The following is a 56,264-nucleotide window of genomic DNA, read 5'->3' as shown; positions in this document are numbered from 1 at the left end:
CCGCTTCACCGAGCCCCCGCTGTCCGCGATGCCGGCCCTCGTCGCGGACCTAGCGGAACGGTGTGCCGAGGACGTCGCCGTACGCGGACTGCCTTTCCTGCTGCTGGGCGACTGCGGTGGTGCCTACGGCGCCTACGAGCTGGCACGCGCCCTGGAGCGCTCCGGGGTACCGCCCCTGTCGCTGGTCGTGCTCGGCCAGTCGGGGCCCGCGGGGGCACGGCCCGAACGTCCGCTGCACGCGCTGCCCGCCGAGGAGATGTGGCAGGCGCTCGCCGAGCGGGCCATGGCCCCCTTCGACCTCGACGATCCACTGGCGCGCGACTTCTTCGAGCCCATGGTCAGAGCCGACCTGACGCTGATCGAGACCTACACATGGGACCCCGACGACCTGCCCGCCGTCCCCGTGACGGTGCTCCCGCCGGGCAGCGGCGAGGACCGGGCCCGGCAGGCCGTCGCCGCATGGTCGGCCGCCACCACCGGCCAGGTCTCCCTGCTGCCGGCCGGCGGCACCGCGACCGAGGCCGACCGGCGGACGGTCTGCGCCGAACTTGCCCGGCTCGCCCACGAACCGGCGGCCCGACACCGAACGAGAAGGGGGTAGCGGCCTTGCTTGTCCGCAGCATCGAGGATGTCGAGGGCACCGAGCTCGACGTCGACTGGGGGAACGGACGCAGCTACCGTCTCGTCGTCGCCTCGGACGGGGTCGGCTACACGGTCTGCCACACCGTGGTGCGTGCCGGTACGACGTCGTTCCTGCAGTACCGCAACCACCTGGAGTCCTGCTACTGCATCGCCGGGACCGGACTCATCGAGGACAACACGGGCGCCGCCCACGTCCTCAGACCCGGTGTCATCTACGTCCTCAACAACCACGAGCCGCACTACCTCCGTGCCGACGAGACGGGCGACCTGGTCCTGCTCAGCGTCTTCAACCCGCCCCTGGTCGGCCCGGAGAAGCACGACCTGAACGAATCGCACGCCTCCAGCTATTGACGACCCGCAACAGCGGTTCACACCCGCGGGAAAGGCAGAAGGACGGATGCCTGCAAGCAGCGAACGCGACACAGCACAGCACCGCGACGGGGAGTTGCGCGTCGACGACACCGGTGGCGGCCGAGGCGACGGTCTGGTCGGGCTGAAGGTCTTCGTCGGCGGTCCCATCCAGTACGCCGTCGGCACCGGCGGCGTACTCGCACCCGCCCTGCACGAGGTGCTCCTCACGGTGATCGCCGCGATCGAGGAGGACGGCGGCGAGGTCCTGTCGGCCCACGTGGTGGAGCGGTTCGGGGAGATCTCCGACCGGTTCGGGCCGGAGGAGGTGACCGTGCGCGACCACCTCTGGATGACCCAGTGCGACGCGTATCTGCCGATCCTGCCGTCGGTCGCTCCCGGCGAGCTGATGCGGACCGACGGCACCCACATCGAACTGGGCTGGGCCTCCGCACTGGGCAAGCCCATCCTGGTGCTGACCGACATCGACGGGGAGCCCGGAGGCAGCCACCTCCTGCGCGGACTGCCCGCCATCGCCTCGGCCGCCTTCCTCGACATCGACGACGTGATGCGGAAACCGGAGACGGTCGTGGAGTATCTGCGCGCCGTCCGCTGGGCCGCCTGTGACCCCACCGGCACGGGACAGGGCCCGCTGCCCGAGCGGAGTCCCCGTTAACACCGCCGGCGCCGAGATGCTGGGCATACGGCTGTCCAGTCCCGTGGTGGTCGGATCGGGACTCCTGACCGACCAGGAACGCACCATCCGGCGGCTCGTCGAGCGCGGCGCGGGCGGTGTGGTCACCAAGACGATCCACCCCAACCCGCCGACCGGCGGCGGCGAACGCATCGTGCGCATCCGGGGCGGCATGCTCAACAGCACCACCTACTCCAGACGCCCGGTCCCGGCCTGGTGCGACACCCTGCGCCGCTTCGCCCAGGAGCGCCTCCCGGTCGTCGCCTCGGTGCACGCCGACTCACCGGACGAACTGGCCGCGCTGTCCGAGGAGATCGAGGCCACCGGCTGCCCCGGCCTGGAACTGGGCATCTCCTGCATCAACGAGGACGGCTTCGACGACACCCCGCAGCGCGTGGGGGAGTACACCGCGGCCGTACGGCAACGGGTCCGCCTTCCCCTCAGCGTCAAGCTCGCCGTCGACGGCGGCACCCGTGCCCGCCTCGAAGCCGCCGTGGCGGCGGGAGCCGACGCGATCACCCTGAGCGACACCATCCCCGGACTCGCCGTCGACCCCGAGAGCGGCGAGCCCGTGCTCGGCGGTGTGTACGGCTACTCGGGCGACGGCCTGAAGCCGCTCGTCCTCGCCGAGATCTACTCCCTGCGCAGACACGGTGTCGACATACCGATCCTCGCCTCCGGCGGAGTGCGGGAGGCGGCCGACGTGGTCGAGTACCTGAGCGTCGGCGCCACCGCCGTCCAGGTGTACTCGGCGCTGCACCGCGACATGTACGCGACTCTGCGGCGCATCTGCGTCGGCTACACGGACTGGCTGTCCGACCGGGACGAAAGCACCCGCGACCTCGTCGGCCGGGCCCTGAGGAAGGAGTAGCGCATGCGGACGAGGGCAACGGCCGCCCAGCGCCTCACGGATCTCACCAGCGCCCAGGTTCCCGCACGGGTGCGCGGCGCCACCCTGCTCTGGCCGATCGGCGGGATCGAGCAGCACGGCCCGCATCTGCCGCTCTCGGTCGACCTGGACATCCCCGAGGCCCTGGCCCGGGAGACGGCCGCCGGTCTCGGCGCCTGGCTCGTGCCGGGACAGCCGCTGTCCGCGCGGTCCCTTCCGCAGAGCGGCGGCGGGCTCGGTCACCCGGGCACCGTGTACATCCGGGGCACGGTCCTGGTCGACTACCTCCGCGACGCCGTCGGCTCGCTGGCCGCGCTGGAACCCGCGCGCATCGTGGTGGTCAACGGGCACTACGAGAACGAGGCCCTGCTGTTCGAGGCCCTCGACGCATGCCGTGCCGCCGGGACGCTCGGCACGACCGAGATCATCGCGTTCAGCTGGTGGAGCCTGGTGGCCGACGACTGGATCGCGTCCCGGCTCCCGCACTTCCCGGGCTGGCACGCCGAGCACGCGGGGGTGACCGAGACCAGCCTCATGATGTACCTGCGCCCGAACCTGGTCACCGGGGAGAAGGTCGAGCACGACACCCCGCCCCGCGCCGGCGTCTACCTCCATCCGATCGACGAGGCCCTCGCCTCCAACGGCGGCGCCCTGTCCTCCTCGACCGGTGCCACCCCGGACCTCGGCGAGGACCTGTTCTGGCACCTCGTCGACGCCATGGGCGACCTGATCGGGAACGGCCACGGCCTGAAGCGACCGGACACCGTATAGGGGGAGCACAGTGACGGAGAACGGCACCGTACCCACGGTCTGCGTGTGCAACGCGGTGGACACCCTGCGGCTGCTCGCCGGGCGGGCCCGCCGGCCGGGCGAGAGCGACGCCATCGTGTCCGAGGCCTTCCCGCAGCAGGACCAGTCGCTGTTCTGGCTGCCGACGGCGAAGCTCATCCTCACCGAGGTGCCGATGGCACACCTCGACTGGCAGTGCGAACTCCTCGGCCTGCAGGGCGTGTTGAACCTGAGCCCCGCCGCCCCCACCGGCTCGATCTTCGACGACATCGTCGCGGACGGCGTGCTGCTGCGGGGCCTGCTCGACTACGTCGGCCCGGGCCGACGCTTCCGGCTGATCCCGCACACGACGACCCGGGGCCTGTGGGAGTTCGTACGGACGATGTCCGACCGCTTCGGGATGCGGGTCGAACTCCCGGAGAGCTGCGCCTCGCAGGAGCTCAGGGACCGGCTGGACACCAAGAGCGGCTTCCGCGAGCTGGTGGCCGACTGCGGTCTCGGCACGGCTCGGGCCCGTACCGCCGAGGGCGCGGAGTGCCGCAGCCACGAGGACGCGGCCGAGGCCGCCGCCCGGATCACCGCGACCGGCCGTACCTGCATCCTCAAACCCGACCGGGGCGAGGCGAGCGTCGGACTCATCACCGTACGGCCCTCGGAACCGCCGGACGGAGTCCTGCGGCTGCTGCGCGAGAGTCCCTACTTCGCCGAGCACGAGCCGGTGGTCGTCGAGGAGTACATCGAGGGCGACGGAGTCACCTTCCCCTCGGTGGAGTTCACCGTGCCGGCCGACCCGCAGCGCCCTCCCGCCCTGACGCACGTGTGCGAGATGCTCTTCGGCGAACCGACCCAGGTGCGGGGCAACGTGACCGCGGGCTCCCTCAAGGACGAGCCCTGGTACGAGCCCTTCGTCGCGAGCGCCACCGTGATCGCCGCCGCCCTCCAAGTCCGCGGCTACCGAGGCCACTTCGGGATCGACGCGGTGGCCAGACCCGACGGCACCGTCTTCATGCTGGACCTCAACTCCCGCCGTACGGGCTCCACCCACCTGCGCGACTTCGGCCTGCACTTCCTCGGACCCGAGCGGGCCGAGGACACCGCCGTCGGACACTACGACTTCTACCGGCTGCCGCGCCCCACAGGGCTCGCGGCACTCCTGCGGGCCCTGGAGCCGGTTGTCCGCTCACCGCGCGAGCACGCCGAGGGCGTCGTCCCGTGCGAACTGACCGGGCTGGCCCACGGCCGGCTGAGCTGTGTGATCTTCGCGCCGACCCTCGACCGCTTCCACCAACTCGTCCAGCAGACAGAGCAGTTGCTCGAACCACTGCGTGCCGCACCGGGTGCGGCACCGGTCGGACCGCAGCGGCGGGCATCCGCCACGGCCAAGGAGGGCAGCAGGACATGACGACAGGCGACGCCGACGCGACGGACTTCTACCCCACCAGAAACTCCACCGGCGAAGCACTTCTCCCGCGCGCCGAACCGGTCGTCCACGACGGCGGCCCCGGGCCCCTGTCGGCGGACCGGCTGAAGGCCTACGAGGAGGACGGCTTCCTGATCCTGGACGGCCTCGTCGACCGGAGCACGGTCGACGAGGCCCTGGCCGAACTGGACCGCATCGCCGCCCGCGTGCGCCCCGGTGAGGACCCGCGGATCATCAGGGAACCGGGTTCCGAGGACATCAAGTCGGTCTTCGAGGTCCATGCGATCAGCCCGTGGTTCCGCGACCTGGTCGCGAGTCCCCGGCTGGCCGACCACGCCCGGCAGATCCTCGGCTCGGACGTGTACGTGCACCAGACGCGCGTCAACAGGAAACCCGGCTTCGACGGCACAGACTTCTACTGGCACTCCGACTTCGAGACCTGGCACGCCGAGGACGGGATGCCCCGGATGCGGGCGCTGACCCTGGTGGTCGCGCTGACCGACAACACCGCGATCAACGGCCCGCTCATGATCATCCCCGGTTCCCACCGGACGTTCGTCACCTGTGCCGGGCAGACGCCGTCGGCGAACTACCGCACCTCGCTGGTCCGTCAGGAGGTGGGCCTGCCCAGTAAGGAGGCGCTGCGCACGCTCAGCGACAGGACGGGTGTCGTGCCCTGCCTGGCCCCGGCCGGCACCGGTGTCGTCTTCGACTGCAACTGCATGCACGGCTCGTCGGGGAACATCACGCCGTACGCGCGGCAGAACCTGTTCGTGGTGTTCAACAGCGTCGAGAACACGTTGCGGGAGCCCTTCTCCGCCCCGAGCCGCCGGCCGTCCTTCCTGGCCGCACGCGAGTTCACGCCGGTGCGGGGGACGGACGGCTGACGGCGGGGGAGCGGGTCAGGGCATCCGGGGCCGGTCCGCCTCCCACTCCGCGTCGCGGGCGTCGAGCAGATCGACCAGCCACCGCGCGAACTCGGTCGACTCGAAGGGCTCGACGCTCTCCTGCACGTGCACGACGGGCGGACGGCCGCTGACCGCCCGCCAGTCGGCCGCCAGGTCGCGGCGGTCGGACGGGAAGGTGACCACGTCCACGGGGAAGGAGGAGGCGGACGGCACGTGCCCGGCCGCCTCCAGCACATACCAGGCCCAGCTCTCGACGAGCCCCATGAAACGGTCGAACTCGTATCCCGCCGCGACCGACGCCGTACTCATCAACTCCTGGTAGAGATCGGCCAGTACGGGCCGCATCCGGGCGAAGGCGAGCGCCTGCCCCGCCCGGGACCTGAGGTGCCCGGTCTCCTCCTCCAGGAGCGACTCCAGCCGCTTGGCCGCGCTGCCGGGCTCCGCGTTGCCGAACAGCTCGTCGAGGACGAAGAAGTCGGACCCCTGGACCCGTTCGAGCACCACCTTGGCCGGTGCCTTCACCCCGACGAACGACAGCACGGTCTCCCCCTCCCGCTCCAGCCGGGCCGCCACCTCGTAGGCGACGACGGCGCTGGCGCAGTGTCCGGCCAGGTGGTACGGGCCGTGCGGCTGCACGCTCCGGATCTCCTCGGCGTAATGGGCCGCCAGCTCGTCCAGGGAGCCGATCTTCGGCGGGGACGCGCCGTAGCCGTGCGGAGTCAGTGTCAGGAACGGCCGCTCCGGTTCGAGCCGCGACAGCAGCCGCAGACCCTGGACACCCGTCCCCGGATAGACGCAGAAGAAGGGCCGCTTGTGCCCGCCGTGTCCACGGCCGAGCAGACAACTGTGCGCGGCGGAACCGTCCTTGAGGAGGTTCGCGAGGTTGTCGATGGTCGGCTTCTCGAAGAACCGGTGGATCGGCACCTCCACCCCGAACGCGGCCCGGCACTGGGCGAGCATCGCGATGGCGGTGCGCGAACTTCCGCCGAGATCGAAGAAGTCCTCGTCCACCTCGACATCCGGCACCGACAGAGACTCGCCCCAGATGTCCGCAAGCCGACTCTCCGTGGAGTCCGGCAGGAGCCGCAGCGAGTGCACCGACGCGGAGATCCACGAGGGCGCGACCAGCTCCGCCGTGGCGACCTCCCCGTCCGGCGTCCTGGGCAGCCGGGAGACCGGGACGATCCTGGTCGGCAGGATCTCCCGGGGCAGCCGCCCCAGCAGGAACGCCCGCAACTCCCGGTGGTCGAAAGCCTGTTGAGCCGAGGTCTCCACCCAGGCCACGGGCCTGCGGTCGCCGCTGATGTCGTCGACGAACCCGACGGCCGCCTCCGCCACACCGGGGAAGGCCGACAGGGCCGCCGCGACGCGGGCCGCCTGTGCGGCCTCGCCCCCGGGGTCCGACGGTACGGTCGTCATCACGTCAACGGGCCTTTCGTGCGGCGGAGTCGGCGGCGGTCGTGACGGTGCTACGGCCCAACTGCCCGCACCGGGCGCCGGAGTCGGTGACGGCCGCTTCGAGCAGGGAGAGGAAGTCCCCGACCAGCACCTCGACTTCGGGCCGGGTGAACAGCGGGCTGCTGTAGCGCCACAGCATGCGGGTACCGTCCGATTCCGGGAGCACGATCACGTCCAGGTCGAACTTCGCGCCCCCGTTGCTCGGCAGGGACATCTCCGCCGTGACGCCCGCGCCGAAGTCCAGTACGGGATCGGGCCAGTCGTTCATCGAGATGCTGGTCTGGAAGACCGGATTGCGTGCCGGGTCGCGCGAGGTGCGGACCTCCCGGGCCACCACCGGGAACGGGATCTCCTGGTTCTCCATCGCCCGCGCCAGCCGCAGGGTGGTGTCCCGGACCAGCTCGTCGAAGGCACGGTCCCCCCAGTCCGGGAACGACCACGCGCACGTGTTCACGAACATGCCCACGGTCTCCCGGACCCCGGGCGTCCGCCGGTTGCGCAGCCCACCGCCCATGATCAGGGAGGGCGCGGCACAGACCGTGCCGATCAGCACCGTGTACGCGGTCATCAGCACGGCGAACGGCGTGGCACCGGCCCGCCGCGCGAAGTCCCGCACCTTGCGGTCGAGTTCGGCGGGCAGCGCCAGGTGACGGGTGTCCCCCCGGTAGCCGAACCGCTCCGGCCTGCGCTCCTCGTGCGGCCACGCGAGCGGTTCCCCGACCGGACCGATCTCACCGGTCCAGTGCCGCACCTGTTCCCGCGCCCGCTCCGACGCCAGCCACGCGTGCTGATCCAGGCAGTACGTGGTGTACGGCGTCTCGTCGGCGCCCAGGCCCACGGCGTCGCCCGTGCCGAGCTGGACGTACGCGCGGGCCATGTCCCGCAGCATCAGCCACATCGACCAGCCGTCGTGCGCGAAGTGATGCTCCACCTGCACCAGGACGTGCTCGTCCGCGGCGACCCGCAGCAGCGTCCAGCGGACCGGCGGCTCCTTCTCCAGGTCGAAGAGATGACCGCCCGCCGCACGGACGGCCTCGTCGATGGGACCCACGCCGTCCACCTCGTCGAGGTCGACGACCACCTCGTCGGACACCACCTGCTCGGGGACACCGTCCTCCGTGAGCGGGAACCTGGTCCGCAGCATCGGATGCCGCACGGTCACCGCGGCCAGCGCCCGCCGCAGCCGCGCGGGGTCCAGCGGGCCGCGCAGATCGATCCGGGCGGTCGAGGTGTAGCCGACCGACCCCGGCGTCATCTGCTCGATGTACCAGATCGCCTCCTGCTGCACGGACAGCGGAGCCCGATCGGGCGCCGGACCCTCCCGCCTCGCGGCCGGCTCGTCATCCGGTGCCGCAGCGGCCAACTCCCCGACCAGCGCCGCCAGTCGGCGGGGGCTGCCGGCGTCGTAGAGCGCCGCGACGGACGGCTGTACGCCGTGCTCCTCCCGGAGGGCGGCCACGATCCGGGCCGCGGCCAGGGAGGTGCCGCCCGCGTCGAAGAACTCGTCGTCCGCCGCGACCGGCCGCCCGAAGGCCCGCTCCCACACCGCGACCATCGAGCCGACCGCGCCGGTGTCCGGCTCGGCCGTACCGCCGTCGTGTCGCGTCAGCGTGTCGGCGAGCGCGCGCCGGTCCACCTTCCCGTTCGGGCCCAGGGGCAGGGTGTCCACCACGCGGACGAGGCTGGGCACCATGTAGCCGGGCAGCAGGGCGTGCAGCCGCTCGCGCACCGCACCCGCCGTCGGCCCGCCGGTGAACGCCCTTACGAAGAGGCCGAGTTCGGGCCGGTGCGGATCCCCGCACGGCACCGCGTATGCCTCGGCGACCCCTGGCAGACTGCGCGCGGCCTGCTCGACCTCGCCCAGTTCAATACGGAACCCGCTGATCTTGACCTGCTGGTCGATCCTGCCGAGGATCTCCATCCAGCCGTGCTCGGTCCACCGCGCCCGGTCACCGGTGCGGAACATCCGCGCGCCGGGCTCCGGTCCCCACGGGTCCGGCAGGAAACGCGCGCGGGTGAGCTCCGGGTCGTTCAGATACCCGGCCGACACGCACACACCGGCCGCGTACAACTCCCCGGCCTCGCCGAGGTCGCAGGGCGAGCCGTCCTCCCGCAGCACATAGCAGCGGACGTTCTGGATGGGCCGTCCGTACGGCACGCTCCGCCAGTCGGGATCGATGTGGTCGACCACATGGTCGTTCGTCCACACACAGGTCTCGGTCGGCCCGCCGAGGGCGACCAGCGTCGCGGACGGGAACTCGCGCGCGAGATCCGCGTGGGTGCTCAACGGCACCCAGTCCCCGCTGAGGAAGACGCGCCGCAGCCGGTCGCGGGAAGTCCGCGGCCGGAGCGCGAGGAAGGGCAACAGGGTCGTGAACGCGGCGGGGGCGGAGTTCCACAGGGTGATGCCCCGCTCCAGCAACGCGTCGACGACGGCGTCGGGTTCCTCCAGTTCCGCGACGGGAAGCAGCACCAGGCTGCCACCGGCGGCCAGCACGCCGAAGAGGTCGTACACCGACAGATCGAAGGTGAACGGGACGACCTGGAGCAGTACGTCGTCGGGCGTCACGGCATGCCGCTTGGTGAACCACTCCACGAGGTTCACCACGCTGCGGTGCCGCACGCCGACCAGCTTGGGTTCACCGGTCGACCCCGAGGTGGTGATGGTGTACGCGAGATCCTCGGGCCCTCCCCGGGGCGGCGCTCCGAGGGGCGTGCCCGTGTCGTCGACCCGCAACGGGTTCTCTGTGAGCGGCAGTTGGTGCTCGGCGAGTGGCAGTGGTCGTTCAGCGCCCCCCTCCACCGGAACCGGCTGCTCGGCAGGAAGGGTGTCCGGTGCGGTGAGGACGACGTGGTAGCCCGGGCAACCGCCGTCCGGCGACGCCTCGGCGCGGTCGTCGACCACGACCCGCATCCCCGGGTACGACCTCGCGAGCACCGGCCACCAGTCGCGCGGCACGCGGAACGCCCCGTGAGCAGCACCGGAGTCGGGGGCAACGATGTCACTGAGCACGACGGCGGTACCGGGCGCGGTACGCGTGAGCACCTCGTGCAGCAGGGTGCGCAGCTGTCCCGGGCCGGACAGGCTCCGTACGCGGTCGGGGAGCAGGACGACGCCGACGTCCGCAACGGCGTGAGAGGCGTCCGTGAGGTCCCGCGCGCGGGGGGCGCCCAAGTCCCTTGGCTCCAGCGCCACTTGGAGGGAAGCCGCCCGGTCGCGCAGGTCACGGGTCAAGGCGTCGTCGGCGTGGCCCAGTACGGCGACAGCGCCGCCCGGGCGGAGGGAGCCGGTGACCAGCTCGACCACCCGCCGACGGTCGGGGCGCACGCTGCCGCCGGAGTCGCCGTCCGCGCGGAGCGTCCGTCCGGGGCGCTTCCGGGGCGGACGGTCGGCCTCCCCGGTGAGCAACACCCTCTGCAGGTCAGGCAGTTGGGCGGCGATCTCGAACGCGCGGTCCGCCATGCCCGGCGACACGACCAGCGCCGTCGCGCCCAGCGAGCGCAGCGCGGTCACGGCCCGGCCGGGCGGCCAACGGTGGTCCAGCGGAACGTAGTAGGCCCCGCAGCGCAGGATCGCCACGATCACCGCGACGGTCCGCGGACTGTGCTCGCCCAGCACCCCGACCGCCGACCCGCGCCGCACCCCGTGCGCGGCGAGGAACCCGGCCAGCCGCCCGGTCTCCTCGGCCAACTCGCCGTGGCTCACCACGGAGCCGTCCGGTCCGTGCAGTGCGGGTCTGTGGGGCCAGCGTGCCGCCGCGGTCTCCAGCAGCTCGGGAATGGTCGCCTCGGCCGAGAATTCCGCCTGAGTCGAATTCGCGCTCACCACCAGGTCGGGAAATGCGCGATCCGGAAAGACGCGGTCGGGAAATGTGCCAGGATATTTCATATCCCCGTTCAATGGGTTTCCCCCGCTCGGTAGGAGTCAATTACCGGCGCAACGGTGAATTAGCCTATCCGTAGTATTTTGCGGCTGTCAAGGTGTATGTCCGGAAAATGACATCACTTACGGAATCTTTCGGTCCGCATCAGGAATGCGCAGGTGATCGCCCGGCGACCCGGCACCCCGCTCCCGGTGCCGAGGGTCGGCGGTACGATGCGGACCGCGGCCGGGGCGGTCGCGTGACCGCTGGTAGCCGGGCCGGAGCGAGGACCTTGTCGCCGAACGATCAGCTGGAGCCGCGGCGGGACCCGCGCGATGAACACTCGGTGTCGGCGCCCGACGGGCCGGTCAACGCGGTGGACGGACGGCGTTCACGACTGGTTCCCGCACAGGGGGGCCGCGCGGTGGCGGTCCGCGCCGGCGAGACGGTGGAGATCACCGACATCGAAGGGCGACAGGTCGGCGACCTGTGGGCGATCGACGCCGCAGACCACCGGAAATGGCTCTCCACAAGCCATACCCGCGACCTCCTGGAGCAATTGTTCCCACGGGTCGGCGAATGCTTTGTCGATCAGCAGTACGAGCCGGTCCTCGAATTCGTCAAGGACTCCTCACCAGGCATGCACGACATGCTGTTCCCCGCCTGCAATCCGGCCCTCTACGAACGGGAGGGCCTCACCGGCCATCCCAATTGCGCCGACAATTTCACGACGTCGCTCGCCGCTCTGGGCATCACGCTGCCCGTGGTGCCCGACCCGGTCAACTTCTTCCAGAGTTCGGAGCCGGGGGAGCGGGGGCGGCTCGACGTCCTCAGCGCGACGACCCTGCCGGGCGACTCCGTCGTGCTGCGGGCCGTCCGCGACGTCGTGCTGGTGCTCACCGCGTGCTCGGTGGACTTCTGGCCCACCAACGGCGATCGGTGCGGTCCGCTGGGGCTCGACGTGTATCCGGGTACGGGCGAGGGTGCGGCGTACGGGGAGTGAGTAGGCCGGTCCCGGGGTGGACACGGCGGCGTGCGGGACGGTATCGCTGGTGCAATGGGGAAAACGCCGGAGGGCGAAGCGCAGTCCGACATCCTGACCGATCCCGACCGCCCGGCACCTCTCCGGCTGCACCGCCCCTTCCTCCTCCTGTGGAGTGGCCAGACCCTGAGCATGGTCGGCTCCGAGGTGTCGGTCCTGGTCCTGCCGCTGATCGCCGTGGAACTCCTCGGAGCGACCACCTTCCAGACCGCCCTGCTCACCTTCTTCGGCTCCCTCGCCTTCCTCCTGATCTCCCTCCCCGCGGGCGTCGTCGTCGACCGGGTCGACAAACGCCGGCTCATGCTCGGCTGCGACCTCGCCCGCATGGTCCTCATCGGCTCGATCCCGGTCACCGCGCTGTGGGGCGGCGTCACCCTCGGCCAGCTCTACGCCGTCGTCGCGACGGCCGGAGCCCTGACGGTCTTCTTCGACATCGCCGCCCAGAGCTACCTCCCCGTCCTGGTGGACCGGTCCCAACTCGCCGACGGCAACGGCAAACTCGGTGCCTCGGCCTCCGTCGCCCAACTCGCCGGACCCTCCCTGGCCGGAGCCCTCGTCACGGTCATGGGCCTGGCCCGCACCGTCGCCCTGGACGCCGCCTCCTACGCCTTGAGCGTCGTCTCGCTGCTGCTCATCCGGACCCCCGGCCCGCCCCCGGAACCGCCCCGCGCACCGACTGCGGCCGGTACGCCCCGGGCCGCCGCGTTCCGGGCGGCCGTCGCCGAGGGGCTGCGGTTCGTACTCCGCGACCCCGTCCTGCGCGCCATCGTCGCCTGCACGGCCACCAGCAACTTCTTCATCACGGCGATCGAGTCGGTCCAGATGGTGTACCTCACCCGCACCCTGCACGCCCGCCCGGCCCAGATCGGCCTCATCCTCGGCTTCGGCGCGGTGGCCGGCCTCGCGGGCGGCCTGTTGGCCGGACGCCTGTCGGCCCGGGTGGGATCCGCCCGCATCATCTGGGTCTCGCTCCTGGTCCCCGGCGTGCTGTACGTCCTCCTCCCCCTCGCCGGGACCGGCGCCGGCCTGACCCTCTACGCCCTCGGCTGGGCCGCCCTGTCCCTCGCCGCCGTGGTGTACAACACCGCCCAGATCTCGTACCGCCAGGCGATCTGCCCTCCCGAACTGCTGGGCCGGATGAACGCGTCGGTGCGCTGGGTGGTGTGGGGGACCATGCCCCTCGGGGCGCTCTTCGGCGGCGCCCTGGGCACGTGGATCGGACTCCGGCCGTGCATGTGGTTCTGCGCGCTGGGGGCCTGGGCGGCGGGACTGCTGCTGCTCCTGTCCCCGCTGCGGAGGATGCGCGACCAGTGACGGGCCTGGGTCGATAGCCGTTCGGGCTTTCGGCGCAAGGCACGACCCCGCCGCCGGCTCACACACGCGAACTACCGCACCGGTACGGCCGGTTCAGCCACCCGCCGCGTCCATGGCACCGCCGGCGGGCCCGGTCGGCGGAGGCTGCTGATAGAGCGCCACCAGCACGCCGTGCACGGGCTCGTCCTCCGCGTCCTCCTCCGCTTCGTCCACCAACTTGGCGAGCGCCGCGCCGAGTTCCCTCGCCTTCGCGGGGGTGAGCCGCAGATGACGCAGGGTCAGGTGGTGTTCGGTGGGCGAGAGATCCAGCTCCTGGGCGACGGCGGCGAACATTGCGGCGGTGCCCGCCGCCTGTGGCTCGGCGACGACCATCCGGCGGGCCGTGCGCTGGTAGTACTGCTCGGTGCCGCCGCGGACCTGACGGGTCTCGGTGACGTGCACCAGCCCTGCTTCACGGAGCACCTTGACGTGGTGCGCCACGTTGCCCTTCTTCGCGCCGAGCTGCGCCGCGAGCCCGCTGACGGTGGCAGGCCGGTGCCCCAGGGCAAAGAGCAGCCGCTGCCTCAACGGGTGGGCGAGCGCCGCGAACTGGCCGGGCGAACCGATCTCCAGGACGTCCTCGGAGGGCGGCGGGTGGGAAGGCTGATCGCGCATACCGAAAGTGTCTAATCTCGTTGACGCTTTCGCAAGGGCGGTGCTCTACTCCCTCCCATGACACCTCTGACGAATCCTCAGCCCACCGCCGTCCCGGCCCCCGTCTCCGCTCCCGCTCCCGCCTCCGTGATCGAAGAAACCACCCGGCTCCTGACCGAGCACTACGTCTTCCCCGACGTGGCCGAGCAGCTCACCACCCTGCTGCACCGACGCCTCGCCGAGGGCGCCTACGACGTCGACGGGGCCGAGGAACTCGCCCACGTGGTCACCGCGGACCTGCAATCCGCCAACAACGACCGCCACTTGAGACTCAGGCACCACGCCGAGCCCGTACCCGCCGAGGAGGGAGCGGCCCACCTGGCCGCCGTCCGCCGGGACTTCGACACCTCGCTGGGCGGTGTGCCCCGCGTGGAACTGCTCGACGGGGGAGTCGCCGTACTGGAACTGGCCCCGATGCTGTTCCCGCTGGAGTGGGCCGCCGAGCCGCTGAGCGCCGCCCTCACCCTGGCCTCCCGCGCCCAGGCCCTGATCCTCGACCTCCGGGCCAACCGGGGCGGCGACCCGGACACCGTCGCCTTCGTCTGCGGTCACCTGCTCGACGAGCGCACCCACCTCAACACCATGTACTGGCGCGCCGGCGACCGCACCGAACAGTCCTGGAGCCCTCCGCACGTCCTCGGCACCCGCTTCGGCGGCACCAAGCCGCTGTACGTGCTGTCCAGCGCCACCACCTTCTCCGCCGCCGAGGAACTGGCCTACGACCTGCAACAGCTCGGCCGCGCCACCGTCGTCGGCGAGCGCACCCGCGGCGGCGCCCACCCGTGCGAGGGCTGGACCGTGCACCCCCACCTGGAGGTCACCGTCCCCGTCGGCCGCGCCGTCAACCCCGTCTCCGGCACCAACTGGGAGGGCACCGGCGTACAACCGGACATCCCGTGCACGGCACCCGACGCCCTCACCCGGGCCCACGCCCTGGCCCTCGCCCGACTGGCGGCCTGACCCGGCATGCGAACACCACCACGCCTGCCTGCATGATTTGCAACAGGTTCCAGTTCTAGTTCCATAGCTTGACTGTGGCGAGCCGTAATATGGCCCACCACACACTCATTTTTAGCCTGGTGGTGGTGGAGGAAAGCTTGCAGGTCATCATTGATGGAGTCACATACGTCAGTCATGAGGAGCCCGCACGTAGGAGTGAGGGACATCATGTGGCGATGGTGAATCTCGCCCCGTTCGATCTTGTCGGGATGCTGGAGCAGATTCTTCTGCGAGAGTCCGAAGAAGTCGACGGATATGAAGTGTGTTGCATTCCCTTCTATACGTACGGCTTGGCGCTGGGTGATCTGGTGGGCATGAATGACTCGGATGTCATTGACCGCGTCATCAGCAGGTCAGGGCGGCGGGTTCTCCGGGTTCTGTTCGCCGAGCCCCGGCCTGCGATGGACAGTAGGTCTGCGCTGCGCGAGGCTGCTGATTCGGCTGGGCTATGGTGTGAATGGAACGGTGACGGCATGGTTGCGATCGATGTCCCAGATATTGCGGTGATGCAGCCGGTGTTCGACTCTGTTCATGGGGAGATTCAGATTGGAACGGCATTCTGCGAGTGGAGCGACTCCAGGGACTTCAGGGCTGCCTGACGGGCTGTTGGTTGCGTCAGCGGAATCCCGTGTCGCGGCTATGGAAAGCCTCTTCTGGTAAAGGAAAGGCTGTCACTCTCCAAGGCTTGTCATGGCTCTGCTTGAGGGAAACTGTGAGACCTAGAGCCAGTCTCGCCGTATAAAAATAACGTACAAACTCGCGCACACCAGCCCCATCAAACCGATCGCGAAGAGGTATCCGAAGCGCCACCCAAGCTCCGGCATGTGCTCGAAGTTCATGCCGTAAATGGTTCCGACGAGCGTGGGTGCGAAGAGAATCGCCGCTCAGCTGGAGATTTCCTTTAAGTTGTCTAGTAGGTCGCCCTGACCTGCGACTATGAGCTCCGGTTGGCTTCTGAACTGCGCGAACACATCTTTCAGGGGCTTTCGGCTTCAATTGGCGTTACGCAGTTCGTTCTCCCCACGCGCTCCCCAGGGGCCGTTGTACTCCCCAGATTCTCCCTACAAGAGGTCACTTGGGAGGTACGGACTCACAAGTATCTGCGGCTGTCCCAAGAGGCGGGGTGACCACGATGAGTAGTCGTGGGGAGGGAGGCGGGTCACTGGCTATCCGTATGGTTGAAGTCGGTCCGCGTCGTCTCAGGGGGAGCGACCCCGCTGGTCCGCGGAACCCCGCCTATCCGCTCACGTCGCGGCCCCGACGCTGGCGGTCCGAATGGTGCACGGATACAAGGGCTACGACTACCGCCACCTGCGGCGCTGGCTGTCCTCCCGCCGCATCCGGCACTGCCTCGCCCGCAAAGGCATCGAGCCGCCCCAACGACTTGGACGACAACGCTGGGTCGTGGAGCGAAAACGTGTCCTGGTTGTACGGCTGCAGACGCCTCCATCGCCGCTACGAGCTCAAGTCGGAACACTTCCTCGCCTTCACGGCCATCGTCGCGACCCTCAAATGCCACCGCAGACTCAGCAACTGAAGTGACGGTTTGGCCCACAACCAGCGGGCACGAACGTCCTTCACGTGCGCGTCGTTCTCACAACAGCGGTGGGCGTACGGAGGTGGCCAAGTGGACGCCGGAGGCCCGTGACCTGTGGCAAGCTCATCTCCTCGGGGGAGAGGAACGACTGATGACCCACTATCAATGCGGATCGTGCTCGTTTCAGAGCGACAGTCGGCGAGACTCAACAGCACTCGCGGCAGACCAGCCACGTCTGCATTGGCAAGGACGGTGCCGGTCCAGACGGGGGTAAGCCCGGAAAAGCCGGGGGCGTGGTTACGGTCGGCGTCGGCGTTCTGGCTGCCGCCGCCGCCCTCGGGGTCCTCGCCTGGAAGTACAAGGCGCTCCAGTCCATGGCTGCCGGACTGGTCGTGCAGTTGGCTGAGTCAACGGCGGAGAACGAGAGCCTGAAGTCGGAGAACGACTACCTGAAGTCGGCCACCGGTGCTTCGAAGACGCTCAAGAGCTACGACTGCTGAACGAGGGTGTTTTGCGGGTCGTGCCACTGGTGGACAGGGCCCCGCGCCTCGACGCCGCTGGAAGGTGAAGCGGGCCCTGTGCCCAGCCTGGCGCAAGACCGTTTCTGACGGCGGGTCTGCCGCACGATCGGGTGACATCTTGACCTGCCCCACCATTTGGGCTCCAGTCGTGGTGACTAACCGGCAGGACTCGAACCTGCGGCCAAGCGCGTAGAAGGCACTTGGTGGGTGGGGGAGTGGGGCGGCTCTGATCTGCACGGACGTGTGGAGTCGTTGCCCGCTCCTGAAAACTTCAGGCGTTTTTTGGAACAGCCGGGTTGTCAGAGAAGGCGTTACAAAAGCACATGAACCGAGATCTGCTGCCGGGACTGGCGGTTGGGGAGCTGGAAGAGGAGGCGTTGGCCTGTCGGCGCTCCCTGCGCTGGGGTGCTGAGCCGACGGAGGACGATGCCGGTCTCAATCCGCATGCTGAACCTTCCAAGTGTGGCCCCAGGAGTTCCTGTGTGAGATACGTGGCGTGCCTTGCTAAGTTACCTCCGAGAACCATCCTTTGTGCGTACTGCGGCCACATCCAACGTCGGACAGTGTGGGCGGGAGAACTGTTGACGGTCTGCGCGCAGTGCTGGTGATCCGTATTCCGCAAAGGCCTGATGGGTGGACTCCCGAGGGAGTCCACCCATCAGGCCTGCAGGGGAGCCCCTACTCCGACAGTCTTTCCCACCGGCGGGACAGCGCTTCGGCTCGGCGGACCGAGTCCTGTGCTGGGTTTTTTCCAAGCATCAAGCGAAGGCCGCTGTATATCGGCTTCCACTCGTGGAGCAGATCGGCGATGGGGGCAGACCATTCTGGAATTCTGCGCTCCGTGGCACTCTCCGCCAGTGACATTGCCGCTTCAAGGTAGGCGAATGCCGTCACGCGGTTCGCTCGGTCCGCGGTGAGAGCCACATCGAAGTGCTTCTTCCCGCGCTGGTGGAATTCCTGCCACCGGTTTTCGCCTTGGCGGGCGAAATAGTTGGCCTTGTTGACTAGGATCGTTCCGCATGTCGTCCGAGTAAATGCGTCGTCTAGCAGGTTGACGGCCCGCTCGGCGAACGACTCGGCGCGCGACCAGTCGTTCAGGTGCTTCGCGTGGATGGCACGCTGCTCCCAGTAGCGGGCGTTCCAGCCTCCGAACTGGGGAAGCAGATCGTCGTAGAACTTTTCCACGTCATCGTCTGCGAAGATGCTGGTCAACAGCTTCTGGGTCATTGCGTAACGAACGAACATCGCTGCTCTGTTGCGTGCGCGCAGGCTATCTTGATTTACCAGGGGGGACAGGTTCTGGATGCACTCCCGGAGGGCCGCTAGGGCACCCCTGTTCCCCAGGGACTTAACGATGGAATCCATGAGGACATCGCGCTGACGTGCCACAACGACGTCACTCTGGATCTCGATGAAGGGTTCCATGCTTCGCCGAGCAGCTCGGACGATTGTGTCCGAGGAGACGTTGAGCGCCTTCGCGCATTCGAGCAGGCTGACCGAATTGCGGCCGCGGCTAGCAATGGAAAGTAGAAGGACCAGCGACTTCTTCCATTCGGCGTCGAGTGAGAGGACCTCCTGTTCCATGCGCTTGTGGAATCCGATGCCGTGCTCCAACTCCATCATCGCTGAGAAGACGTCTCGGTTCTTGAAGTGGCCGACCCGCTGGTTCCTGTTCAGCTCCTCTAGCTTGCCAAGCCGGCCATGCTTTTCGCGCTTGTCAACGAGTACCTCGGCATCGCGGCGCTGGAGCCGAGCCGGTACGGATGCCGACAGAGTACTTTCGTGCGCCGCTTGAAGTCGGGCCTCCAGCTGCAAATTCCTACTGGGGAGCTCAGCCGCCACGACGTAGATCTCAGCTGTGCTTTCGAGCCCGGCCTCGGTGAGAAGCTTGTCGATGTCATCGGCGAAGTCAGCAGCCCCGTCGATGAAGAGGACCGAGGGGCCTTGACCGCTGAACTTGTCAACCAATCGTTGGACGTCGAAGCGGCTAGACCGGTCGAATTCGTAGCATCGGACACCTGCGGATCGTACGTCCCTCGCTATCCACAGGAGGCCGCTGGAAACTCCGGTGAGGCGGGAGCCATAGATGAGGTGGATCCTTGGGCCGTGACTCTCCGAGGCGGCCCATTTCCGGATGTCCCGGGAGACGCCCTGCATCCAGGAGAGCGGTGCCACCAGATCGTCGATGACGTCACACCAGAGGGGCTCGTCGCCGTCAAGGTAGCGATGGGACTTCGGCCGCGGTCCGGGATGATTCGTCTGTAGCTCGTGAACCTGAGGGACGCTCAGCTGTTCGCTTAGCGCCAACTCTAGGAGGGAAGCGCGGTCCAGGCCGACTTGCGTGAACCAGTCCTTGGTGAACTCCTCCGCCGTGCCCTTATACACCACGAAGCCGTACTGTTTCAGCTCCCACTCGTTCGCGGTCGAGATCCCCGGATCCACGACGATGGACGGCGCTGCCGCACTTGGCTGGTTCCTGGTGAGGAGTCGCTCGACATCAGGGTCGTCCAGCAGGCGGGCTCCCACGACCACGAGCGGTTGCGAGCCGATGGTCGACGCGAGTACCTGGTCCCAGACGACGCGGCCTTGAGCAGCGGCCTGGTACTCCGACAGTGAGAAGATCAGCTGGCGTGGTTTAGAGCCGATGATGTGACCGTGGAGATGGATGATCTCCAGGTCACCCGTCTCCGAGAACTCCTCGTCCCATGAGATGGTTCGTGCCGCGCGATACCGGGCGAGTGGGCTGGACCGGTACGCCCGCTCTGCAGCGTCGTCCACATTGAGGGTCCAAATGCGTCTCCACGGAAGGCTGATCAGGTCGGTGAACCAGTCGGCGTGCTGGATGTCTCCGAATACCTTCTTGAGGAACCGCCAGACCGCTTCTGGCGAGGATCCGATTACCGAACGCTGATAGGCCCGCATCAGAGTGTCCTCCGTGACGTTGATCGGCACGTCCGGGTATTCCTTGGCGAGCGCCTCCACCAGGGCCTTCGACATGGGGACGAAGCCATGTTGGTTGTGGGCTCCGCGACTCGCACCCGCGCCGAGCAGCACATGGTACGAACCGTTCCTGGCCGCTGTCTTAAGGGAGTGAAGCTGACTTGTGGTCAGCAGGGACTGAAGGTCTGGCAACGTGGCTCCTTCCGCTCGCCGCGCAGGGCACATGGAGGTTATGGGCAGCGCGGCTTACCGCCCCAATCGTCCCATGACGAAGGCGGCGTGATCACGATTCAGGAAGGTTTTGCCGGACCGGGAGTGCGGTCGTTGTGGTAGTCAAGGACGGCCAGTGTTCTGGAGGTTGCCGCGGCCCCTGGGGCTGTGGCAGGGGAGGGTGCACCACCGATGAGCATAATGTTGTTGGTCGTTACGGGCGGTCTCATTGTGGCCGGTATCGGGCTGCAGGTCTGGGCCTCCGGGCCAAGGGGGCAGGGCAGGCGATACGCACTGCAGTTGCCCGCTGTACTCCTCTACTCGCTGGCGAGCGCGCTCTTCCTGTACTCGATCTTCCCGGACTCAGTCTCGGAGGGGCGAGCTATGGGGTTCGGGCTCGGCGGCGCCGCCGGGTTCGCCGGCTTCTTCATGCTGGCCTCGTACGCCTGGCTTTCTAGGACGAGACCCCACGACGAAACGGCGAGCGCTCTCAAAGTCGCCACGAAAGAGAACGCTCGGCTGCGCAAACGCCTGGACAGTGCCCTGGCAGCTCACGACGCACCGGTGCCGCCGGCTCGCAGCTCTCGGTACGAGACTCCGCTCAAGGGCAGCCGTAGGCACCAGCTCGGAATGATCACTGGGAATCTGGCGAACGTGCTGGGAGTGGACGTGTGGGTGAATCCCGAGAACACCCGCATGGAGATGTCCCGGATCACCGAGTCGACGATCTCTGCCACCATTCGCTATCACGGAGGGACCCGAGACGTAGCTGGCCATCTCGTGGGGGACCATATTGCTCTGGAGCTCGCCGAGCAGATGGCGGACCATACCCACGTTGCTGCCGGTCAAGTCCTGATCACCGGGCCGGGCGAGCTCCGCGAGAGCCATGGGGTCAAGCGCATCGCCCATATCGCGGCGGTAGAAGGGGAGCCGGCCTCGGGATTCCGCCAGGTCATGGACCTGGAGCGATGTGTCCGGAATCTGCTGGGTGAGGTGGACCGTCTAAACGAGGCCGGGGAGGGGCTGCACTCTGTTGTGCTGCCCCTGCTGGGAACCGGGGGTGGAAACAGTGATCTGGGAAGGACAGCAGAGGAGCTGGCGTCCGCCGCCGTGGGCTACTTCCAGGGCCATCCGGCCTCCGGGATCCGCACTGTCTACCTGCTGGCCTACACCGATGCTCAAGTCGAGGTCTGCCGATCCGTGCTCGCCGTGCTGCCGGAACTGAACGGTTTGGCCAGGAAGTGATGGGACTGCCCGATGTCTCCCTCCGGAGGGCAGCTGGGCGGCGTCAGCTTGCGTCCTTGAAGTGGTGGGGCGATCGAGTCGCAGTTGCCGAATTGCGGGCGCGGCCGTAGGACGAGGTTGCACCCGTTCTCGAGCGGGGGGGGGGCTGGCCAGCGATGAAGGTGCTTGGCGGGCACTCTGGCCACTCCTGGCCACCGAATGGCTACAGTCTCCGCGACGGGCTTCGTGGTACCGGAAGGCTGGGATCGCTATTCGATCGTACGAGCCGTTCTCGCCCGACGACTCCGGCCTCATCCGTGTGGTCAGTCGATGTCGGGGTCATCGGACTCTTCGAGGTGGCGGCTCGCGGGGGCGTCGGCCACTCCACGGCCCAGGCGCGCAGAGCGCTAATGGTGGTCTCGCCGAGGCCGTAGGCGGTGAAGGCTTCGTCGTCGGTTCACTCTGCGCCGGTGAGGTTCGCCTGGACGTCCTCGCGCTCGAGGCGGCCGCGGGCGTGGCGTCGGCCGAACTCTTCCAACTCGGCATTCGTCCAGCGGCGGGACGCGGCGAACACGTCGATCAGGTCGCGGGGCGCTCCGCGGCCGGCGAGGACACGAACCTTGGTCCCGATCACGTCGTCTTCGGCGAGGACAGGCCCGTACGGGCTCTGGGTGACGGGCCGCCAGAAGATCTCTTTGAGGATGTCCACCTCCCACTCCTGCCCGGTGGCGGGGTACGTCACGGTGAAGCGAGCGGACAGCGGGGGCAGTCTCCAGCGCCTGTACCTTCCAGCCCCGGGCTGTCAGGCCCCTGCGGAGTGCGCAGTACGGGCCACAGCCCCAGGAGCAGATCCCGGTTGACGTAGTAGGGCAGGTCGTCGTGCAGGCCCTCGTGCAGGACGGTGCGGTACAGGCCCATGCGCTGGCGAGGGTTGTCCAGGTCGTAGGCGGTCATCCCGGACCATGCCAGATACGGCGGCAGCTCCACGACGTCGTGGGCCGGTTCGTGAAACTCGTCCAGCAACTCCGGCAGACGGCTCCGGAACTTCTCCCAGTACAGCGCGAGGTCCTCGGCGTCTGCCCCGAGAGGTTTCTCGGTCCGGGGCCGGTGTGCTGCGGGTGGGAGGGCGTGCTTCCATTATGGCGGCCGCACAGGGGCGGGACTGGTGGCTTCGACGAGGGAGTCAATGTCACTGTCTGTATCCGTTGCGGAGAGAAGCAGCGATGCTCGACGGCAGGCTTTGTGGGGAACAGGGCAGGGATTGAGTTGCTGGCCCGGGCACGTGCCGTCGGCTACTTCTCCCCAGAGGCTCCCCAGAGCCCCCAATTGGTGGTTTGTGAAGGGGCCGCAGAGGCAAACCATGCGCGCGGCGCGAGTGGGTCGGCCACCTCTAGAGCCAGTCCCGCCGCTTGAAAATCACATACAAACCGGTACAGACAACCCCCATCAGGCCGATCGCGAAGGGGTACCCAAGGCTCCAGTTCAACTCAGGCATCTGCTCGAAGTTCATGCCGTAGATGGTTCCGACGAGTGTGGGTGCAAAGAGGATTGCGGCCCAAGCTGAAATCTTCTTAATCTCCTCGTTCTGCTCGAAGCCCGCCTCCGCCAATGCCCTCATCTCCGCGTTCTGTTCCTGGGTGACGAGGGTCGCGTTCACGGTGAGGATGTCGGTGAGGGCCTGGCGGAAGCCGTCCACCTGTTCGCTGGTGTGGGTGACGTGGTCGGCCACGTCGCGGAGGTAGCGCTGGAGTTCCTCGTCCGTGCCGTACTTCGCGAAGCCCGCCATCAGGCTGTGCAGCATGCCTACCAGGGGGCGGGTGGCGCGCTGGAACTCGACCATCTCGCGGGAGAGTTCGTAGATGCGGCGGGAGACCTTCGGGTCGCCGCGGAAGACCTCCGTCTCGATCTCGTCGATGTCGGTCTGGACGCCGGTGACGACGGGCGCGTAGCCGTCGACGACCGCGTCGAGGATGGCGTACAGCACCGCCTCGGGCCCGAGTTTCAGCAACTCCGGTGTTTCCTCCATGCGTTGGCGGACCGCCGAGAGGTCGGGGGCCGCGCCGTGCCGGACGGTGATCACGAAGTCGGGGCCCACGAAGACGTGCAGCTCGCCGAAGTCGACCTCCTCCGTCGTGTCCAAGTAGCGGGCCGCGCTCAGGACCACGAACAGCGTCTCGCCGTAGCGCTCCAGTTTGGGCCGCTGGTGTGCTTCCATCGCGTCCTCGACGGCCAGCGGGTGGAGGTCGAACTCGGCTGCCAGGGAGAGGAGTTCGCCTTCGGTGGGGCGGGCGAGGCCGATCCAGGCCATGCCGGAGCGCTGTTCGCGGAGTTCGCGGAAGGTGTCGGCGAGGGTGTCCGGCGCGGAGACGCGCACGCCGTCCCGGTACAGGGCGGCCTGGACGACGCTGCCCGTGTCGGACGGTTCCGGGGGTGGCGCGTCGGCCGTGGACGCCGGGGTCTCGGGGGCCGGTTCCGGTGGCGGGGCGGGTGCGCGGCGCCAGCCGGTGCGTCGGCCGGCCCTGCCGTTCCTAGAGGTGGGGCGGGCACGTCGCTGGGGCATGCGCGGCTGCCTCTCGGTCGAACCTACGTCTGCGTGATCGCGGAGCGGGATCAGGGCAGGAGCAGGATATACGCGGCAAACGACCTTGGCGTGGGGACCGCGTCCCGGATTCGGTGAGAGTTGCGGACACGCCCTGTCCGCAACCGCCCGTAGCGTGGAGAACGTGACCAAGGAGAAGACCCCGGCTGACGAGAAGACCCCGGCCGAAGCCAGGACCCCGGCCCGAGCCAAGCCCTCCAGCAGAACCGAATCGCCCACCCCAGCCAAGTCCCCCACCGGAACCAAATCCCCCACCCCCGTCCTGACCCCCCGCACCCTCAACCGCGCCACCCTCCACCGCCAACTCCTCCTCCACCGCTCCACCCTCTCCGCCGGCGCAGCCGTCTCGCATCTCCTCGGTCTTCAGGCCCAGAACGTGAAACCGCCCTACTACGCCCTCGCCGCCCGCCTCGACGGCTTCGAGCCCGAGGCGTTGTCGCGCATGATGGCCGAGCGGGAGGCCGTCCGGATCGTCACTCTTCGCTCCACCATCCACACCCACACGGCGGACGACGCCCTCACCCTCCGCCCGTTGGTGCAGGCCGCCCGTGACCGGGAGCTGGGCGGCTTCCGCAAGGGGCTCGTCGGGGTCGACCTGGACCGGCTCGCCGTCCTCGCCCGGGAACTCGTCGAGGCCGAGCCGCGCACGATGAAGGAGCTGCGGGAGGCGCTGCTCGTCGAGTGGCCGGACGCCGACCCGCAGGCCCTCGCGATCGCCGCCCGGTGCAGGCTGCCGCTCGTCCAGGTCACCCCGCGCGGACTGTGGGGACGGAGCGGACAGGTGGCCCTGACCACCGTCGAGCACTGGCTGGGCCGCCCCGCCGAACCCGCGCCCGCCCCGGACGCCACCGTGCTGCGCTACCTCGCCGCCTTCGGTCCGGCCTCCGTGAAGGACATGCAGACCTGGGCCGGCCTGACCCGCCTGCGCGAGGCCTTCGAGCGGCTGCGGCCGCGGCTCGTCACCTTCCGCGACCCGAACGGCGTGGAACTCTTCGACCTCCCGGACGCGCCCCGCCCCGCCGCCGACACCCCGGCCCCGCCGCGCTTCCTCCCGGAGTTCGACAACCTGCTGCTCTCCCACGCCGACCGCACCCGGGTCGTACCGGCCGAGTACTGGGGCCGCACCTGGCAGGGCAACGTCGCCCACCGCACCCTCCTCGTCGACGGCTTCCTCGCCGGTGTCTGGAGACTCGACGAGGCCGACGGCCACCTCGTCATCGAGCCCTTCGGCAAGCTGACCAGGGCTCAGCGGAGCGAGGTCGTCGCCGAGGGGGCGTCGATGCTCGACACCCTGCACAAGGGGACGTCGTACGACATCCGGTTCGGGAGCGTCGTAGGGCCCGGGAAACCGTAGGCGGATCAGTCCGCCCGGCCCGTCACCGCCACCGTCAGCCCCAGCCCGATCATCGTGAATCCGCCCGCCCCGCCGATCAGGGACAGCCGGCGGTCGGAGCCCGCGAACCACGTGCGGGCCGCTGACGCGGTCAGGCCCCAGAGGGTGTCCGTGACCAGGCCGATGGAGATGGGGACCAGGCCGAGCAGGAGCATCTGGAACGGGACGTGGCCCGTGGAGTGGTTGACGAACTGGGGGAGTACGGCGGCGAAGAACACCACGCCCTTGGGGTTGGTGACGCCGACGAGGGCGCCGTCGAGGACCGTGCGGAGGTCGCCCCTGGGTTCGGTGGCCGGGCCCGCCCGCAGCGCCGACGCCTTCAGTTCCTTGCGGTGGCGGAACGCCTGGACGCCCAGGTGGACGAGGTAGGCCGCACCCGCGAGTTTCACCGTGAGGTAGACCGCGACCGAGCGCTCCACCAGCGAGCCGACGCCGAACGCGACCGCCGCCACCAGGACGTACGAGCCGAAGACGTTGCCGACCGCCGTCGCCACCGCCGTACGGCGGCCGTGGGCGAGCGCGCGGCCGATGACGAACAGGACGCTGGGTCCCGGGATCACGATCACCAGCAACGACATCGCGGCGAACGCGAGGAAGCGGTCCGTGGACACCATGCCTGTCACTCCTCTCCGTTCACTCCCGTCCGGCGCTCATTGAAACAGGCGTGGACGAGGCCCCTCTAGAGTCGGGACATGGAACTGCGGCAGCTCACCTATTTCGTCGCCGTCGCCGAGGAACTGCACTTCGGGCGGGCCGCCGAGAGGCTGCACATCGTGCAGTCGGCGGTGAGCCAGCAGATCCGGCGGCTGGAGCGGGAGCTGGGCGCCGAGCTGTTCGACCGTTCGCCCCGGCGGGTGCGGCTCACGGGCGCGGGGGAGCGGCTGCTGCCCGAGGCGCGGGCCGTGCTGGCCGCCGCCGAGCGCGCCCGGGCCGCCGTCGTCCCGCCGGAAGGGCTGCGGATCGGCACCAGCACCGGACTCGGCGCCCATCTGGACCGGGTGCTCGGCCTGTTCGCCGAACGCGCGCCGGACATCCCGGTCGAGCTGTTCTCCCTGCCCGTCGGCGAGCGGCTCGCGCGGGTCGCGGGCGGGCAGCTGGACGCCGCGTTCGTCCGGGCGGTGGAACCGGTGCCGGGCGTACGGGTGCTGCCGCTGTGGGCCGATCCGCTCGTGGCCGCAGTCCCCGCCGGGCATCCGCTCGCGGGCCGGCCGGAGCTACGAGTCGAGGAACTCGCCGCACTGCCCCTGGCCCTCACCGAGCGGCGGAACAACCCCGCCCTCGTCGACCTGGTCGTCGGCGCCTGCCGCGACGCCGGGTTCGAACCGCTCCCGGGGCCGGTGAACGGCTCCCTCCAGGACACCCTGGCGAGCATCGGCGCGCGCCCGCTGTGGACGGTCGTCTACGCCTCGCACGCGCGCGTGCTGCACACCCCGCGCGTGGCCTTCGTGCCGTTCGCGGCGCCCGGCCTCGCGCTGTCGACGGGCCTCGCCGTGCACGCGACGAAAGCGCCGCCGCACCTGGACGTCCTGCTGCTGGCCTGCGGCGATCACGGGAACTGATCGCTGCGGTCGCGGACTGCCTCTTGGTCGGGGACGGCCGGCGCGATGGACTGAGGTCGGCCGACCGGCCCACCGGTCCCCGCGGGCACACCAGGCCCGGCGGGGCTACAGATCAAGGGAGTTCAGCATGCCCATCGTGACCGTCCAGCAGGGTCCGCGCGACGTCGAGCTGAAGCGGGACCTCGTCAAGCGGGTCACCGACGCCTTCGTGGACGCGTACGGGATTCCCGCCGAGAGCGTGCAGGTGTGGATCCACGAGGTGCCGGCCGACAGCTGGGGCTCGGCGGGGAAGCTCACCGCCGACCGGTGACGGCGCCGGCGGCCGGGCGCATGGACAGGGCGCGTTGCGGGCTGCTCGTGGAAGCCCGCAACGCGCCCTGGTTCTTCCCTGAGGGATGCTCAGGAGTTCTTCCGGGTCACGAGTTGACCTGTGCGGTCACCAGGCTGGAGAACGTGGTCAGCCGGGTGTACACACCCGGGTAACCCGCCTCGGCACAGCCCTCGCCCCAAGAAGTGATCCCTGCCAGGACGCCCCCGATGAGCAGGGGACCGCCGCTGTCGCCCTGGCAGGTGTCTACGCCGCCGGACGTGTATCCGGCGCAAACCATGTCGGACGCGATGAAGTCCGAACCGTAGGAGCTCCTGCAGCTGGAGTCGGACACGATCGGGACGGTCGCGGTCCGCAGCTGGTTGGAGGAGCTGCCGTTCTCCGAGGTGGTGCCCCAGCCGAGGATGCGGGCGGTGGTGCCGGCCGCGTACACGCTGGTCTGGGTGGAGGAGACGTACGACGCCGTGGTGTACGGCATCGACGTCGACAGCGTCAGGACGGCCACGTCGTCGCCGTTGGTGGCGTCCGTGTAGCCGGGGTTGATCCAGATCTTGCTGACCTTGCTGACGGTGCCGTTCGTACCGTTGAGGTAGGTCCGGCCGCCGACCACGCGGACGCTGCTGGTGCTCTCGCCGACCATGCAGTGGGCGGCGGTGACCACCTTGGTCGCGGAGACGAGCGTGCCGCCGCAGAACTGGTTCTGCGAGGCGTCCGTGATCTGCATGACGAACGGGTACGACGTCGTCGTGGTCGTGGAACCGCCGACGATGGGCTGGGGGGCTGCCACAGCGGTGGGGGCGCTGAGCAGTGCGGTCGCTGCGGCAGCGGCGGCTGCTGCGACGACTGCGGTGGTTCTCTTTGCGCGGTTGAGCCCGAACATGAGTCTCCTCATTGGGTTGCCGGTGGGGGGTCGCGCGGGTGTGGGGGGTGCAACGGGGGTCGCGGGACCGACCCCCGTATGCCCGGGCGAGCGGCACACCCATAAGCTAGAACCCGGTGCACCCTGCTCCCAATGAGGGAACCCCCTAGGGGAGTTGGGCAGGGAAAACCCTCGGTCGCCGCACAGTAAACCCGTAGGTTCCTCAGTTCGGACGGCGCCCCGCCGCCAGTCGGACGATATCCACCCGGGAGCGGATCCCCAGCTTGCGGTAGACCCGGGTCAGGGTCGCCTCGACCGTCTTGACGCTGATGAACAGCCGGGCGGCGATCTCCCGGTTGGTGGCGCCCTCCATGACCAGCGCGGCGACCTGACGCTCCATCGAGGCCAGCCCGTCGAGCCCTTCGAGGGTCGGCGTGGGCGCGGGCACCGGCGTGGGCTCCGGCGGGCGCGCCACGACGGCCTCGTCCACCTGCCGCAGCCAGGGCAGCGCCCGGCACCGCCGGAACAGCCGGGCCGCCTCGTCGTAGGACGTTGGTCCTGGCTGTCCGGTGCGCAGCGACGCCAGCGCGAAGGCGGCCCGGGCCTCCTCCAGGCCGTAGCCCAGCTTGGCGAGTCGGTCCTGGACGGACGTCAGCTGGGCCACCGCCGCGTCGTGGTCGCCGCGTGCCGCGCGCACCAGGGCCTCGGCCCGGTCGAGGACGGCGAGGACGCTCTCACGGCCCAGGCGCAGCGCGCGCTCCCGGGTCACGTCGATGACGTCCTGGGCCTCGGCGCTCTCGCCGATCCGGACGAGGGCCTCGGCGAGGTCGCCGTGCCAGCGGCCACGGGCCGGGTCGGTCACCCCGAGGGCCTGCTCCAGTTCCCGGACCCGGCGCAGCGAGCGGACGGTCCCGTGCGCGTCGCCCGCGACCAACTGGGCGTATCCCAGGGCTCCGAGGGCACGGGACAGATACATCTGGTCGCCGTCCTCCTCGGCGTGCTCGACCGCCTCCCGGGCCAGGGCCAGCGCCTCGTCCACGTCACCGCCGGAGGCCTCGGCGAGCGCGGTGAGCATCGCGGACGCGGTCTGCCCGATGCCGGAGTCGCGGGCCAGCCGCAGCCCCTCGCGGGCCAGGTCGAGGGCCCGGCCGCAGTGCCCGGAGCGCAGTTCGGTCTCGGCGAAGCCGCGCAGGAAGTGCACCTCGCTCTCCACCGACCCGCGCCGCCGCACCTCGCGCAGCAGCGCGGTGATGGTCGCGCGGGCCTCGGGCAGCTGGTCGCTCATCACCAGCCAGCGGAAGCGGGCCGATCCGGCGCCGTTGTGATGGCACGCCACCCTCGGGTCCTGGGGCTCCTTCAGCGCGCGCTTGATGGTCAGGGGCGCGTCGGGGTGGCCCATCAGGGTCTCGGTCTGCGCCTGGAAGGAGAGCGCGAGGAGTTCGGTGCGCCGGTCGCCCGCGCGCGCGGCCAGCTCGGCGGAGCGCGCGGTCTCCGCGCGGGCCCCGGCGAAGTCGCCCTCCACGAGCAGGGCGCGCCAGGCGAGCTGGTAGCGGACCAGGGCGAGCAGCCGGGGGTCGTCGCCCGCGTCGGCGAGGGCCTGCGGGAAGACGGCGTCGACGTCCGCCATCGAGTGGCCGGCGGTGTCGATCACCATGATCCAGGCCCGCACCCGCTCGGCGGCCACCGAGGTCCGGGTCAGCACCTCGCGCGCGATGTCCCGGGCGAGGTCCAGTTCCCCGGCGGTGATCGCGTCCTCGGCGGCCTGCAGCCGGCGCTCGTCCGGGCCCGGCGTGCTGTCGCCGGGGGTGTGCCGGGCGGCGAGCAGTCCGAGTGAGGCGGCGACCGAGGGTGCTCCCCGGTCGCGGGCCAGGGTCGCGGCCTCGGCGAGCCGGGCGGCGACCTCCGGGTCGGTGCCGGTGGTGGCCAGGGCGAGGTGCCGGGCGCGCTCGATGGGGTCGGAGGCCGCCGTCGACAGCGCCGCGTGCGCGGCCCGCCGTTCCTGCGCGGGCGCCTCCGCGTACAGCGCCGCCGAGATCAGCGGATGCGCGAACCGTACGGCGGGACCCTCGGGTTCCGTTGCCAGCAGGCCGAGTTCGGCCGCCTGGGCGGTCTCCGCCTCCGCGTTCTCCCGGCCGGCGGTCTGGAGCAGGGCCACCGTGGGACGGGCGCCCGCGCTGGCGACCAGCAGGGTGCGGCGGGCCTCGGCGGGCAGCATGTCGAGCCGGCTCAGCACCAACGCGCGTAGTGAGGTGGGCACGGGCAGCGGTTCGCCGGGTCTCGGCGGGGTGGGGTTCTCGGCCAGCGCGCGGCCCAACTCCAGCGCGAACAGCGGGTTTCCGCCACTCGTACGGTGGATCTCGCGGACCGTGGAGCGCGGCAGCCCGGCGTACCCGCGATGGTCGAGCAGCGCCGACACCTGCGCCCGGGACAGCGGGCTGAGCCGGAACGCGAGGGTGTCGGGCGGTGACGCGCTCAGATACCGGTCGTACTCCTGGCCCTCGGTCCGTACCGCGAACACCATCTGCACCTGTGTGTCGCCGAGCCGCCGTGCCGCGAACCCGAGCAGCTCGGCGCTGGCCGGGTCGAGCCACTGGAGGTCGTCGGCCACGACGAGGACGGGACCGTCGGCCGCGAGGGCGCGCAGTGCGGACAGGACGGCCAGGCGCAGGGCGAGTCCGTCGCGCTGGAGGGAGGATTCGCCGCGTCCGGTGAGGGCGGACTCCAGTGCGGTGCGCTGTGCGCCGGGCAGCCGCTCGGACACCTCGTCGAGGACCAGACCGAGGAGGTCCGCGAGGGCCAGGAAGGGGAGATGGGATTCGGACTCCGTGGCCGAGCAGCGCAACACGGTGCGCGCCGTCTCGCCGTATTCCGCGGCCAACGCCCGCAGGAGGGTCGACTTTCCTATTCCGGCGGGGCCGTGGAGCAGCACACTGCCGCCCTCCGCGAGCTGGTCACGGGCGGCGGAGAACATGTCCTCCCGGCCGATGACCAGGTCGGGGCGGCACCTGGCAGGCTCCTTGAAGTCCCGTCGCACGGTCACCGCTCCCCTCGTGTGTCGTGTCCGGGCCAATATTAGGCAATCAGTCCTTGAAATTCGGATGGACGGGGTGGTGAGGGAAATAACAACCCTGCGGCATCAGGAAATTCAAAGCTCCGATGAGTGAATAGACGCTCGCCACGGGCGCCCGGCGCGGAGCCGTCGCGACCCCTCTCACGGCAGCACCCCCGCCCGCCGCGCCGCCACCACGGCCTCGCCGCGGGTGTGCGCCCCGAGCCTGCGCATCGCCGAGCGCAGATACCCCTTCACCGTCTCCGGCCGCAGCCCCAGCCGCTCCGCCGCCACCGCGTTCGTCGCCCCCGCCGCCACACACGCCAGGACGTCCAGCTCCCGGGGCGTCAGCCCGACCTCGCCGGTGGCCGCCTCCGCCGTCAGCAGACCGCAGGCCTCCAGCAGTTCGGCCCGCAGCGCCGGGTCCGGGATGCGCGGGGCCAGCGCCCGCAGCGCCGCGTGCGCCTCCCGCACCTGCTCCCACACCGCGCTCGCCGCCGGATCGGGGGCCGGTGCCGGACGCGCCGCGCTCAGCAGCTCGCGCACCTCCTCCCGGACGACCAGGGCCTGTTCGACGTCCCGGGCGGCCTCCATCGCCGCGCTCAGCATCCGGTCGCCGAGCGGCTGGGCGGTGCGCAGCGCGCCGTAGAGGACACCGCGGACGCGGCGGCGTACGACGACCGGGACCGCGAGGATCGCGCGCAGGCCCTCCGCGGCGACCGGGGCGTCGTACTCGTGGCTGATCTGCCGGGAGGCGGAGTAGTCGAGGACGGCGCACGGGCGGGCGAGGGCGACCGCCTTGCCGCCGAGGCCGTTGCCCGAGCAGACCGCGAGGGCGCGCAGGGCGGGGGTCGCCGTGCCGCTCAGTTCGCTGATGCGCATCTGCTGCCGGCCGCTCTCCACCAGGCCGCCGAAGGCCACCGGCAGCCCCGTCCCGCGCCGGAGCCGCACCAGCGCCGACTGAATCTCCACCATCCCTGCCGCGTCCGTCGTCACCCGCTCGCCCCTTCATTGCGGCCGCCCTGCTGCACACACCCCCGTACGGGGGTAGTGAGACCCACATCACGGATTACACGATGTCAGAGGGCCGCCCGGCAATGGTCCGGTACTGAGGAGGACAGATGACGACGGCGAGTGAGTCGTTCCGTAGCGCGCGGGATTTCCTGTTGGCGCACCGCGAGGACTATGCCACGGCCTACGAGGGTTTCTCCTGGCCCCGGCCCGAGCACTTCAACTGGGCGCTCGACTGGTTCGACGTCATCGCGGCCGGGAACGACCGCACGGCCCTGCGCATCGTCGAGGAGGACGGCACCGAGGCCGCCCTCTCCTTCGCGGAGATGTCCGAGCGCTCGAACCGCGTCGCCACCTGGCTGCGCGCCCAGGGCGTCCGTGCCGAGGACCGGATCCTCGTCATGCTCGGCAACCAGACCGAGCTGTGGGAGACGGCGCTGGCCGCGATGAAACTGCGTGCCGTCGTCATCCCCGCCACTCCGCTGCTCGGCCCCGCCGACCTGCGCGACCGCGTCGCACGCGGCCGGGTCCGGCAGGTGATCGTGCGCTCCGAGGACGCGGCCAAGTTCGACGAGGTGCCCGGGTCGTACACCCGGATCGCGGTCGGCGGCGCCGTCGAGGGCTGGCGGTCCTACGCCGACGCGGACACCGCCTCCGCGGAGTTCACGCCGGACGCGACCACCCTGGCCGACGACCCGCTGATGCTCTACTTCACCTCGGGCACCACCGCCCACCCCAAGCTGGTCGAGCACACCCACACCTCGTACCCGATCGGCCATCTGGCCACCATGTACTGGATCGGCCTCAAGCCCGGCGACGTGCACCTCAACATCTCCTCGCCCGGCTGGGCCAAGCACGCCTGGTCGAACCTCTTCGCGCCGTGGAACGCGGAGGCGACCGTCTTCATCCACAACTACACCCGCTTCGACGCGGCCCGGCTGATGGCCGAGATGGACCGCGCGGGCGTCACCACCTTCTGCGCTCCGCCGACCGTGTGGCGCATGCTCATCCAGGCCGACCTGACCCAGCTGCGCACCCCGCCCCGCGAGGCGCTGGCGGCCGGGGAGCCCCTGAACCCCGAGGTCATCGAGCAGGTCCGGCGGTCGTGGGGTGTCACCATCCGGGACGGCTTCGGGCAGACCGAGACCGCCGTCCAGGTCTCCAACAGCCCCGGCCAGCCGCTGAAGACGGGGTCGATGGGACGGCCGAGCCCGGGCTACCGGGTCGAGCTGCTGGACCCGGTGTCGGGTGCGCCCGGCGCGACCGAGGGCGAGATCGCGCTCGACCTGTCCGACCCGCCGGTCGGCCTGATGACCGGCTACCACGGCGACCCGGACCGTACGGCGGAGGCGATGGCCGGCGGCTACTACCGCACCGGCGACATCGGCTCCCGCGACGAGGACGGCTACATCACCTACGTCGGCCGCTCCGACGACGTCTTCAAGGCCTCCGACTACAAGATCTCCCCGTTCGAGCTGGAGAGCGCGCTGCTGGAGCACGAGGCGGTGGCCGAGGCCGCCGTGGTGCCCGCGCCGGACGAACTGCGGCTCGCCGTACCGAAGGCGTACGTCGTGCTCGCGGCGGGCTGGGAGCCGGGCCCCGACACCGCGAAGGTGCTGTTCGAGCACTCGCGTGACGTCCTCGCCCCCTACAAGCGCATCCGGCGGCTGGAGTTCGCGGAGCTGCCCAAGACCGTCTCCGGCAAGATCCGCCGGATCGAGCTGCGCGAGGCGACGGCCGCGGGGTCGGGTGCCGAGTACCGCGAGGAGGACTTCCGATGAACTCGTACACCCACGGAACGGGCGGGACCTCGCTCCTCGGCGACACGATCGGCGCGAACCTCGACCGGGCGGTGGCCGCGTGGCCCGACCGCGAGGCGCTGGTGGACGTGCCGTCGGGGCGGCGCTGGACGTACGCCCGGTTCGCCGCCGACATCGACCGGCTGGCGCGGGCGCTGCTCGCGACCGGGGTGGCGAAGGGCGACCGGGTCGGGATCTGGGCGGTCAACTGCCCCGAGTGGGTGCTCGTCCAGTACGCCACCGCCCGGATCGGCGCGGTGATGGTGAACATCAACCCGGCCTACCGCACCCACGAGGTCGAGTACGTGCTGCGGCAGGCGGGCGTCTCGGTGCTGTTCTCCTCGGTCGCGCACAAGAGCAGCGACTACCGGGCGATGGTCGACCAAGTGCGCGGCAGGTGCCCGGAGTTGCGGGAGGTCGTGTACATCGGTGACCCGAGCTGGGAGGCGTTGACGAGCCGGGGGACGGGTGCGGCGGCGTACCCGGAACTGTCCTGCGACGACCCCATCAACATCCAGTACACCTCGGGCACCACCGGCTTCCCCAAGGGCGCCACCCTCTCCCACCACAACATCCTCAACAACGGTTATTTCGTCGGTGAGTTGGTCGCCTACAGCGAGCAGGACCGGATCTGCGTCCCGGTGCCCTTCTACCACTGCTTCGGCATGGTCATGGGCAACCTCGCGGCGACCTCGCACGGCGCGTGCATCGTGATCCCGGCCCCGTCCTTCGACCCGGCGGCGACCCTGAAGGCCGTACAGCAGGAGCGGTGCACCTCGCTCTACGGCGTCCCGACCATGTTCATCGCGGAGTTGAACCTCCCCGACTTCGCGTCCTACGACCTCTCCTCGCTGCGCACCGGCATCATGGCGGGCTCGCCCTGCCCGGTCGAGGTGATGAAACGGGTGGTCGCCGAGATGCACATGGCGGAGGTGTCCATCTGCTACGGCATGACCGAGACCTCCCCGGTCTCGCTCCAGACCCGGCGGGACGACGACCTCGAACACCGCACGGGCACGGTGGGCCGGGTCCTGCCGCACCTGGAGGTCAAGGTCGTCGACCCGGCGACCGGGGTCACCCGACCCCGCGGCACGGCGGGGGAGTTGTGCACCCGCGGCTACAGCGTGATGCTCGGCTACTGGAACGAGCCGGAGAAGACCGCCGAGGCGATCGACGCCGGCCGCTGGATGCACACGGGCGACCTGGCGATGATGCGGGAGGACGGCTACGTCGAGATCGTCGGCCGCATCAAGGACATGATCATCCGGGGCGGCGAGAACATCTACCCGCGCGAGATCGAGGAGTTCCTCTACACCCACCCGAAGATCGCGGACGTCCAGGTCGTCGGCGTTCCCCACGAGCGCTACGGCGAGGAGGTCCTCGCCTGCGTCATCCCCCGCGACCCGGCCGACCCGCCGACGCTGGAGGAGGTGCGCGGCTTCTGCGACGGGAGGCTCGCGCACTACAAGATCCCCACGCTGATGCGGATCATGGACGCCTTCCCGATGACCGTGTCGGGGAAGGTCCGCAAGATCGAACTGCGGGAGCGGGCCGTGCGGGGCGAGTGAGGGCCCCGGACACGACCTAGCTCCCCGCCGCGTCGAGTTGGTCGGCCAGGTCGTTCACCGGCTGGGGTGTGCCCGTGAGGTCGAGGACGAACAGGGGGACGCGGAGGGCGTCCGCGCGGGCGCGGGCGTCGTCGGCGTAACCGGCGAGGGAGAAGTAGACGCACTCGGTGGACTCCGTCATGGCGGTGAGCCACAGACACTCCACGTCCCGCGGTGACGCGGGGCGGACGGTCGGATCCACCTGCGCGAGGATGCCGCGGGCCGCGAGACCGATCCCGGACGGGGGCCGCTGGTCGGCGCGGCGGATGTCCCGGTAGCCGAGCCAGCGCAGATACAGCGCGGCGGCGGTGACCGCGTCGCGCGCGGTCCGGATCGTCACCGGCTGGAAGGCGGGCCGCCCGCGCACATCGGCGCCGAGCCGCGTGGTCCGCACCGCGGGTTCCGAGGTCGGCTCCGCGCCCGCGACGGGGATCCGCAGCAGGGTCCCGCACGGGCAGCCCAGCTCCGGGTACGGCCATTCGTCGAGCCGCCCGCAGGCCGCGCAGCGCACCGCGATCCAGTCCTCGTCCCAGACCCGGTGGGTCACGACCGTCGCCACCCCGCGCTGATCCAGCGGCGGGGCGACGGGGGCTCCGCACACACAGGGGTACGACGGCGCAGCGTAGACGTGCTCACGTCGGCAGGCCGGACAGCGCACCGGCACGCTCTCGGACATGAGCCCCATGGTCCTCCTGGAAACCCCTGCTTGTCCGTCTCTTGACGGCCTTGGTCACCCCACTTACATTACTTCCAGATAGTAGAAGTTACATTCCACGATACGGAAGTCCGAAGTCAGTGAGGAGCTTTCACCGCGGGGCGCGCCGGTGAGGTGATTCCGACAGCCGAAGCAGGAGTACTCCATGGCTCGTATGACCGCTGCCCGCGCGGCAGTCGAGATCCTCAAGCGCGAGGGCGTCAGCGACGCGTTCGGCGTCCCGGGCGCGGCGATCAACCCGTTCTACGCCGCCCTCAAGGCCTCCGGCGGCATCCACCACACCCTCGCCCGCCATGTCGAGGGCGCCTCGCACATGGCCGAGGGCTACACCCGCACCCGGCCCGGCAACATCGGTGTCTGCATCGGCACCTCGGGCCCGGCCGGCACCGACATGATCACCGGCCTCTACTCCGCGATCGGCGACTCGATCCCGATCCTGTGCATCACGGGCCAGGCCCCGACCGCCGTGATCCACAAGGAGGACTTCCAGGCCGTCGACATCGCGTCGATCGCCGCCCCGGTGACGAAGATGGCGATCACCGTCCTGGAGGCGGCCCAGGTCCCCGGCGTCTTCCAGCAGGCCTTCCACCTGATGCGCTCCGGCCGCCCGGGCCCGGTCCTGATCGACCTGCCGATCGACGTGCAGCTCACGGAGATCGAGTTCGACCCGGAGACGTACGAACCGCTGGCGGTGTACAAGCCGACGGCCACCCGGGCGCAGATCGAGAAGGCCATCGGTCTCCTCAACGCCTCCGAACGGCCGCTGCTCGTCGCCGGCGGCGGTGTCATCAACGCCGACGCGGCCGAACTCCTCGTCGAATTCGCCGAGTTGACGGGTACCCCGGTCGTCCCGACGCTGATGGGCTGGGGCGTCCTGCCCGACGACCACGAGCTGAACGCCGGCATGGTCGGCCTCCAGACCTCGCACCGCTACGGCAACGCGACCTTCCTGGAGTCCGACTTCGTCCTCGGCATCGGCAACCGGTGGGCCAACCGCCACACCGGCAAGCTGGACGTCTACACGGCGGGCCGCACCTTCGTCCACGTCGACATCGAGCCCACCCAGATCGGCAAGATCTTCGCCCCCGACTACGGCATCGCGTCCGACGCGAAGGCGGCGCTGGAGCTGTTCGTCGAGGTGGCGAGGGAGTTGAAGGAGGCGGGCGCCCTGCCCGACCGCTCACGGTGGGCGGCCTCGGCCCAGGAGCGGAAGGCGACTCTCCAGCGCCGTACGCACTTCGACGACATCCCGATCAAACCCCAGCGTGTTTACGAGGAGATGAACAAGGCCTTCGGCCCGGAGACCCGGTACGTCTCCACCATCGGCCTCTCCCAGATCGCCGGCGCCCAGATGCTGCACGTCTACCGCCCCCGCCACTGGATCAACTGCGGCCAGGCGGGCCCCCTCGGCTGGACCGTCCCCGCCGCCCTCGGCGTCGCCAAGGCCGACCCGGAGGCGTCGGTGGTGGCCCTCTCCGGGGACTACGACTTCCAGTTCATGCTCGAAGAACTCGCGGTCGGCGCCCAGCACCGCATCCCCTACGTCCATGTCCTCGTGAACAACGCCTACCTGGGCCTGATCCGCCAGGCCCAGATCGGCCTGGACATCAACTTCCAGGTCAACCTGGAGTTCGAGAACATCAACTCACCCGAACTCGGCGTCTACGGCGTGGACCACGTCAAGGTCGTCGAGGGCCTCGGCTGCAAGGCCATCCGCGTCACCGACCCCGCGGAACTGGGCGCGGCCTTCGAACAGGCCAGGAAGCTCGCCGCGGAGTTCAGGGTCCCGGTCGTGGTCGAGGCCATCCTGGAACGCATCACCAACATCGCGATGAGCAGGACGAACGACATCAGCGACGTGGTGGAGTTCGAGGAGCTGGCGACGGAACCGGCTCACGCGCCGACGTCGATCAAGACGCTGAAGGTGCCGTAGCCGAAGGCGCGGTACACGGCAGCGCGAGGCGGGGCGGCCCATCCGGAGGGATGGGCCGCCCCGCTTTTTCTCATGGGCCGGCGGAGGGCCGGTGGGCTGTCGGAGGTTCACTGGCCGGGGTGTTCCGAGAGGCCGGGCCAGTCCTCCGGCCCGCCGCCCTGCCACTCGATCAGGTCGCTCTCCTCGACCTCGATCCGGTCCAGGTCGGCCAGCCGCAGGATCTCGACGACGTCGTCGAGATGGGACGCGACCCCGAGGGTCTCGTCCCCGCTGGTGACCCGGCGCGAGCCGTCCAGGGCCGGGGTGTGCACCACGATGTGCGGGAGTTCCGGTGGGTGTGCCATGCCTTCAGGCTGCTGTGCGGACGCCCGGTCCGCACCCGGAAACGCGGAAGAGCGCCGGATACGGAACCGTCCGTATCCGGCGCTCGTCGTGGTGGCCGTCCGGTGGCGCGAGGCTGGGCGCGACAGGACGTTCGCGCCACCGGACGGAGTCTGGGGGTGGATGAGGGGGCTCCACGAGGCGTGGAGGGGGCAAATGGCTGGGACCGCGGCGGTCGCGACGGGACCGGGGTGCTCCTTCCCTCAGGTCGAGAAGGAGGCCTCGGTGCCTTGACCACCGCACTGGCTCGCATTCCGCCGCGGTCCTGGCCCTGCCCGCGCGACACCGGTGACCACCCCTCATCCGGGTCGTCCGGCACGCACGGGCCGTCGGTGGAGTCAGTCCTCGCGCAGGGCGCGGACCGCCTCCTCCACGCGCCGGCCGTACTCCGGGTCGGCGGCGTGGAAGTGTGCGAGGTTCTTCTCGATCACGTCGTCGCGGGAGACCTGGGACAGCCCGCCGGCGATGTTCGCGACGAGACGGGACCGCTCCTCGGACGACATCAGGCGGTACAGCTCGCCTGCCTGGTAGAAGTCGTCGTCCTTGGTGTGCTGCGGGGCCTCGTGCGTGCCCGTGTGGCCGGTGACCGGAAGCGGCGCCGACAGGGCGCGGCCGGTCTCGGCCGGGCCGTTGTAGGAGTTCGGCTCGTAGTTCTTGGCCGACCTGCCCTGGGAGTTGGTCGCCATCAGGCCGTCCCGGCCGTAGTTCTGCGCGGTCGTCGCCCGGGGGGCGTTCACCGCGAGCAGCGTGTGGTTGACGCCCAGGCGGTAGCGGTGCGCGTCCGCGTAGGCGAACAGGCGGCCCTGGAGCATCTTGTCGGGCGAGGGGCCGATGCCCGGCACGAAGTTGTTCGGGGAGAACGCGGCCTGCTCGACCTCGGCGAACACGTTGTCCGGGTTGCGGTCGAGGACCAGGCGGCCCACCCGCTGGAGCGGGTAGTCCCGGTGCGGCCACACCTTGGTCAGGTCGAACGGGTTGAAGCGGTACTCCGCCGCGTCCGCCGCCGGCATGATCTGCACGTGCAGGGTCCAGGACGGGTTCACACCGCGCTCGATGGCCTGGAGCAGGTCCGTCTGGTGAGAGGAGGCGTCCTTGCCCGCCAGCTCGGCGGCCTGGTCCGAGGACAGACTGCGGACACCCTGGTTGGTCTTGAAGTGGTACTTCACGAAGAAGGCCTCGCCCTCCGCGTTCGTCCACTGATAGGTGTGCGAGCCGTAGCCGTTCATGTGGCGGTACGACGCCGGGATGCCGCGGTCGCCCATCAGCCAGGTCACCTGGTGCGTGGCCTCGGGGCTGTGCGCCCAGAAGTCCCATACGTTGTCCGGCTCTTGGCGGCCCGTGAAGGGGTCGCGCTTCTGCGAGTGGATGAAGTCAGGGAACTTGATGGGGTCCTTGATGAAGAACACCGGGGTGTTGTTCCCGACGAGGTCGTAATTCCCCTGCTCCGTATAGAACTTGACGGCGAAGCCGCGCGGGTCGCGCACCGCGTCCGCGCCGCCGAGCGAGTCGGCGACGGTGGAGAAGCGCAGGAACAGCCGGGTGCGCTTGCCGACGCCGCTGAGGAAGTCGGCGTGGGTGAAGCCGGTGACGTCGTCGGTGACCTCGAAGTAGCCGTACGCGCCGGAGCCGCGGGCGTGCACCACGCGCTCCGGGATGCGCTCGCGGTTGAACCGGGCGAGCTTCTCCAGGAGGTGCTGGTCCTGGAGGAGGAGCGGGCCGCCGATGCCGGCGGAGGCGGAGTTCTGGTTGTCGGCGACCGGGGCGCCGGACTCGGTGGTGAGCACGCGCTTCGACATCGTGACCTTCCGTACGAGGGGCAGCGGAATTCTTCGGAAGTTGTTTTCCGCTTTGTGGAGCTTAGGTTTGGGGCGATCGGGACGTCAACAGTTTGTTGAACGCGATTCCGTGGGGGAGAGGGATTCCGGGCCGCGGCGCAGCCTGGGCGCGACAGGACAGATGTCGGCGGCGCCGCGGCCCGGAAGTCTGAGGGGACCGGTCAGAGCCGGGCGCCGGACAGGCGCTCCACGGCGCGCAGCAGCGCCGAGTGGTCGAGGCCGCCGTCGCCCTGGGCGCGCAGCGAGGCGACCAGCTGGGCCACCACGGCGCCGACGGGCAGCGCGGCGCCGACCGTGCGGGCCGCGTCCGTGACGATGCCCATGTCCTTGTGGTGGAGGTCGATCCGGAAGCCCGGCTTGAAGTCGCGCTGGAGGAAGTTGTCCTTCTTCCGCGTCAGCACGGTCGAGCCCGCGAGTCCGCCGTTGAGGACGTCCAGCGCGGCGGCCAGGTCCACGCCCGACTTCTCCAGGAAGACCACGGCCTCGGCGCACGCCTGGATGTTCACGGCGACGATCAGCTGGTTGGCGGCCTTCACGGTCTGGCCCGAGCCGTGCGGACCGCACAGCACGATGGTCCGTCCGAGCGCGTCGAAGATCGGCGAGGCCTCCTCGAAGTCGGACTGCCCGCCGCCGACCATGATGGACAGCACGGCCTCGATCGCCCCGGCCTCACCGCCCGAGACGGGGGCGTCCAGGACCCGGACTCCCTTGTCCCCGGCGGCCTTCGCCAGGTCGACCGAGGTCTGCGGGGTGATCGACGACATGTCGATGAGGAGGGTGCCGCTGCGGACGTTCTCCAGGATGCCGTCCGGGCCGTAGGCGATGGCCTCGACCTGGGGGGACGCGGGGACCATGGTGATCACCACGTCGGCGTCCCGCACGGCCTCGGCGATCGAGCCGGCCGCGGTGCCGCCGGCGGCGGTCAGGCGGTCCAGCTTGTCCTGTTCCAGGGTGAATCCGGTGACGTCGTAGCCCGCCTTGATCAGGTTCTCGGACATGGGGGAGCCCATGATGCCGAGGCCTATCCACGCGATCTTGGGGAGACTGCTCATGAAGGGACCTCTCTGACTGCTCGGCAAGTAGGGGGAGTTCAGCGGGCCGCGGGCGGGAGCCAGTCGAAGGCCTCGGCGCTCGGGCGGTCGCCGGGCTTGTACTCCAGGCCCACCCAGCCGTCGTAACCGGACTTCCTCAGCTGGTCGAGGAGGTCTTCCAGCGGGAGCGTGCCGGTGCCGGGGGCGCCGCGGCCCGGGTTGTCCGCGATCTGCACATGGCCGGTCTTCGCGGCGAACCGCTCGATCACGGAAGGGAGTTCCTCGCCGTTCATGGACAGGTGGTACAGGTCCATGAGGAAGCGCGCGTTGCCGAGGCCGGACGCGGCGTTCACCTTGTCGACGACCTCCACGGCGGCGGGCGCGCTGACCAGCGGGTACAGCGGCGACTCGGGCCGGTTGAGCGCCTCGATCAGCAGGACCGCGCCGATCCGGTCGGCGGCGCGGGCCGCGAGGACCAGGTTCTCCAGCGCGAGCGCGTCCTGCCGGTCCGGGTCGACGCCCTCCACGCGGTTGCCGTACAGCGCGTTGAGCGCCGTGGCACCGACGGAGTGGGCGAAGTCGGCGGCCACGTCGATGTTCGCGCGGAACCTCTCCGACTCCTCGCCGGGGATCGACAGGGCGCCGCGGTCGGGGCCCGGGAGCCGGCCCGCGTAGAAGTTCAGGCCGGTGAGCTGAACGCCCGCGTCCTCCAACGCCCGCTTGAGCGCGTCGAGTTCGGACTGCTCGGGGGTGGGGGAGTCGACCCAGGGCCACCACAGCTCGACCGCGGTGAAGCCGGCCGCGGCGGCTGCCGCCGGGCGCTCCAGGAGCGGGAGTTCGGTGAAGAGGATCGACAGGTTGACGTTGAAGCGCTGGTCTGCGAATCCCATGAGCCGCTGCGCTCCCTTCCGTGGTTTGTAATTCCGTATAGCGGAAGTTTGTTTCTGCTTAATGGAAGATTGCCGCCGGGGGTCGGGGCTTGTCAAGAGGGCTCGGCGGAAAACGGCAGCGCGCGTTAGGTTGTGCCCGTGCGATTGCGAGTGGAGTTCACGACAGAGCCCTTCGACCTCGACGAGGCACCGGCCCACGCGCTGGTGGCCAGGGAGGTCATCGAGGCCGCGGAGCTGGACGGCGTCGACGTCGGGCCGTTCGGCAACACCGCCGAGGGGGACGCGGGCGAGGTGCTCACCGCCGTGGACGCGCTGCTGCGCAGGGTGCTGGAGGCCGGCGCCACCCGGGTCTCGCTCCAGCTCAACGTGATCGGGGAGAGCGGACGGTGACCGGTGTGGGGGACGAGCCGTTCATCACGGCCGTGAAGCCGCTGGTCGACGCCATGGGCGGCGAGATGCTGCCGCCGGACGAGGCCGGACCGGACGACGTCGTGCTCGCCTGGGAGGGCGCCGACGTCGTCGCCGTACGCCTGCCGCAGCTCGCGGACTCGCTCGACCACATCCTCGCCGCGATGGAGCGCAAGCGGGGCAAGCCCCTCGCCGACCTCGACCGCAGGGCCAAGCAGGAGGTCGTACGGGTCCTGGAGGCGCGCGGCGCCTTCTCCGTGCGGCACGGTGTCGAGACCGTGGCGAGCGCCCTCGGCGTCAGCCGCTTCACCGTCTACAACTACCTGAACCGCGACAAGGACGCCTGAGCTGCGACAAGAGCGCCCGGGCCACGGCGGCGGGGCCCGGGGCGCGGCACGGGCGACGGTCGGCCGGTGCCCCTCGGGGCCGTCCGGACCCGGGCGTCCTCTTTGTTACCCGGAATTTTCAACAAAGTGTTGACGCCGTGTTTCCGAACGCGTTAGCTACTGGGCAGCCCGTTCAGCACAAGGCCACGGAGGCTGCCGTGACGTCGACTTCCACGCCGCCGGGGCTCACCCGGTTCAACGTCCTGGAGGAGCACGCGGCGTACACCGCACTCCTTGAGGCGTGCGCTTCCACGGCGTGGGCGCGGCGGCTGCTCGCGGCCCGTCCGTACGCCGGTCCCGAGGACCTGTACACCACGAGCGACACCGCGACCGCGGAGCTGACCGACACCGACCTGGCCGAGGCGATGGCCGGGCACCCGCCGATCGGCCGCCCCAAGCCCGGCGACCCCACCTCCGCCCGCGAACAGCGCGGCATGGCGGGCGCCTCCGAGGACCTCAGGGCCGAGATGCTCGACCTGAACCTGGCCTACCAGGAGAAGTTCGGTCATGTGTTCCTGATCTGCGCCACCGGCCGGACCGGCGAGCAGATGCGCGACGCGGTCAGGGAACGGATCGGCAACGCGCCGGAGCGGGAACGCGAGATCGTCCGCGCCGAGTTGGGCAGGATCAACCGTATCCGGCTCGCCCGTATCGTCGAAGAGGAAGCCCGAGCATGAGCACCAGCACCACCGCCTCGGTGTCCACGCACATCCTGGACACCAGCGCCGGCCGCCCCGCCGAGGGCGTCGCCGTCCGGCTCGCCGCGCGCAGCGGCCCGTCGGGGGACTGGCAGCCGCTCGGAGCCTCGGCCACCGACGCGGACGGCCGGTGCAAGGACCTCCCGGCGCCGCCGGAGGGCACCACACACGTACGGCTCGACTTCGCGGTGGAGCCGTATTTCGAAAAGAAGCAAGCCGATGCGCAGCAGGACGCCCCCGCGAATCGGGACAGCGGTGCGACCGGAGTGTTCTTCCCCGAGGTGGCGATCACCTTCGCCGTGAAGCCCGGCGAGCACTATCACGTACCGCTGCTGCTCAACCCGTTCGGCTACTCCGTTTACCGAGGGAGCTAGCAGAAGATGGCAGACAATTCCCGCCCGGGCCGCCCTGTGATCCTGGGACAGAACCAGTACGGCAAGGCCGAGAACCGAGTCGTCAAGATCACGCGGGACGGCGCCACCCATCACATCAAGGACCTCAACGTGTCCGTGGCGCTGAGCGGCGACATGGAGGAGGTCCACTACTCCGGCTCGAACGCCAACGTGCTGCCGACGGACACCACCAAGAACACGGTGTACGCGTTCGCCAAGGAGCACGGCATCGAGTCCGCCGAGCAGTTCGGCATCCACCTCGCCCGGCACTTCGTGACCAGCCAGGAGCCGATCAGGACCGCGCGCATCCGCATCGAGGAGTACTCCTGGGAGCGGATCGACACCTCCGACGCCAACTCCCGGTTCATCGGCGCCGACGAGGTCAAGCACTCCTTCGTCCGCAAGGGCCAGGAGACCCGGGTCACCCAGATCACCTACGACGGCGAGCGGTGGGAGGTCGTCTCCGGCCTCAAGGACCTCGTCGTGATGAACTCGACCAACTCCGAGTTCTGGGGCTACGTCAAGGACAAGTACACGACCCTCCCCGAGGCCTACGACCGCATCCTGGCCACCCAGGTCTCGGCCCGCTGGCGCTTCAACTGGTCCGACGACGAGCAGAAGATGCCCAGTTGGGAGAAGTCCTACGAGCAGGTGCGCAAGCACATGCTCCAGGCCTTCGCCGAGACGTACTCGCTGTCGCTCCAGCAGACCCTGTACCAGATGGGCTCGCGGATCATCAACAACCGCAGTGAGATAGACGAGGTCCGCTTCTCCCTGCCCAACAAGCACCACTTCCTGGTGGACCTGGAGCCGTTCGGGCTGAAGAACGACAACGAGGTGTACTTCGCCGCCGACCGGCCCTACGGCCTGATCGAGGCGACCGTCCTGCGGGACGGCTGCGAGCCGGCGATACCGGTGGACCTCACCAACCTCTGAGCAACTCCCGCTCCACCGGCTCACTTTGCGGCACCCGTGGCCCGCCCGTCCCGTGCGGGCCGCGGTACTCAAATCCCGGGGTCCTGCCGTGCCCACTCCACACCGTGCAGAGGACGAACCATGGCAGCAGTTCAGCGCACCGTCATCGAGAACTGTTCGATCGCGACCGTCGACGCCGACGACACCGAGTACGCGACCGGGCACCTCGTCGTCGCCGGCAACCGCATCGAGTCCCTCGGCGCGGGCAGCGCCCCCGAGGGCCTGGAGAACGTCGTACGCCGCATCGACGCCTCGGGCCATCTGGTGACCCCCGGCCTGGTCAACACCCACCACCACTTCTACCAGTGGATCACCCGGGGTCTGGCCACCGACCACAACCTCTTCGACTGGCTCGTCGCGCTGTACCCGACCTGGGCGCGCATCGACGAGCAGATGGTCCGCGCCGCCGCGCAGGGTTCCCTCGCGATGATGGCCCGCGGCGGAGTCACCACCGCGATGGACCACCACTACGTCTTCCCGCAGGGCTCCGGCGACCTCTCCGGCGCGATCATCGGCGCCGCCCGCGAGACGGGCGTCCGCTTCACGCTGGCCCGCGGCTCCATGGACCGCAGCCAGAAGGACGGCGGCCTGCCCCCGGACTTCGCCGTCGAGACCCTCGACGGCGCGCTGGCCGCGACCGAGGCGACGGTGCGGGAACACCACGACGCCTCCTTCGACGCGATGACCCAGGTCGCCGTCGCCCCCTGCTCACCGTTCTCCGTGTCGACCGAACTCCTCCGGCAGGGAGCCGAGCTGGCCCGCCGGCTCGGGGTGCGGCTGCACACGCACGGCTCGGAGACGGTCGAGGAGGAGCAGTTCTGCAAGGAACTCTTCGGCATGGGCCCGACCGACTACTTCGAGTCCACCGGCTGGCTCGGCGAGGACGTGTGGATGGCGCACTGCGTCCACATGAACGACTCCGACATCGCCGCCTTCGCCCGCACGAGGACCGGTGTCGCCCACTGCCCCTCGTCCAACGCCCGCCTCGCCGCCGGGATCGCCCGCGTCCCCGACATGCTCGCCGCCGGTGTCCCGGTCGGCCTCGGCGTCGACGGCACCGCCTCGAACGAGTCCGGCGAACTCCACACCGAACTGCGCAACGCCCTCCTCGTCAACCGGCTCGGCGCCCACCGCGAAGCCGCCCTCAACGCCCGCCAGGCCCTGCGCCTCGGCACCTACGGCGGCGCCCAAGTCCTGGGCCGCGCACAGGAGATCGGCTCCCTGGAGCCGGGCAAGCTCGCCGACCTGGTGCTGTGGAACCTGGACACGCTGGCCCACGCCTCGATCGCCGACCCGGTGACCGCGCTCGTCTTCGGCGCCGCGGCCCCCGTCACCGCCTCCTTCGTGAACGGCCGTCAGATCGTCGAGTCGGGCCGCCTGCTGCACGTCGACGAGGACGCCATCGCCCGCTCCACGCGGGACGAGGCCCGGCGCCTGGCGCGGATCGCCGCCCAGCACTGAGCCGCCGACGGCGACCCCGGCCGGCGTCAACCGCCGTGCCGCGTCGCCCGGTCGAAGATCTCCGGACGAGGGGGACGGCCCTCGTCCGGTGGCCGGGGCCGGGGCGCGCACACCTGTGCGCGCCCCGGAACGGCCCTGCCCATCCTCTGCGGTGGGTTCCGTCCCGGTCCCGCACGACCGCGCACCACCTCCTGAAACCCACGTCAGAGCCGACGTGTTACCCGCCCGGAGGAGCCGCCGTGACCACCCGCCCCGTTGACGAGCACGTGACCATCCACCCCGTCGACGAGAAACTCCCCGCACTCAAGATGGCCACCACGGGCCTCCAGCACGTGGCCGCCATGTACGCGGGAGTCGTCGCCCCGCCGCTGATCGTCGGCGCGGCCGTCGGCCTCTCCGGCACCGAACTCACCTTCCTCACCGGCGCCTGCCTCTTCACCGCGGGCCTCGCGACCTTCCTGCAGACCCTCGGCATCTGGAAGATCGGCGCCCGGCTGCCCTTCGTCAACGGCGTCACCTTCGCCGGTGTCGCCCCGATGACCGCGATCGTCGCCTCCACCAAGGACAAGTCCGACGCGCTGCCGATCATCTTCGGCGCGGTGATCGTCGCCGGCCTCCTCGGCTTCCTCGCCGCCCCCTTCTTCAGCAAGGCGGTCCGCTTCTTCCCGCCGGTCGTCACCGGCACCGTGATCACGCTGATAGGCGTGTCCCTGCTGCCCGTCGCCTTCGGCTGGGCGCAGGGACCCGACCCCTCCGCGCACGACTACGGTTCGCGCACCTACCTCGGCCTCGCGGCGGCGACACTCGTCGTCGTCCTGGTCCTGCGCCGCTTCACCCGCGGCTTCGTCAAACAAATAGCCGTCCTGCTCGGCCTGTTGATCGGCACGCTGCTCGCGATCCCGTTCGGCGTGACGGACTTCAGCCCCGTGGCCGACGCCGACGCGATCGGCTTCCCGAGCCCCTTCCACTTCGGCGCACCGCAGTTCCAGGTCGCCGCGATCATCTCGATGTGCGTGGTGATGGTGGTCTCGATGACCGAATCCACCGCGGACATGCTGGCGTTGGGCGAGATCGTCGAACGTCCCGCCGACGAACGGACCATCGCGGCCGGCCTGCGCGCCGACACCCTCGGCTCCGCCCTCAGCCCGCTCTTCAACGGTTTCATGTGCAGCGCCTTCGCCCAGAACATCGGCCTGGTCGCCATGACCCGCATCCGCAGCCGGTACGTCGTCGCCACCGGCGGCGGCTTCCTGGTCCTCATGGGCCTGTGCCCGATGGCCGCGTCGCTCATCGCCGTCGTGCCCCGCCCGGTCCTCGGCGGAGCGGGCGTCGTCCTGTTCGGCTCGGTCGCCGCCAGCGGCATCCAGACCCTGGTCAGGGCGGGCCTGGACCGCGACGACAACATCCTCATCGTGGCGGTCTCGCTGGCCGTCGGCATCATCCCGATCACGGCGCCGGACTTCTACCACGCCTTCCCGCAGACCGTGCGGATCGTCCTCGACTCGGGCATCTCCACGGGCTGCGTCGCCGCGGTGGCCCTGAACCTGGTCTTCCACCACCTCGGCAGGACCCGCGAACGGGCCGGGGCCACGACCGGAGCCGTACCTCTCGCACGCCAGCCGATCTCGTAACCGCCGCCGGACCCGCGCCAGTTGAGCAGTCACCTCACCGCGCGTCCCCGGGCCACGCCATGAGGTGGGCGAACAGCTCCGCCTGCTCGATCGCGTCGTCCAGAGCGTGATGGGTGTGCCGCCGCCGGGACAGCAGCTCCGGCGGCATGGCACCCTTCGCCACGGCCCGCAGCGGGAGCCGGGCCTTCGCCGCGTACAGCGTCTTCATGTCGAGACAGCCCGAGTGCCCGAACGGGCTCGCACCGGTGAAGCGGATCAGATACCAGTACAGGAACATCCAGTCGTACGACGCCGGATAGCCGCACATCACCGGCTGCGCGCCGGCGGCGACCTCACGCACCCACCCGGCGAACTCGGCCAGCGCGACGGCGGGTTCGGCGCCCTCCTCGCGGAGCCGGCCGCGATCGAGCCCGCTCACGGCGAGCGCCTCCGGCACGAACTCCGCGCTGATCGGCCGGAGTTCACGGTAGAAGGTCAGCTTCTCCGGATCCGCCGCACTGAACCCGTCCCGGTCCTGCACTCCGGCCACGGCCGCGCCGAAGCTCAGCATGGAGTACGGCCCGGGGATCGGGCCGTCGGCCTCGACGTCGACGGAGACGTACAGGCTGGGCTTGACGCGTCGGGTGGCCATGGGTCCGGAGCATCGCAGCTGGGGGCCGCCGCCCGCATCCGAAATTCGGCCACCGCGCACCCCGGACACCGGGCACGCGCCCCGCTGTCCGCCTCAGCCGCGGCGGATCGCCCGGCAGGGCATCGCCTCCGGCAGACGCCCCGTGAAGTAGGAGCGGGGCGGGACGCCCATCAGGGCGCGGAAGTCGGACGTCATGTGGGACTGGTCGTAGTAGCCGGTGACCGCGGCGAGGCCTGCCCAGGACAGTTCCGTGGCGTGGGCCAGCACCGCGCGGACGCGGTTGATGCGGGCGAAGTGCTTGGGGGAGAGACCGACCCCCTCGGCGAACAGCTTCCGCAACTGCCGCTCGCTGACGGCGAGTTCACGGGCCACGTCGGGCACCGGCCCGGGGAGGCGGCCGGTGCGGACGGACATCGCGTCGACGCCGGCCCGGACGAGTCGGGTGCGGGAGGGGTCCGCCGCGGCGGCGAGGCGGGCGGGGAGGATCTCGGCGAGCCGGGCCGTCGTCGACTCGGGGCCGGGGTCCGATCCGAGCAGGTCGGCGGCCAGCCGGCGCGGGAGCTCGCCCGGGAGGTCGCCCAGGAACACCGCCCGCCCGACGAGATCGACCGCCGGAACACCCAGCAGCGGCAGCGTGGTGCCGGGCGCCAGACGTACCTCCACGCAGGAGACGACGGGCTTGCCCGCGTGGTACGTGGCCCGGACCCGCGGCCCCACGACGAGGACACTGCGCCGCCCGTCGCCCTCGACCCGCACGATCACCTTCGTGTCCGCGTCCGGGAGATGGACGAACGGCTCCTTCCGTATCGCGTCGAGCCGCAGCACGCCGACACGGCTGACCCAGGGGCGCAGTTCGTCGGGCAGGTCCACGACCCGCTCGGACAGGGCGTTCGTCACCCCTCCACGGTAAGCGCGCCCGCACACCGGAACGGGCCCCCGACCGTGCCGGAATCTCCTAGAAACCGGGCCGCCTCCCCGCCCATCGTGGTGGCCATGATCCTCGTGACGGGTGCCACCGGCACCATCGGCAGTGACGTCGTACGACAGCTCGCGGCGCGCGGTGAGAAGGTGCGCGCCCTGACCCGTGACCCCGGACGGGCCGACGTGCCCTCGGGAGTGGAGACGGCGCGGGGCCACCACGCCGACCGGGCCTCGGTGGAGGCCGCGCTGACCGGAGCCGAAGTCGCCTTCCTGGTCGGGGTGTTCGGCCCGGACGACGCCGAGCACGACCGGGGTCTCGTCGAGGCGGCCCGGGCCGCCGGCGTCCGCCGGATCGTGAAGCTCTCCGGCATCGGCACCGGCGAACCCGCGGTCGGACCGGTCGGCACCTGGCACATGGCCGGTGAACAGGCCGTGCGGGACAGCGGGTTGGAGTGGACGATCCTGCGGCCCTCGGCCTTCGCCTCGAACACCCTCGGCTGGGCGGCGTCCCTGCGCGCGGGCGGTCCGGTACCGAACACCAGCGGCGACGGCGGGCAGGGGGTCGTCGATCCGCGCGACGTGTCGGAGGCGGCGGTGGCGGCCCTGCTCGGCCCGGCCCACGCGGGGCGGACGTACACCCTGACAGGACCGGAGGTGCTCACCGTCCCCGACCAGGCCGCCGTCCTCGCCGACGTCCTCGGCCGCCCGGTCCCCGTACGCGACCTGTCCTCGGCCGAGGCCCGCGCCCACCTCCTGGGACTGGGCTTCAGCGACACGTTCATCGACGCCTCCGAGATCAGCCGGGCCTTCGTGAGGAACGGCGGCAACGAGGTCGTCACGGACGACGTACGGGAGGTGCTGGGGCGTCCGGCCCGGACCTACCGGGAGTGGGCCGAGGACCACCGGGCGGTGTTCGGGGACAGGTGATCCCCGGTCGGCCTCAGAGTCCGAACAGGCCCGGGTCCGTGGTCAGCTTGCGGAAGACCTCCCGCGGCTCGGCGACCAGCCTGCGCCGGTGGAGGTCCAGCAGTCCGACGGTGGACACGACCTCCGCGGAGACCGTGCCGTCCGCCTTGGCGATCGTCTGGAGCACGCGGAAGGTCTTGCCCTCGCCCCACTCGAAGCCGCAGCTCACCGTCACCTCCTCGTCCACGCGCAGCTCGCGCAGATACCGGATGGTGGTCTCCAGGACGACCGGTCCGATCCCCTCGGCGATCAACTCGGGCTGGCCCGCCCCCGCGGCGGTCAGCGCCTTCCAGCGGGCGTGCTCCGCGTACTGCAGATACACGCTCTGATTGAGGTGCCCCAGGCTGTCGGTCTCGTATCCGCGGACGGTCACCGGGACGGAAAACGGCTCGCTCACTGCGTTCCCTTCTCGTGCTGACGGCTGATGACTCTTGGATGCTCTGACCGACCGATCTTGACATGCTCCTTCAATGTCGTTCACGTCCGCCGCGGTGAGGCGAGCAGGTAACTCGCCCCCGTGCGCGGCTCCTTGTGCTCGCTGACCTGCCAGCCCGCCCGCTCCAGCGTCCCCGCGCAGGCGCGCAGCGCCTCCCCGTCCGGATCGCGCACGGCCACCGCCTCCGGCTGCGGGGTGACACGGACCTTGTAGCCCGCGGACTCCCGCCCCGCCGCGTCCCGCGTGACGGGCCGGTGCCCCGCGGCCTCCAGGGCGAGCGCGGCGGCCTGCACCAGATGCGTCCGCTCCCAGCCGCACGGCCGCTCCACGGAACCGTCCTGATGGGTCATCCGGCGCAGCTCCAGCAGACCCTGCCAGGCGCTGTGCACCTCGCGCGTGCGGGCGGCGTGAGCGGTGTCCTGCGCGTCCTCACCGCCGATGCGCGCGGCGAACACCCCGGAGGTCGCGGTCGAGCCAGTGGCCGAGGCCGTGGGCGCGGGGGCCGCGGCGGGCGCGGACCCGACGGCGTCCGGCGGCGACTCCCGGACGCGATGCCCCGCCGGGGTCAGGAAGTGGTCGTGCGGCGGACGCGGATGCCGGAACGCGAGCCCGCGCCTCACCAGCGCGGCGAGCTGCGTCTCCGTGCCCCGCAGTCGCCCGGTGACGGGATCGGCGGCGTCGATCACACGCCGCTGCGCGGCGGTCGGCGGTCGGGTCACGGCGTGCTCCTTCCCGTCTGTCGGTCCGCTGCGGCGTCGTGTGCGCGCTCCTTCGAAGGCTACGACGGAGGTCTGACATTCCAGGCGGCGATGACCGGCCGTCCGTGCTCCGTCCCGAGTCGGCACAGCGTCCCGGTCGCCAGCTGGAACAGGGCGCCCTTCTCCGGCGGCAGCCCGAGCCACCGCGCGGTGAGCACCCGGAGGAAGTGGCCGTGCGCGACCAGGACGACCACGCCCTCCGTGTTGGCGAGGGCCGCGTCCGCCTTGGCCAGGGCGCGGTCGGCGCGCCGGCCCACCTGCTCGGGGCTCTCCCCGGGGTGGCCCGGCGGCCCGGGCGGGACCCCGTCGGTGAACAGGAACCAGTCGGGCCGGGTGCGCTGGATCTCGACCGTGGTGATGCCCTCGTAGCCGCCGTAGTCCCACTCGCGCAGGTCGACGTCGATGCGTACGTCCGTCAGGCCGATCAGCTCGGCGGTCTCCCGCGCGCGCTGCAGGGGGCTGACGAACGCGGCGCCGACCCGGTGCGACCGGATCAGCGGGACCAGGCCGCGCGCCTCCTCCCGCCCCTTCGCGGTGAGCGGGACATCGGTCGAGCCGGTGTGCCGGCCCGACCGGGACCATTCGGTCTCTCCGTGCCGTACGAGGAAAAGATCACCCATGGATCACAGGCTATGGGCCCATTGCTCCAGCGTCGCGAAATCGTGCTCCCGCAGCCCCCTGCGCGGGTCCACCCTGAGGAGGAGCGCGGGACCGTCGTGGTGTGCCTCCACATGCCGTACGTCCAGGTCGGTGACCAGGTCGTCGACCCAGACGAAGGGGCGGCCCGCGGCCCAGGCCACGATCTGGCGGGTCTTCCAGTAGAGGCCGTCGGGGTCCTTGGCGAACAGCTCCGTGAACTCGATCACCGGCAGTTCACCGGGCAGCCCGATCACCGGCGCGATCATCTCGTTGGCCTGGTGCATCCAGGTGGTGGCCCAGACCGGTTCGTACGGCAGCGCGCGTATGCGGGCGCCGTGGCCCGGGTGCAGGCGGACCCGCAGCCCGCGCCGCAGCCGGCGGGAGCCCGGCTCCTGCCGGGCCGACCAGTTGGCCGGCCACAGCCGGTGTGTGACGTAGCCGCGGTGGCGCAGGAACCGGGCGCCGTACGGGTTGAGGGGGCCGTCGACGTCGAGGAGCAGCAAGGGGTGGTCGGTCATGCGGAGGAGGTACCCAGGGCGGTGCCCGGATAGCTGCTACTGGCGGTATCCGCCGAGGAAGCGTCCGATCCTGCCGATCGCCGCCTCCAGGTCGTCGGCGTACGGCAGGGTGAGGATGCGGAAGTGGTCGGGGGTCGGCCAGTTGAAGCCGGTGCCCTGGACCACCTGGATCTTCTCGCGGAGCAGGAGGTCCAGGACGAACTTCTCGTCGTCGTGGATCCTGTGCACCTTGGGGTCGAGCCGGGGAAACGCGTACAGGGCGCCCTTGGGCTTCACGCACGAGACGCCCGGGATCTCGTTCAGCTTCTCCCACACCACGTTGCGCTGTTCGTGCAGCCGCCCGCCGGGCACGGTCAGGTCGCGGATGGACTGACGGCCGCCCAGCGCGGCCTGGATGGCGTACTGCGCGGGCGCGTTCGGGCACAGCCGCATGGAGGCCAGCATCGTCAGGCCCTCCAGATAGTTCCTGGCGTGCTGCTTGGGGCCGGTGACCACCAGCCAGCCCGAGCGGAAGCCGGCCACGCGGTACGTCTTCGACAGGCCGCAGAAGGTGAGGACGACCAGGTCGGGGGCGAGCGCGGCGGCCGAGTGGTGCACGGCGTCGTCGTAGAGGATCTGGTCGTAGATCTCGTCGGCGAAGACCATCAGGCCGTGGCGGCGGGCGAGGTCGAGGATGCCCTCGACGATCTCCTTGGGGTAGACGGCGCCGGTGGGGTTGTTCGGGTTGATGATGACGACGGCCCTGGTGCGGTCGGTGATCTTCGCCGCCATGTCGTCCAGGTCCGGGTACCAGTCGGCCTGTTCGTCGCAGAGGTAGTGCACCGCCTTGCCGCCGCCGAGGGTCGTCACCGCCGTCCAGAGCGGGAAGTCCGGGGCGGGGATGAGGATTTCGTCGCCGTCCTCCAGCAGTGCCTGTACGGCCATGGAGACCAGCTCGGAGACGCCGTTGCCCAGGAACACGTCGTCGACGCCGACGTCGAGGCCCAGGGTCTGGTAGCGCTGGGCGACCGCGCGGCGGGCCGAGAGGATGCCGCGCGAGTCCGTGTAGCCGTGGGCCCGGGGCAGCATCCGGATCATGTCCTGGATGATCTCCTCGGGCGCCTCGAAGCCGAAGAGCGCGGGGTTGCCGGTGTTCAGGCGCAGGACGCTGTGGCCCGCCTCCTCCAGTGCGTTGGCGTGCTCGATCACCGGACCGCGGATCTCGTAACAGACCTCGCTGAGCTTGCTCGACTGCCGGAACTCCATTGCGCCCTCGCCCCATCGGCTTCGTGTGTTGCTTGGTTTTACCAAGTGTGAGCTTGGAAAGTCCAACAACATGTCTAGACTGCGTCGCATGTCACCTCGCCGAAGCTACGACCAGTACTGTTCAGCGGCCCGCGCGCTCGACCTGGTCGGCGACCGCTGGACCCTGCTGATCGTCCGCGAACTCCTCGCAGGACCGCGCCGCTACACGGACCTGCACGCCGATCTGCCGGGTGTCAGCACGGACGTACTCGCCTCACGGCTCAAGGACATGGAACGGGACGGGCTCACGACACGGCGGCGGCTGCCGCCTCCGGGCGCGGTCTACGTCTACGAACTCAACGGTCGCGGACGGGAGTTGCTGCCCGTGCTCCAGGCCCTCGGCGCGTGGGGCGCGCCCGAGCTGGGCGAGCGGCGGCCCACCGACGCGGTGCGCGCGCACTGGTTCGCGCTGCCGCTGCTGCGGGCCCTCGACGGCGAGGGGCTGGTCGAAGTCCGGCTGGAGGAAGGCGAGTTCCACGTGTACGCCGGCATGGAGGAGGGCGGGCTCGTCTACGGCGAAGGGGTCGCGCCCCGCGAGCCCGACGCCCGGCTCGTGCTCGACGCCGACACCTGCACGGCGCTCGCGCAGGGGGAGTTGAGCCTGCCCGACGCGGTGCGTGCCGGACGGGTCGAGGTGACCGGCGACGGCACGCTCGCGAAGGCGCTGCGGGAGGCCTGACACCGGGCCCGGAACGACGGAAGGCCCGCCAGGGGCGGGCCTTCCGGGGACGTCACATACCGGGCGGCGGCACGCGCCTGGGCCGTCCCGACCCCCGCGTCAGCGCATACCCGCCGATCCCCGCGAGCGCGGCCAGCACACCGCCCACACCCGTCCACACCCAGCGGTCGGACCACCAGCCGGAGGACCAGCCGCCGTCGGGCTCGATGCTCGACAACACCGCCGACTTCGACGACGAACCGTCGTCGTCGGACGCCGACTTGGCCGCGATCCCCGGCGTCAGCGGCTGGGCCAGCGAGCCGTCCACGGCCGCCGCGCCGCCGATGTCCTTGGAGTCCACCCGCACCTCGGTGCTCACCGGCTTGCCCAGCTCCGAGGACGGGAGGTCCACGACGGTGAGCCGCACGTAGTACGTGCCCGGCAGCGGGTCGTTGGCCCACGTCTCCGACCAGGCGCGGACCGTGCGCAGCGTGCACGCCAGGTCGACGGAGGCCGCGTCCTGCGCGGCGGTGCGCGTCGCGGCACCGTACTGGCAGGCCTGGCGGCGCCGCAGCCCGTCCCAGACGTCGAGCTGCCAGGTCTCGCCCGCGTGGGTGTCCGGCAGCTTCACCGTCGCCCTGACGGTGGGTCGTTGGCCGGCGTCCGCGGCGAACGACCAGTACAGGTAGTCGCCGGTGGAGCCGCTCGCGGTGGCCTGCTGCCCCTGGTCCAGCTCCGTCGCCGTACGGAACGAGGTGCCCGCCTGGGTGGGGGCCGAACCGCCGTCGGAGGGGCTCGCGGAGGGGGAGGAGTCCGCCGCCGCGGGCGCCGCCGCCAGCCCCGCGAGCAGCAGGGCCGTGCCCAGCACACGTGTGATCCGCATCAGTTGGTCCTCCAGACCGCGAGACGCCAGCGGGACAGCCAGCCCCACAGCAGACCGGCGACGAAGCCGGTCAGCACGAGCGCGCCGAGCAGCCACCAGCCGCGGCCGAGGCCGAAGGAGGCCACGTCACTCGCCATGC

General features: G+C 70.3%; 51 protein-coding genes and 3 pseudogenes (2 of these 54 only partly in view). 29 read left to right on the top strand and 25 right to left on the bottom strand.

Going from position 1 to position 56,264, the window contains the following annotated elements:
- The 7 genes in view from ACIPTO_RS03380 to thpD are tightly spaced (at most 46 nt apart) and all read left to right on the top strand, a layout consistent with a single transcriptional unit that may run on beyond the window.
- On the top strand, positions 1-601 hold the 3' portion of the coding sequence (locus tag ACIPTO_RS03380) for a thioesterase II family protein (protein ID WP_401189111.1). Its footprint begins 167 nt before the window's first position; the window shows 601 of its 768 coding nt (coding positions 168-768); its start codon lies beyond the left edge, outside the window; the stop codon is at positions 599-601.
- Positions 602-606: 5 nt separating this feature from the next.
- Positions 607-993, top strand: coding sequence for an ectoine synthase (locus ACIPTO_RS03375; RefSeq protein ID WP_401189109.1), 387 nt, complete (start codon positions 607-609; stop codon positions 991-993).
- 46 nt (positions 994-1,039) lie between these two features.
- Positions 1,040-1,666, top strand: coding sequence for a hypothetical protein (locus ACIPTO_RS03370; protein WP_401189106.1), 627 nt, complete (start codon positions 1,040-1,042; stop codon positions 1,664-1,666).
- A gap of 16 nt (positions 1,667-1,682) precedes the next feature.
- A complete protein-coding gene (locus ACIPTO_RS03365; protein WP_401189103.1) occupies positions 1,683-2,555 on the top strand; it encodes a dihydroorotate dehydrogenase in 873 nt (290 codons plus the stop codon).
- 3 nt (positions 2,556-2,558) lie between these two features.
- Positions 2,559-3,344 (top strand): creatininase family protein, encoded by a 786-nt coding sequence (locus tag ACIPTO_RS03360; protein WP_401189100.1) that lies wholly within the window; start codon positions 2,559-2,561, stop codon positions 3,342-3,344.
- 10 nt (positions 3,345-3,354) lie between these two features.
- A complete protein-coding gene (locus ACIPTO_RS03355; RefSeq protein WP_401189097.1) occupies positions 3,355-4,764 on the top strand; it encodes a hypothetical protein in 1,410 nt (469 codons plus the stop codon).
- Positions 4,761-5,669, top strand: a complete 909-nt coding sequence (gene thpD / locus ACIPTO_RS03350; protein WP_401189094.1) for an ectoine hydroxylase — start codon at positions 4,761-4,763, stop codon at positions 5,667-5,669. The genes ACIPTO_RS03355 and thpD overlap by 4 nt, the downstream gene beginning before the upstream one ends.
- A 15-nt stretch (positions 5,670-5,684) precedes the next feature.
- Here thpD and ACIPTO_RS03345 read toward each other — a convergent pair whose 3' ends face one another.
- Both ACIPTO_RS03345 and ACIPTO_RS03340 read right to left on the bottom strand, forming a co-directional pair.
- Positions 5,685-7,109: a thioesterase domain-containing protein gene (locus ACIPTO_RS03345; protein ID WP_401189092.1), complete on the bottom strand. Its 1,425-nt coding sequence runs from the start codon at positions 7,107-7,109 to the stop codon at positions 5,685-5,687.
- Between the two features lie 4 nt (positions 7,110-7,113).
- A complete protein-coding gene (locus ACIPTO_RS03340) occupies positions 7,114-10,974 on the bottom strand; it encodes a condensation domain-containing protein (protein ID WP_401189089.1) in 3,861 nt (1,286 codons plus the stop codon).
- 329 nt (positions 10,975-11,303) lie between these two features.
- On the opposite strand from ACIPTO_RS03340, the gene ACIPTO_RS03335 reads away from it, so the two are divergent.
- Positions 11,304-12,014, top strand: a complete 711-nt coding sequence (locus tag ACIPTO_RS03335) for a DUF1989 domain-containing protein (RefSeq protein ID WP_401189087.1) — start codon at positions 11,304-11,306, stop codon at positions 12,012-12,014.
- 54 nt (positions 12,015-12,068) lie between these two features.
- Positions 12,069-13,367: an MFS transporter gene (locus ACIPTO_RS03330; RefSeq protein ID WP_401189084.1), complete on the top strand. Its 1,299-nt coding sequence runs from the start codon at positions 12,069-12,071 to the stop codon at positions 13,365-13,367.
- Positions 13,368-13,460: 93 nt separating this feature from the next.
- Here ACIPTO_RS03330 and ACIPTO_RS03325 read toward each other — a convergent pair whose 3' ends face one another.
- Positions 13,461-14,021: an ArsR/SmtB family transcription factor gene (locus ACIPTO_RS03325; protein WP_401189081.1), complete on the bottom strand. Its 561-nt coding sequence runs from the start codon at positions 14,019-14,021 to the stop codon at positions 13,461-13,463.
- A 57-nt stretch (positions 14,022-14,078) separates the two neighbouring features.
- Between ACIPTO_RS03325 and ACIPTO_RS03320 the strand changes: the two genes are divergently transcribed.
- Positions 14,079-15,020, top strand: a complete 942-nt coding sequence (locus ACIPTO_RS03320) for a S41 family peptidase (RefSeq protein WP_401189079.1) — start codon at positions 14,079-14,081, stop codon at positions 15,018-15,020.
- Between the two features lie 215 nt (positions 15,021-15,235).
- Positions 15,236-15,658, top strand: coding sequence for a DUF4265 domain-containing protein (locus ACIPTO_RS03315; protein ID WP_401189076.1), 423 nt, complete (start codon positions 15,236-15,238; stop codon positions 15,656-15,658).
- A gap of 120 nt (positions 15,659-15,778) precedes the next feature.
- On the opposite strand, the pseudogene ACIPTO_RS03310 reads toward ACIPTO_RS03315, so the two are convergent.
- Positions 15,779-15,943: pseudogene (locus tag ACIPTO_RS03310) on the bottom strand (CorA family divalent cation transporter); the annotation flags it as partial.
- A 330-nt stretch (positions 15,944-16,273) separates the two neighbouring features.
- Here ACIPTO_RS03310 and ACIPTO_RS03305 point away from each other — a divergent pair.
- Together ACIPTO_RS03305 and ACIPTO_RS03300 are read left to right on the top strand one after the other, a co-directional pair.
- Positions 16,274-16,596: pseudogene (locus ACIPTO_RS03305) on the top strand (IS5/IS1182 family transposase); the annotation flags it as partial.
- Between the two features lie 293 nt (positions 16,597-16,889).
- Positions 16,890-17,096, top strand: coding sequence for a hypothetical protein (locus ACIPTO_RS03300; protein ID WP_401189073.1), 207 nt, complete (start codon positions 16,890-16,892; stop codon positions 17,094-17,096).
- Between the two features lie 699 nt (positions 17,097-17,795).
- On the opposite strand, the gene ACIPTO_RS03295 is transcribed toward ACIPTO_RS03300, so the two are convergent.
- Positions 17,796-20,114 (bottom strand): SIR2 family protein, encoded by a 2,319-nt coding sequence (locus ACIPTO_RS03295; RefSeq protein WP_401189071.1) that lies wholly within the window; start codon positions 20,112-20,114, stop codon positions 17,796-17,798.
- Between the two features lie 345 nt (positions 20,115-20,459).
- On the opposite strand from ACIPTO_RS03295, the gene ACIPTO_RS03290 reads away from it, so the two are divergent.
- Positions 20,460-21,512, top strand: coding sequence for a macro domain-containing protein (locus tag ACIPTO_RS03290; protein WP_401189068.1), 1,053 nt, complete (start codon positions 20,460-20,462; stop codon positions 21,510-21,512).
- Between the two features lie 302 nt (positions 21,513-21,814).
- Here ACIPTO_RS03290 and ACIPTO_RS03285 read toward each other — a convergent pair.
- Both ACIPTO_RS03285 and ACIPTO_RS03280 read right to left on the bottom strand, forming a co-directional pair.
- Positions 21,815-22,309 (bottom strand): annotated as a pseudogene (locus tag ACIPTO_RS03285) (hypothetical protein); the annotation flags it as partial.
- Positions 22,310-22,881: 572 nt separating this feature from the next.
- Entirely contained in the window at positions 22,882-24,051 is a 1,170-nt protein-coding gene (locus tag ACIPTO_RS03280) for a magnesium and cobalt transport protein CorA (RefSeq protein ID WP_401189066.1), read from the bottom strand.
- Between the two features lie 301 nt (positions 24,052-24,352).
- Between ACIPTO_RS03280 and ACIPTO_RS03275 the strand changes: the two genes are divergently transcribed.
- Positions 24,353-25,444, top strand: a complete 1,092-nt coding sequence (locus ACIPTO_RS03275) for a winged helix DNA-binding domain-containing protein (protein ID WP_401189687.1) — start codon at positions 24,353-24,355, stop codon at positions 25,442-25,444.
- A 5-nt stretch (positions 25,445-25,449) separates the two neighbouring features.
- Here the strand turns inward: ACIPTO_RS03275 and ACIPTO_RS03270 are convergent, their stop codons facing one another.
- Positions 25,450-26,097, bottom strand: coding sequence for a LysE family translocator (locus tag ACIPTO_RS03270; RefSeq protein ID WP_366311882.1), 648 nt, complete (start codon positions 26,095-26,097; stop codon positions 25,450-25,452).
- A gap of 78 nt (positions 26,098-26,175) precedes the next feature.
- Here ACIPTO_RS03270 and ACIPTO_RS03265 point away from each other — a divergent pair, with 78 nt between their 5' ends.
- Both ACIPTO_RS03265 and dmpI read left to right on the top strand, forming a co-directional pair.
- Positions 26,176-27,042 (top strand): LysR family transcriptional regulator, encoded by an 867-nt coding sequence (locus ACIPTO_RS03265; RefSeq protein ID WP_366311880.1) that lies wholly within the window; start codon positions 26,176-26,178, stop codon positions 27,040-27,042.
- Between the two features lie 127 nt (positions 27,043-27,169).
- Positions 27,170-27,352 (top strand): 4-oxalocrotonate tautomerase DmpI, encoded by a 183-nt coding sequence (gene dmpI / locus ACIPTO_RS03260; protein ID WP_401189063.1) that lies wholly within the window; start codon positions 27,170-27,172, stop codon positions 27,350-27,352.
- A 106-nt stretch (positions 27,353-27,458) separates the two neighbouring features.
- Here dmpI and ACIPTO_RS03255 read toward each other — a convergent pair whose 3' ends face one another.
- The 3 genes from ACIPTO_RS03255 to ACIPTO_RS03245 form a co-directional block, all read right to left on the bottom strand.
- On the bottom strand, positions 27,459-28,250 hold the full coding sequence (locus ACIPTO_RS03255; RefSeq protein WP_401189061.1) for a S1 family peptidase: 792 nt from the start codon (positions 28,248-28,250) through the stop codon (positions 27,459-27,461).
- Between the two features lie 202 nt (positions 28,251-28,452).
- The gene (locus tag ACIPTO_RS03250; protein WP_401189059.1) at positions 28,453-31,269 is read right to left on the bottom strand and encodes an ATP-binding protein; all 2,817 of its coding nucleotides are present in this window, start codon (positions 31,267-31,269) and stop codon (positions 28,453-28,455) included.
- A gap of 171 nt (positions 31,270-31,440) precedes the next feature.
- Positions 31,441-32,274, bottom strand: a complete 834-nt coding sequence (locus ACIPTO_RS03245; protein WP_366311872.1) for a helix-turn-helix transcriptional regulator — start codon at positions 32,272-32,274, stop codon at positions 31,441-31,443.
- Positions 32,275-32,399: 125 nt separating this feature from the next.
- On the opposite strand from ACIPTO_RS03245, the gene ACIPTO_RS03240 reads away from it, so the two are divergent.
- Positions 32,400-34,070 carry an AMP-binding protein gene (locus ACIPTO_RS03240; protein WP_366311870.1) on the top strand — a complete coding sequence of 557 codons (1,671 nt, stop codon included), beginning with the start codon at positions 32,400-32,402 and terminating at the stop codon, positions 34,068-34,070.
- Positions 34,067-35,656 carry an AMP-binding protein gene (locus ACIPTO_RS03235; RefSeq protein WP_401189054.1) on the top strand — a complete coding sequence of 530 codons (1,590 nt, stop codon included), beginning with the start codon at positions 34,067-34,069 and terminating at the stop codon, positions 35,654-35,656. The genes ACIPTO_RS03240 and ACIPTO_RS03235 overlap by 4 nt, the downstream gene beginning before the upstream one ends.
- 16 nt (positions 35,657-35,672) lie before the next feature.
- On the opposite strand, the gene ACIPTO_RS03230 is transcribed toward ACIPTO_RS03235, so the two are convergent.
- A complete protein-coding gene (locus tag ACIPTO_RS03230; protein WP_366311866.1) occupies positions 35,673-36,380 on the bottom strand; it encodes a hypothetical protein in 708 nt (235 codons plus the stop codon).
- A 175-nt stretch (positions 36,381-36,555) separates the two neighbouring features.
- Between ACIPTO_RS03230 and gcl the strand changes: the two genes are divergently transcribed.
- Complete coding sequence (gene gcl / locus ACIPTO_RS03225; protein ID WP_366311864.1) at positions 36,556-38,343, top strand: glyoxylate carboligase; 1,788 nt, start codon at positions 36,556-36,558, stop codon at positions 38,341-38,343.
- A 107-nt stretch (positions 38,344-38,450) separates the two neighbouring features.
- Here gcl and ACIPTO_RS03220 read toward each other — a convergent pair whose 3' ends face one another.
- The 4 genes from ACIPTO_RS03220 to ACIPTO_RS03205 all read right to left on the bottom strand — a co-directional run bounded on the left by ACIPTO_RS03220 (position 38,451) and on the right by ACIPTO_RS03205 (position 42,480).
- Positions 38,451-38,687, bottom strand: a complete 237-nt coding sequence (locus ACIPTO_RS03220; RefSeq protein ID WP_401189051.1) for a hypothetical protein — start codon at positions 38,685-38,687, stop codon at positions 38,451-38,453.
- Between the two features lie 375 nt (positions 38,688-39,062).
- Positions 39,063-40,520: a catalase gene (locus ACIPTO_RS03215; protein ID WP_401189048.1), complete on the bottom strand. Its 1,458-nt coding sequence runs from the start codon at positions 40,518-40,520 to the stop codon at positions 39,063-39,065.
- A gap of 200 nt (positions 40,521-40,720) precedes the next feature.
- Entirely contained in the window at positions 40,721-41,611 is an 891-nt protein-coding gene (locus ACIPTO_RS03210) for a 2-hydroxy-3-oxopropionate reductase (RefSeq protein WP_401189045.1), read from the bottom strand.
- 38 nt (positions 41,612-41,649) lie between these two features.
- Entirely contained in the window at positions 41,650-42,480 is an 831-nt protein-coding gene (locus tag ACIPTO_RS03205) for a TIM barrel protein (protein ID WP_401189042.1), read from the bottom strand.
- A gap of 138 nt (positions 42,481-42,618) precedes the next feature.
- Here ACIPTO_RS03205 and ACIPTO_RS03200 point away from each other — a divergent pair, with 138 nt between their 5' ends.
- From ACIPTO_RS03200 to ACIPTO_RS03170, 7 genes are all read left to right on the top strand, one after another.
- Positions 42,619-42,870: a thiamine-binding protein gene (locus ACIPTO_RS03200; RefSeq protein ID WP_366311854.1), complete on the top strand. Its 252-nt coding sequence runs from the start codon at positions 42,619-42,621 to the stop codon at positions 42,868-42,870.
- Complete coding sequence (locus ACIPTO_RS03195; RefSeq protein WP_366311852.1) at positions 42,867-43,235, top strand: helix-turn-helix domain-containing protein; 369 nt, start codon at positions 42,867-42,869, stop codon at positions 43,233-43,235. The genes ACIPTO_RS03200 and ACIPTO_RS03195 overlap by 4 nt, the downstream gene beginning before the upstream one ends.
- 197 nt (positions 43,236-43,432) lie before the next feature.
- Positions 43,433-43,951: a 2-oxo-4-hydroxy-4-carboxy-5-ureidoimidazoline decarboxylase gene (uraD, locus tag ACIPTO_RS03190; protein ID WP_401189038.1), complete on the top strand. Its 519-nt coding sequence runs from the start codon at positions 43,433-43,435 to the stop codon at positions 43,949-43,951.
- Positions 43,948-44,346 carry a hydroxyisourate hydrolase gene (uraH, locus tag ACIPTO_RS03185; RefSeq protein ID WP_366311848.1) on the top strand — a complete coding sequence of 133 codons (399 nt, stop codon included), beginning with the start codon at positions 43,948-43,950 and terminating at the stop codon, positions 44,344-44,346. Before uraD ends, uraH begins: the two co-directional genes overlap by 4 nt.
- 6 nt (positions 44,347-44,352) lie before the next feature.
- Entirely contained in the window at positions 44,353-45,300 is a 948-nt protein-coding gene (gene pucL, locus ACIPTO_RS03180; protein WP_401189036.1) for a factor-independent urate hydroxylase, read from the top strand.
- 120 nt (positions 45,301-45,420) lie between these two features.
- Positions 45,421-46,800: an 8-oxoguanine deaminase gene (locus ACIPTO_RS03175; protein ID WP_366311844.1), complete on the top strand. Its 1,380-nt coding sequence runs from the start codon at positions 45,421-45,423 to the stop codon at positions 46,798-46,800.
- Between the two features lie 266 nt (positions 46,801-47,066).
- On the top strand, positions 47,067-48,431 hold the full coding sequence (locus ACIPTO_RS03170; protein WP_401189685.1) for a nucleobase:cation symporter-2 family protein: 1,365 nt from the start codon (positions 47,067-47,069) through the stop codon (positions 48,429-48,431).
- A gap of 34 nt (positions 48,432-48,465) precedes the next feature.
- Here ACIPTO_RS03170 and ACIPTO_RS03165 read toward each other — a convergent pair whose 3' ends face one another.
- On the bottom strand, positions 48,466-49,062 hold the full coding sequence (locus ACIPTO_RS03165; protein ID WP_401189032.1) for an exonuclease: 597 nt from the start codon (positions 49,060-49,062) through the stop codon (positions 48,466-48,468).
- 93 nt (positions 49,063-49,155) lie between these two features.
- A complete protein-coding gene (locus tag ACIPTO_RS03160; RefSeq protein ID WP_401189029.1) occupies positions 49,156-49,959 on the bottom strand; it encodes a helix-turn-helix domain-containing protein in 804 nt (267 codons plus the stop codon).
- A 96-nt stretch (positions 49,960-50,055) separates the two neighbouring features.
- Here ACIPTO_RS03160 and ACIPTO_RS03155 point away from each other — a divergent pair, with 96 nt between their 5' ends.
- On the top strand, positions 50,056-50,910 hold the full coding sequence (locus ACIPTO_RS03155) for an SDR family oxidoreductase (protein WP_401189026.1): 855 nt from the start codon (positions 50,056-50,058) through the stop codon (positions 50,908-50,910).
- A 13-nt stretch (positions 50,911-50,923) separates the two neighbouring features.
- Here the strand turns inward: ACIPTO_RS03155 and ACIPTO_RS03150 are convergent, their stop codons facing one another.
- The 5 genes from ACIPTO_RS03150 to ACIPTO_RS03130 form a co-directional block, all read right to left on the bottom strand.
- Positions 50,924-51,346 carry an acyl-CoA thioesterase gene (locus tag ACIPTO_RS03150; protein ID WP_366311838.1) on the bottom strand — a complete coding sequence of 141 codons (423 nt, stop codon included), beginning with the start codon at positions 51,344-51,346 and terminating at the stop codon, positions 50,924-50,926.
- 80 nt (positions 51,347-51,426) lie between these two features.
- Positions 51,427-52,104, bottom strand: a complete 678-nt coding sequence (locus tag ACIPTO_RS03145; protein ID WP_366311836.1) for a hypothetical protein — start codon at positions 52,102-52,104, stop codon at positions 51,427-51,429.
- Positions 52,105-52,163: 59 nt separating this feature from the next.
- A complete protein-coding gene (locus ACIPTO_RS03140) occupies positions 52,164-52,763 on the bottom strand; it encodes a histidine phosphatase family protein (RefSeq protein ID WP_401189023.1) in 600 nt (199 codons plus the stop codon).
- Between the two features lie 3 nt (positions 52,764-52,766).
- Positions 52,767-53,300 carry an HAD domain-containing protein gene (locus ACIPTO_RS03135; RefSeq protein ID WP_401189020.1) on the bottom strand — a complete coding sequence of 178 codons (534 nt, stop codon included), beginning with the start codon at positions 53,298-53,300 and terminating at the stop codon, positions 52,767-52,769.
- Positions 53,301-53,336: 36 nt separating this feature from the next.
- On the bottom strand, positions 53,337-54,545 hold the full coding sequence (locus ACIPTO_RS03130; RefSeq protein WP_401189017.1) for a pyridoxal phosphate-dependent aminotransferase: 1,209 nt from the start codon (positions 54,543-54,545) through the stop codon (positions 53,337-53,339).
- A gap of 88 nt (positions 54,546-54,633) precedes the next feature.
- On the opposite strand from ACIPTO_RS03130, the gene ACIPTO_RS03125 reads away from it, so the two are divergent.
- Complete coding sequence (locus tag ACIPTO_RS03125) at positions 54,634-55,263, top strand: winged helix-turn-helix transcriptional regulator (protein WP_401189014.1); 630 nt, start codon at positions 54,634-54,636, stop codon at positions 55,261-55,263.
- A 52-nt stretch (positions 55,264-55,315) separates the two neighbouring features.
- Here ACIPTO_RS03125 and ACIPTO_RS03120 read toward each other — a convergent pair whose 3' ends face one another.
- Both ACIPTO_RS03120 and ACIPTO_RS03115 read right to left on the bottom strand, forming a co-directional pair.
- Positions 55,316-56,125 (bottom strand): hypothetical protein, encoded by an 810-nt coding sequence (locus tag ACIPTO_RS03120; RefSeq protein WP_401189011.1) that lies wholly within the window; start codon positions 56,123-56,125, stop codon positions 55,316-55,318.
- Positions 56,125-56,264, bottom strand: the 3' end of a protein-coding gene (locus ACIPTO_RS03115; RefSeq protein WP_401189009.1) for a VWA domain-containing protein. Its footprint extends 1,126 nt past the window's final position; only the last 140 of its 1,266 coding nucleotides appear in the window; the start codon falls outside the window, past its right edge — the gene reads right to left on this strand; its stop codon occupies positions 56,125-56,127. The genes ACIPTO_RS03120 and ACIPTO_RS03115 overlap by 1 nt, the downstream gene beginning before the upstream one ends.

The organism is Streptomyces sp. NPDC090083 (genome assembly GCF_044747445.1).
Lineage (GTDB): Bacteria > Actinomycetota > Actinomycetes > Streptomycetales > Streptomycetaceae > Streptomyces.
The sequence above is the reverse complement of the archived record's forward strand: the minus strand, read 5'-3'. Positions and strand labels throughout refer to the sequence as shown.

Excerpts from the sequence above, each read along its gene's own strand:
- ACIPTO_RS03370 (WP_401189106.1), top strand. The coding sequence starts at position 1,040 with ATGCCTGCAAGCAGCGAACGCGACACAGCACAGCACCGCGACGGGGAG.
- ACIPTO_RS03365 (WP_401189103.1), top strand. The coding sequence starts at position 1,683 with ATGCTGGGCATACGGCTGTCCAGTCCCGTGGTGGTCGGATCGGGACTC.
- ACIPTO_RS03360 (WP_401189100.1), top strand. The coding sequence starts at position 2,559 with ATGCGGACGAGGGCAACGGCCGCCCAGCGCCTCACGGATCTCACCAGC.
- thpD (WP_401189094.1), top strand. The coding sequence starts at position 4,761 with ATGACGACAGGCGACGCCGACGCGACGGACTTCTACCCCACCAGAAAC.
- ACIPTO_RS03345 (WP_401189092.1), bottom strand. The coding sequence starts at position 7,109 with ATGACGACCGTACCGTCGGACCCCGGGGGCGAGGCCGCACAGGCGGCC.
- ACIPTO_RS03330 (WP_401189084.1), top strand. The coding sequence starts at position 12,069 with ATGGGGAAAACGCCGGAGGGCGAAGCGCAGTCCGACATCCTGACCGAT.
- ACIPTO_RS03325 (WP_401189081.1), bottom strand. The coding sequence starts at position 14,021 with ATGCGCGATCAGCCTTCCCACCCGCCGCCCTCCGAGGACGTCCTGGAG.
- ACIPTO_RS03320 (WP_401189079.1), top strand. The coding sequence starts at position 14,079 with ATGACACCTCTGACGAATCCTCAGCCCACCGCCGTCCCGGCCCCCGTC.
- ACIPTO_RS03315 (WP_401189076.1), top strand. The coding sequence starts at position 15,236 with ATGGTGAATCTCGCCCCGTTCGATCTTGTCGGGATGCTGGAGCAGATT.
- ACIPTO_RS03295 (WP_401189071.1), bottom strand. The coding sequence starts at position 20,114 with ATGTCGAAGGCCCTGGTGGAGGCGCTCGCCAAGGAATACCCGGACGTG.
- ACIPTO_RS03290 (WP_401189068.1), top strand. The coding sequence starts at position 20,460 with ATGAGCATAATGTTGTTGGTCGTTACGGGCGGTCTCATTGTGGCCGGT.
- ACIPTO_RS03280 (WP_401189066.1), bottom strand. The coding sequence starts at position 24,051 with ATGCCCCAGCGACGTGCCCGCCCCACCTCTAGGAACGGCAGGGCCGGC.
- ACIPTO_RS03270 (WP_366311882.1), bottom strand. The coding sequence starts at position 26,097 with ATGGTGTCCACGGACCGCTTCCTCGCGTTCGCCGCGATGTCGTTGCTG.
- ACIPTO_RS03265 (WP_366311880.1), top strand. The coding sequence starts at position 26,176 with ATGGAACTGCGGCAGCTCACCTATTTCGTCGCCGTCGCCGAGGAACTG.
- dmpI (WP_401189063.1), top strand. The coding sequence starts at position 27,170 with ATGCCCATCGTGACCGTCCAGCAGGGTCCGCGCGACGTCGAGCTGAAG.
- ACIPTO_RS03255 (WP_401189061.1), bottom strand. The coding sequence starts at position 28,250 with ATGTTCGGGCTCAACCGCGCAAAGAGAACCACCGCAGTCGTCGCAGCA.
- ACIPTO_RS03240 (WP_366311870.1), top strand. The coding sequence starts at position 32,400 with ATGACGACGGCGAGTGAGTCGTTCCGTAGCGCGCGGGATTTCCTGTTG.
- ACIPTO_RS03235 (WP_401189054.1), top strand. The coding sequence starts at position 34,067 with ATGAACTCGTACACCCACGGAACGGGCGGGACCTCGCTCCTCGGCGAC.
- ACIPTO_RS03230 (WP_366311866.1), bottom strand. The coding sequence starts at position 36,380 with ATGGGGCTCATGTCCGAGAGCGTGCCGGTGCGCTGTCCGGCCTGCCGA.
- gcl (WP_366311864.1), top strand. The coding sequence starts at position 36,556 with ATGGCTCGTATGACCGCTGCCCGCGCGGCAGTCGAGATCCTCAAGCGC.
- ACIPTO_RS03220 (WP_401189051.1), bottom strand. The coding sequence starts at position 38,687 with ATGGCACACCCACCGGAACTCCCGCACATCGTGGTGCACACCCCGGCC.
- ACIPTO_RS03215 (WP_401189048.1), bottom strand. The coding sequence starts at position 40,520 with ATGTCGAAGCGCGTGCTCACCACCGAGTCCGGCGCCCCGGTCGCCGAC.
- ACIPTO_RS03210 (WP_401189045.1), bottom strand. The coding sequence starts at position 41,611 with ATGAGCAGTCTCCCCAAGATCGCGTGGATAGGCCTCGGCATCATGGGC.
- ACIPTO_RS03205 (WP_401189042.1), bottom strand. The coding sequence starts at position 42,480 with ATGGGATTCGCAGACCAGCGCTTCAACGTCAACCTGTCGATCCTCTTC.
- uraH (WP_366311848.1), top strand. The coding sequence starts at position 43,948 with ATGAGCACCAGCACCACCGCCTCGGTGTCCACGCACATCCTGGACACC.
- pucL (WP_401189036.1), top strand. The coding sequence starts at position 44,353 with ATGGCAGACAATTCCCGCCCGGGCCGCCCTGTGATCCTGGGACAGAAC.
- ACIPTO_RS03175 (WP_366311844.1), top strand. The coding sequence starts at position 45,421 with ATGGCAGCAGTTCAGCGCACCGTCATCGAGAACTGTTCGATCGCGACC.
- ACIPTO_RS03165 (WP_401189032.1), bottom strand. The coding sequence starts at position 49,062 with ATGGCCACCCGACGCGTCAAGCCCAGCCTGTACGTCTCCGTCGACGTC.
- ACIPTO_RS03155 (WP_401189026.1), top strand. The coding sequence starts at position 50,056 with ATGATCCTCGTGACGGGTGCCACCGGCACCATCGGCAGTGACGTCGTA.
- ACIPTO_RS03140 (WP_401189023.1), bottom strand. The coding sequence starts at position 52,763 with ATGGGTGATCTTTTCCTCGTACGGCACGGAGAGACCGAATGGTCCCGG.
- ACIPTO_RS03135 (WP_401189020.1), bottom strand. The coding sequence starts at position 53,300 with ATGACCGACCACCCCTTGCTGCTCCTCGACGTCGACGGCCCCCTCAAC.
- ACIPTO_RS03130 (WP_401189017.1), bottom strand. The coding sequence starts at position 54,545 with ATGGAGTTCCGGCAGTCGAGCAAGCTCAGCGAGGTCTGTTACGAGATC.
- ACIPTO_RS03125 (WP_401189014.1), top strand. The coding sequence starts at position 54,634 with ATGTCACCTCGCCGAAGCTACGACCAGTACTGTTCAGCGGCCCGCGCG.
- ACIPTO_RS03120 (WP_401189011.1), bottom strand. The coding sequence starts at position 56,125 with ATGCGGATCACACGTGTGCTGGGCACGGCCCTGCTGCTCGCGGGGCTG.